At 59.2% G+C, this 56,116-nt stretch carries 56 protein-coding genes and 2 pseudogenes (2 of these 58 only partly in view); 40 read left to right on the top strand and 18 right to left on the bottom strand.

The annotated features are described in order from the left end of the window. From AA74_RS0107280 to AA74_RS0107205, 16 genes are all read left to right on the top strand, one after another. Nucleotides 1-132, top strand: partial view of a threonine/serine exporter gene (locus tag AA74_RS0107280; protein WP_008502089.1) — the end only. 342 nt of this gene lie to the left of the window's left edge; only the last 132 of its 474 coding nucleotides appear in the window; its start codon lies off the left edge, out of view; the stop codon is at nt 130-132. A 67-nt stretch (nt 133-199) separates the two neighbouring features. Next, nucleotides 200-841 carry a TetR family transcriptional regulator gene (locus AA74_RS0107275; RefSeq protein ID WP_025912128.1) on the top strand — a complete coding sequence of 214 codons (642 nt, stop codon included), beginning with the start codon at nt 200-202 and terminating at the stop codon, nt 839-841. Between the two features lie 41 nt (nt 842-882). After that, complete coding sequence (locus AA74_RS0107270; RefSeq protein WP_025912127.1) at nt 883-1,335, top strand: MarR family winged helix-turn-helix transcriptional regulator; 453 nt, start codon at nt 883-885, stop codon at nt 1,333-1,335. An 84-nt stretch (nt 1,336-1,419) separates the two neighbouring features. Continuing rightward, the gene (locus AA74_RS0107265) at nt 1,420-1,848 is read left to right on the top strand and encodes an organic hydroperoxide resistance protein (protein ID WP_025912126.1); all 429 of its coding nucleotides are present in this window, start codon (nt 1,420-1,422) and stop codon (nt 1,846-1,848) included. A gap of 148 nt (nt 1,849-1,996) precedes the next feature. Further along, nucleotides 1,997-2,542: a primosomal protein DnaT gene (gene dnaT / locus AA74_RS0107260; RefSeq protein WP_025912125.1), complete on the top strand. Its 546-nt coding sequence runs from the start codon at nt 1,997-1,999 to the stop codon at nt 2,540-2,542. After that, complete coding sequence (dnaC, locus tag AA74_RS0107255; RefSeq protein ID WP_008502094.1) at nt 2,539-3,276, top strand: DNA replication protein DnaC; 738 nt, start codon at nt 2,539-2,541, stop codon at nt 3,274-3,276. The genes dnaT and dnaC overlap by 4 nt, the downstream gene beginning before the upstream one ends. Before the next feature lie 83 nt (nt 3,277-3,359). Then, nucleotides 3,360-3,842, top strand: coding sequence for a DUF2501 domain-containing protein (locus AA74_RS0107250; RefSeq protein ID WP_021240596.1), 483 nt, complete (start codon nt 3,360-3,362; stop codon nt 3,840-3,842). 270 nt (nt 3,843-4,112) lie between these two features. After that, on the top strand, nt 4,113-6,404 hold the full coding sequence (gene opgB / locus AA74_RS0107245; protein WP_023326656.1) for a phosphatidylglycerol--membrane-oligosaccharide glycerophosphotransferase: 2,292 nt from the start codon (nt 4,113-4,115) through the stop codon (nt 6,402-6,404). A 180-nt stretch (nt 6,405-6,584) separates the two neighbouring features. Further along, nucleotides 6,585-7,223 carry an EAL domain-containing protein gene (locus tag AA74_RS0107240; protein ID WP_021240598.1) on the top strand — a complete coding sequence of 213 codons (639 nt, stop codon included), beginning with the start codon at nt 6,585-6,587 and terminating at the stop codon, nt 7,221-7,223. A 178-nt stretch (nt 7,224-7,401) separates the two neighbouring features. Continuing rightward, nucleotides 7,402-7,896: a spore coat protein U domain-containing protein gene (locus tag AA74_RS0107235; RefSeq protein ID WP_023293340.1), complete on the top strand. Its 495-nt coding sequence runs from the start codon at nt 7,402-7,404 to the stop codon at nt 7,894-7,896. A gap of 2 nt (nt 7,897-7,898) precedes the next feature. Then, a complete protein-coding gene (locus AA74_RS0107230; RefSeq protein ID WP_025912124.1) occupies nt 7,899-8,675 on the top strand; it encodes a molecular chaperone in 777 nt (258 codons plus the stop codon). Beyond that, entirely contained in the window at nt 8,656-10,884 is a 2,229-nt protein-coding gene (locus AA74_RS0107225; protein ID WP_025912123.1) for a fimbria/pilus outer membrane usher protein, read from the top strand. Before AA74_RS0107230 ends, AA74_RS0107225 begins: the two co-directional genes overlap by 20 nt. Next, nucleotides 10,875-11,831 (top strand): spore coat protein U domain-containing protein, encoded by a 957-nt coding sequence (locus AA74_RS0107220; protein ID WP_025912122.1) that lies wholly within the window; start codon nt 10,875-10,877, stop codon nt 11,829-11,831. Before AA74_RS0107225 ends, AA74_RS0107220 begins: the two co-directional genes overlap by 10 nt. Before the next feature lie 126 nt (nt 11,832-11,957). Beyond that, nucleotides 11,958-12,698, top strand: a complete 741-nt coding sequence (locus tag AA74_RS0107215) for a winged helix-turn-helix domain-containing protein (protein WP_025912121.1) — start codon at nt 11,958-11,960, stop codon at nt 12,696-12,698. Nucleotides 12,699-12,700: 2 nt separating this feature from the next. Next, on the top strand, nt 12,701-13,174 hold the full coding sequence (locus tag AA74_RS0107210; protein ID WP_025912120.1) for a hypothetical protein: 474 nt from the start codon (nt 12,701-12,703) through the stop codon (nt 13,172-13,174). 29 nt (nt 13,175-13,203) lie between these two features. Then, complete coding sequence (locus AA74_RS0107205) at nt 13,204-13,710, top strand: GNAT family N-acetyltransferase (RefSeq protein ID WP_025912119.1); 507 nt, start codon at nt 13,204-13,206, stop codon at nt 13,708-13,710. Nucleotides 13,711-13,892: 182 nt separating this feature from the next. Here AA74_RS0107205 and tsr read toward each other — a convergent pair whose 3' ends face one another. Further along, complete coding sequence (tsr, locus tag AA74_RS0107200) at nt 13,893-15,557, bottom strand: methyl-accepting chemotaxis protein (protein ID WP_025912118.1); 1,665 nt, start codon at nt 15,555-15,557, stop codon at nt 13,893-13,895. Between the two features lie 83 nt (nt 15,558-15,640). Beyond that, nucleotides 15,641-16,081, bottom strand: coding sequence for a homoprotocatechuate degradation operon regulator HpaR (gene hpaR / locus AA74_RS0107195; protein ID WP_008502106.1), 441 nt, complete (start codon nt 16,079-16,081; stop codon nt 15,641-15,643). Nucleotides 16,082-16,351: 270 nt separating this feature from the next. On the opposite strand from hpaR, the gene hpaG reads away from it, so the two are divergent. The 14 genes from hpaG (at nt 16,352) to yjiA (ending at nt 31,294) form a co-directional block, all read left to right on the top strand. Further along, entirely contained in the window at nt 16,352-17,629 is a 1,278-nt protein-coding gene (gene hpaG, locus AA74_RS0107190) for a 4-hydroxyphenylacetate degradation bifunctional isomerase/decarboxylase (protein ID WP_025912117.1), read from the top strand. Further along, on the top strand, nt 17,626-19,092 hold the full coding sequence (hpaE, locus tag AA74_RS0107185) for a 5-carboxymethyl-2-hydroxymuconate semialdehyde dehydrogenase (RefSeq protein WP_025912116.1): 1,467 nt from the start codon (nt 17,626-17,628) through the stop codon (nt 19,090-19,092). The genes hpaG and hpaE overlap by 4 nt, the downstream gene beginning before the upstream one ends. A 2-nt stretch (nt 19,093-19,094) precedes the next feature. Then, complete coding sequence (gene hpaD / locus AA74_RS0107180; protein ID WP_014830538.1) at nt 19,095-19,946, top strand: 3,4-dihydroxyphenylacetate 2,3-dioxygenase; 852 nt, start codon at nt 19,095-19,097, stop codon at nt 19,944-19,946. Between the two features lie 9 nt (nt 19,947-19,955). Next, the gene (locus tag AA74_RS0107175; RefSeq protein WP_025912115.1) at nt 19,956-20,336 is read left to right on the top strand and encodes a 5-carboxymethyl-2-hydroxymuconate Delta-isomerase; all 381 of its coding nucleotides are present in this window, start codon (nt 19,956-19,958) and stop codon (nt 20,334-20,336) included. A gap of 106 nt (nt 20,337-20,442) precedes the next feature. Continuing rightward, nucleotides 20,443-21,246 (top strand): 2-oxo-hept-4-ene-1,7-dioate hydratase, encoded by an 804-nt coding sequence (gene hpaH / locus AA74_RS0107170; protein WP_021240607.1) that lies wholly within the window; start codon nt 20,443-20,445, stop codon nt 21,244-21,246. A gap of 9 nt (nt 21,247-21,255) precedes the next feature. Beyond that, the gene (gene hpaI / locus AA74_RS0107165) at nt 21,256-22,053 is read left to right on the top strand and encodes a 4-hydroxy-2-oxoheptanedioate aldolase (protein WP_025912114.1); all 798 of its coding nucleotides are present in this window, start codon (nt 21,256-21,258) and stop codon (nt 22,051-22,053) included. Nucleotides 22,054-22,074: 21 nt separating this feature from the next. After that, nucleotides 22,075-23,439 (top strand): 4-hydroxyphenylacetate permease, encoded by a 1,365-nt coding sequence (gene hpaX / locus AA74_RS0107160; RefSeq protein WP_025912113.1) that lies wholly within the window; start codon nt 22,075-22,077, stop codon nt 23,437-23,439. After that, on the top strand, nt 23,411-24,301 hold the full coding sequence (hpaA, locus tag AA74_RS0107155; protein WP_008501306.1) for a 4-hydroxyphenylacetate catabolism regulatory protein HpaA: 891 nt from the start codon (nt 23,411-23,413) through the stop codon (nt 24,299-24,301). Before hpaX ends, hpaA begins: the two co-directional genes overlap by 29 nt. Nucleotides 24,302-24,497: 196 nt before the next feature. Then, on the top strand, nt 24,498-26,060 hold the full coding sequence (hpaB, locus tag AA74_RS0107150; RefSeq protein ID WP_008501307.1) for a 4-hydroxyphenylacetate 3-monooxygenase, oxygenase component: 1,563 nt from the start codon (nt 24,498-24,500) through the stop codon (nt 26,058-26,060). Between the two features lie 17 nt (nt 26,061-26,077). Then, complete coding sequence (locus AA74_RS0107145) at nt 26,078-26,590, top strand: 4-hydroxyphenylacetate 3-monooxygenase reductase subunit (protein ID WP_008501308.1); 513 nt, start codon at nt 26,078-26,080, stop codon at nt 26,588-26,590. A gap of 177 nt (nt 26,591-26,767) precedes the next feature. Beyond that, nucleotides 26,768-27,685: a YafY family protein gene (locus AA74_RS0107140; RefSeq protein ID WP_008501309.1), complete on the top strand. Its 918-nt coding sequence runs from the start codon at nt 26,768-26,770 to the stop codon at nt 27,683-27,685. A 191-nt stretch (nt 27,686-27,876) separates the two neighbouring features. Next, nucleotides 27,877-30,030 (top strand): carbon starvation CstA family protein, encoded by a 2,154-nt coding sequence (locus AA74_RS0107135; RefSeq protein ID WP_025912112.1) that lies wholly within the window; start codon nt 27,877-27,879, stop codon nt 30,028-30,030. A 96-nt stretch (nt 30,031-30,126) separates the two neighbouring features. Continuing rightward, a complete protein-coding gene (locus tag AA74_RS0107130) occupies nt 30,127-30,330 on the top strand; it encodes a YbdD/YjiX family protein (protein ID WP_003856610.1) in 204 nt (67 codons plus the stop codon). A gap of 10 nt (nt 30,331-30,340) precedes the next feature. Further along, nucleotides 30,341-31,294, top strand: a complete 954-nt coding sequence (yjiA, locus tag AA74_RS0107125) for a GTPase (RefSeq protein WP_025912107.1) — start codon at nt 30,341-30,343, stop codon at nt 31,292-31,294. A 69-nt stretch (nt 31,295-31,363) separates the two neighbouring features. Here the strand turns inward: yjiA and AA74_RS0107120 are convergent, their stop codons facing one another. Then, entirely contained in the window at nt 31,364-32,722 is a 1,359-nt protein-coding gene (locus AA74_RS0107120; RefSeq protein ID WP_025912106.1) for an esterase-like activity of phytase family protein, read from the bottom strand. 411 nt (nt 32,723-33,133) lie between these two features. Here AA74_RS0107120 and AA74_RS0107115 point away from each other — a divergent pair, with 411 nt between their 5' ends. Both AA74_RS0107115 and AA74_RS0107110 read left to right on the top strand, forming a co-directional pair. After that, nucleotides 33,134-33,679, top strand: coding sequence for a YfaZ family outer membrane protein (locus AA74_RS0107115; protein ID WP_008501313.1), 546 nt, complete (start codon nt 33,134-33,136; stop codon nt 33,677-33,679). After that, nucleotides 33,679-33,999, top strand: a complete 321-nt coding sequence (locus tag AA74_RS0107110; RefSeq protein WP_008501314.1) for a hypothetical protein — start codon at nt 33,679-33,681, stop codon at nt 33,997-33,999. The genes AA74_RS0107115 and AA74_RS0107110 overlap by 1 nt, the downstream gene beginning before the upstream one ends. A gap of 45 nt (nt 34,000-34,044) precedes the next feature. Here the strand turns inward: AA74_RS0107110 and AA74_RS0107105 are convergent, their stop codons facing one another. Continuing rightward, nucleotides 34,045-35,415 carry an NAD-dependent succinate-semialdehyde dehydrogenase gene (locus AA74_RS0107105; protein ID WP_025912105.1) on the bottom strand — a complete coding sequence of 457 codons (1,371 nt, stop codon included), beginning with the start codon at nt 35,413-35,415 and terminating at the stop codon, nt 34,045-34,047. 151 nt (nt 35,416-35,566) lie between these two features. Between AA74_RS0107105 and AA74_RS0107100 the strand changes: the two genes are divergently transcribed. Further along, nucleotides 35,567-36,310 carry an AraC family transcriptional regulator gene (locus tag AA74_RS0107100; RefSeq protein WP_025912104.1) on the top strand — a complete coding sequence of 248 codons (744 nt, stop codon included), beginning with the start codon at nt 35,567-35,569 and terminating at the stop codon, nt 36,308-36,310. 47 nt (nt 36,311-36,357) lie between these two features. Further along, complete coding sequence (locus tag AA74_RS0107095) at nt 36,358-36,996, top strand: LysE family translocator (RefSeq protein WP_025912103.1); 639 nt, start codon at nt 36,358-36,360, stop codon at nt 36,994-36,996. Nucleotides 36,997-37,026: 30 nt separating this feature from the next. Here the strand turns inward: AA74_RS0107095 and AA74_RS0107090 are convergent, their stop codons facing one another. Beyond that, nucleotides 37,027-37,329: a BrnA antitoxin family protein gene (locus AA74_RS0107090; RefSeq protein WP_025912101.1), complete on the bottom strand. Its 303-nt coding sequence runs from the start codon at nt 37,327-37,329 to the stop codon at nt 37,027-37,029. After that, nucleotides 37,316-37,603 carry a BrnT family toxin gene (locus AA74_RS0107085; RefSeq protein ID WP_025912099.1) on the bottom strand — a complete coding sequence of 96 codons (288 nt, stop codon included), beginning with the start codon at nt 37,601-37,603 and terminating at the stop codon, nt 37,316-37,318. Before AA74_RS0107085 ends, AA74_RS0107090 begins: the two co-directional genes overlap by 14 nt. 168 nt (nt 37,604-37,771) lie before the next feature. On the opposite strand from AA74_RS0107085, the gene AA74_RS0107080 reads away from it, so the two are divergent. Continuing rightward, nucleotides 37,772-39,043: a DUF445 domain-containing protein gene (locus AA74_RS0107080; RefSeq protein WP_025912097.1), complete on the top strand. Its 1,272-nt coding sequence runs from the start codon at nt 37,772-37,774 to the stop codon at nt 39,041-39,043. Here AA74_RS0107080 and AA74_RS0107075 read toward each other — a convergent pair. The 7 genes and pseudogenes from AA74_RS0107075 to AA74_RS0107040 all read right to left on the bottom strand — a co-directional run bounded on the left by AA74_RS0107075 (nt 39,040) and on the right by AA74_RS0107040 (nt 44,465). Then, a complete protein-coding gene (locus tag AA74_RS0107075) occupies nt 39,040-40,116 on the bottom strand; it encodes a DUF2955 domain-containing protein (protein ID WP_025912096.1) in 1,077 nt (358 codons plus the stop codon). The two genes, AA74_RS0107080 and AA74_RS0107075, sit on opposite strands and share 4 nt — an antisense overlap. After that, nucleotides 40,106-41,173, bottom strand: a complete 1,068-nt coding sequence (locus AA74_RS0107070) for an HlyD family secretion protein (protein ID WP_025912094.1) — start codon at nt 41,171-41,173, stop codon at nt 40,106-40,108. The genes AA74_RS0107075 and AA74_RS0107070 overlap by 11 nt, the downstream gene beginning before the upstream one ends. Then, a complete protein-coding gene (locus AA74_RS0107065; protein ID WP_008501325.1) occupies nt 41,170-41,640 on the bottom strand; it encodes a MarR family winged helix-turn-helix transcriptional regulator in 471 nt (156 codons plus the stop codon). Before AA74_RS0107065 ends, AA74_RS0107070 begins: the two co-directional genes overlap by 4 nt. A 145-nt stretch (nt 41,641-41,785) precedes the next feature. Beyond that, on the bottom strand, nt 41,786-42,481 hold the full coding sequence (locus AA74_RS0107055) for a helix-turn-helix transcriptional regulator (RefSeq protein WP_025912092.1): 696 nt from the start codon (nt 42,479-42,481) through the stop codon (nt 41,786-41,788). Beyond that, nucleotides 42,474-42,590 (bottom strand): annotated as a pseudogene (locus AA74_RS1000000122705) (amino acid-binding protein); the annotation flags it as partial. The pseudogene AA74_RS1000000122705 and the gene AA74_RS0107055, both read right to left, overlap by 8 nt. Further along, on the bottom strand, nt 42,569-42,898 hold the full coding sequence (locus AA74_RS0107045) for an antibiotic biosynthesis monooxygenase (RefSeq protein WP_008501327.1): 330 nt from the start codon (nt 42,896-42,898) through the stop codon (nt 42,569-42,571). The pseudogene AA74_RS1000000122705 and the gene AA74_RS0107045, both read right to left, overlap by 22 nt. 151 nt (nt 42,899-43,049) lie before the next feature. After that, on the bottom strand, nt 43,050-44,465 hold the full coding sequence (locus AA74_RS0107040) for an aldehyde dehydrogenase family protein (protein ID WP_025912089.1): 1,416 nt from the start codon (nt 44,463-44,465) through the stop codon (nt 43,050-43,052). Between the two features lie 100 nt (nt 44,466-44,565). Between AA74_RS0107040 and AA74_RS0107035 the strand changes: the two genes are divergently transcribed. After that, the gene (locus AA74_RS0107035; protein ID WP_025912088.1) at nt 44,566-45,468 is read left to right on the top strand and encodes a LysR family transcriptional regulator; all 903 of its coding nucleotides are present in this window, start codon (nt 44,566-44,568) and stop codon (nt 45,466-45,468) included. Here AA74_RS0107035 and AA74_RS0107030 read toward each other — a convergent pair. Next, nucleotides 45,455-45,934 carry a carboxymuconolactone decarboxylase family protein gene (locus AA74_RS0107030; RefSeq protein ID WP_008501331.1) on the bottom strand — a complete coding sequence of 160 codons (480 nt, stop codon included), beginning with the start codon at nt 45,932-45,934 and terminating at the stop codon, nt 45,455-45,457. The genes AA74_RS0107035 and AA74_RS0107030 overlap by 14 nt on opposite strands. A 101-nt stretch (nt 45,935-46,035) precedes the next feature. Between AA74_RS0107030 and AA74_RS0107025 the strand changes: the two genes are divergently transcribed. Beyond that, a complete protein-coding gene (locus tag AA74_RS0107025) occupies nt 46,036-47,424 on the top strand; it encodes a PLP-dependent aminotransferase family protein (protein WP_025912085.1) in 1,389 nt (462 codons plus the stop codon). Nucleotides 47,425-47,510: 86 nt separating this feature from the next. Here AA74_RS0107025 and AA74_RS01000000122045 read toward each other — a convergent pair whose 3' ends face one another. Next, nucleotides 47,511-47,672, bottom strand: coding sequence for a DUF1127 domain-containing protein (locus AA74_RS01000000122045; protein ID WP_023345371.1), 162 nt, complete (start codon nt 47,670-47,672; stop codon nt 47,511-47,513). Between the two features lie 176 nt (nt 47,673-47,848). Here AA74_RS01000000122045 and AA74_RS0107015 point away from each other — a divergent pair, with 176 nt between their 5' ends. Then, complete coding sequence (locus tag AA74_RS0107015) at nt 47,849-49,264, top strand: PLP-dependent aminotransferase family protein (RefSeq protein WP_023326637.1); 1,416 nt, start codon at nt 47,849-47,851, stop codon at nt 49,262-49,264. A gap of 90 nt (nt 49,265-49,354) precedes the next feature. Here the strand turns inward: AA74_RS0107015 and AA74_RS0107010 are convergent, their stop codons facing one another. Together AA74_RS0107010 and AA74_RS0107005 are read right to left on the bottom strand one after the other, a co-directional pair. Further along, nucleotides 49,355-50,476, bottom strand: a complete 1,122-nt coding sequence (locus AA74_RS0107010) for a cupin domain-containing protein (RefSeq protein WP_008501341.1) — start codon at nt 50,474-50,476, stop codon at nt 49,355-49,357. Between the two features lie 136 nt (nt 50,477-50,612). Beyond that, a pseudogene (locus AA74_RS0107005) lies at nt 50,613-51,221 on the bottom strand (ATP-dependent Clp protease proteolytic subunit); the annotation flags it as partial. Between the two features lie 82 nt (nt 51,222-51,303). Between AA74_RS0107005 and AA74_RS0107000 the strand changes: the two are divergent. Both AA74_RS0107000 and AA74_RS0106995 read left to right on the top strand, forming a co-directional pair. Then, nucleotides 51,304-51,690, top strand: coding sequence for a VOC family protein (locus AA74_RS0107000; RefSeq protein WP_025912074.1), 387 nt, complete (start codon nt 51,304-51,306; stop codon nt 51,688-51,690). A gap of 179 nt (nt 51,691-51,869) precedes the next feature. Beyond that, the gene (locus tag AA74_RS0106995; RefSeq protein ID WP_025912073.1) at nt 51,870-52,487 is read left to right on the top strand and encodes a response regulator transcription factor; all 618 of its coding nucleotides are present in this window, start codon (nt 51,870-51,872) and stop codon (nt 52,485-52,487) included. 3 nt (nt 52,488-52,490) lie between these two features. Here the strand turns inward: AA74_RS0106995 and AA74_RS0106990 are convergent, their stop codons facing one another. Continuing rightward, nucleotides 52,491-56,116: the 3' portion of an ATP-binding sensor histidine kinase gene (locus tag AA74_RS0106990; RefSeq protein WP_025912071.1), read on the bottom strand. The gene runs 1,957 nt beyond the window's last position; the window shows 3,626 of its 5,583 coding nt (coding positions 1,958-5,583); its start codon lies off the right edge, out of view; the stop codon is at nt 52,491-52,493.

Genomic DNA, 56,116 nt, shown 5'->3' with positions numbered 1-56,116 from the left:
TTCGGCTATACCGAGCCTCAGATGATCCTTCTTCTCAGCAACTTTCTTAAGGCGTCATCCATCGTCGGCGCGCTCTCCATCGGGCTGTCGATCCCCGGCCTGTGGCTGTACCGTAAACGCCCACGCGTTTGATATTTGTGTTATTTCGCTGCCGTGGAGATAATCCGTCTGGTCCGTTTGGTGAAAATAAGGAAAGGATGTGGCTAACCCTGGCAGCGAACACCCCGAGAACAGTGAAGAATCCAGCCTGAAAGAGAAAATCTTTCAGAGCGCCATCGCGCTTTTTGCCGAGTATGGATTGAACGGTGCACGGATGGAGCAGATCGCAGAGAAAGCGGGCACCACCAAACGCATGGTGGTTTACCATTTCAAGAATAAAGAGAACCTCTATCTCCTCGTACTTGAACATGTTTACACCCAGATTCGCGCCAGCGAAAAAGCGCTAAGCCTGACGGGAATGCCCCCGGTCGAAGCGCTGGTCAATCTGGTTGAAGCCACCTTTGACTATCATGCCGACCACCCTGACTACATCCGGATTATCTGCATGGAAAACATGCAGCGCGGCCGCTTTATGCAGCAGTCGAGCTATCTCCGCCAGGTCAACCGCAGCGCGCTCGACCTGCTGGAGGAGATCCTGCGCCGGGGGAAAGAAAAACAGCTCTTCAGTGAGACGGTTGACGCCCGCGATCTTCATCGTCTGATAAGCAGCTTCAGCTTTCACTACGTTGCCAACAGCTACACCTTTACGCTGCTGTTTGAAGAAGGCGCAGACGAGCAGGCGCAGCGCCAGCACTACCGTAAAATGGCCGTTCGGGTGGCGCTCCGTTACACCTGCCCATAAAATTGCTTGCAATTAAATCGTACACTATCTATATTCATATCATGAACGCGAAAACGAACGATGCAACCGCTGCGCTCAAGCTGGATAACCAGCTCTGCTTTGCCCTCTATTCGGCAAACCTGGCGCTTAACAAGCTGTACCGGCAGCTGCTGGCACCGCTGAACCTGACCTATCCACAATATCTGGTGATGCTGGTGCTGTGGGAGCAGGATGATATGACGGTGTCGGACATCGGTGAACGGCTGTTCCTTGACTCTGCGACCCTGACGCCGCTGTTGAAACGTCTGGAAAGCGCCGGGCTCATCAACCGCCACCGTTCGCGCAAAGACGAGCGTCAGGTCGCCGTCACCCTGAGTGAAGCGGGACATGAACTCCAGCAGCAGGCATTGGGTATCCCCCATGCGGTGGGTTGCGCAGCGCAGTGTGATACAGACACCTTGCTGGCACTCAAACAGCAGCTCGAACTTTTGCGACAACAGCTACACCGCGCGTAACGCTATACTTTACGCGTCATTATTTACCTATATATATCGCACGCTATTTAATAGCACGCATTAAAACAAAATGAGGAACCTGCCATGTCTTTAGAAAAAGTTGTTTATACCGCCAAAGCAAAAGCCACCGGTGGCCGTGACGGTCGTGCCACCTCCTCCGATGGCGTACTGGACGTCAAACTGGGTGTGCCAAAAGAGATGGGCGGCATGGGGGGATACGTGACCAACCCTGAGCAGCTGTTTGCCGCGGGCTACTCTGCCTGCTTCCTGGGCGCGATGAAATTCGTGGCGGCACGCGACAAATTTACCCTGCCAAAAGATGCCTTTATTGAAGGCGAAGTGGGTATTGGCCCGCTGCCTACCGGTTTTGGTATCGAAGCAAAACTGAACATCCACGTTGAAGGTATGGATCCTGCGGAAGCTAAAAAGCTGGTCGATGCGGCACACATTGTTTGCCCGTACTCTAACGCGACCCGCGGCAACATCGACGTCACGCTGAACATCATTGCGTGATAACTGCCTGATGGCGTTGCGCTTATTCGGCCTACGACTGTAGCCCCGGTAAGCGCAGCGCCACCGGGGAAATCCCCTCCTTTCCTTCCCCCTCTCTGTGCTACCATAAGCCCCTATCACGCCCGTAGTAATCAGTAGAGTAAGCGTTATGTCCTCCAGAATTCTGACCACCAGCATTGCTGGTATTGATGCCTTTATGCGCGACCCACGCGGTGTGTTGACCCACGCCGAAGGCGGCACGGTTGCGGTTTTTGCCGACAACGCGCCAGCGTTTTACGCAATCACACCGGAACGTCTGGCACAGCTTCTGGAGATCGAAGCGCAATTGGCACGCCCGGCAAGCGATGTCACGCTGGATACCCAGTTCTTTGATGAACCGGTTAACGTTCCCGTGACCGTTCCGATGGGTAAATTTGCCCTCTATGCGGGCTGGCAGCCGGATACAGATTTTCAGCGGCAGGCCGCGCTGTGGGGCATTGCGTTAACCCAACCCGCCACAGCGGAAGAGCTTGCCGCGTTTACCGCCTGGTGGCAGGCGGAGGGTAAAGTGTTCACCCATATTCAGTGGCAGCAAAAGCTCGCGCGTCATCTTCAGATTACCCGCGCCGGCAACAACGGCCAGCCAAAACGTGATATCAATGCCTTTTCAGAACCGGATAAACAGATCCCCAGCGGATTCCGAGGTGCGAAATGAAGAACGTCGGCGACCTGATGAAACGTCTGCAAAAAATGATGCCTGCCAACGTGAAGCCTGCATTCACCACTGGTGAAGAGCTGCTGGCGTGGCAAAAAGAGCAAGGCAAGATCCGCGCCGCCGCGCTCGCCCGCGAAAATCGGGCGATGAAAATGCAGCGCACCTTTAACCGTTCCGGTATTCGTCCCCTGCACCAGAACTGCTCGTTCGATAACTATAAAATTGAGACCACCGGGCAGATGAACGCGCTCGCTGCCGCGCGTCAGTACGTGGATGAATTCGACGGCAATATCGCCAGCTTCATCTTTAGCGGCAAGCCGGGCACCGGCAAAAACCACCTTGCTGCCGCCATCTGCAACGAGCTGCTTCTGCGCGGTAAATCGGTCCTCATCATCACCGTGGCCGATATCATGTCCGCGATGAAAGACACCTTCAGCAACCGTGAAACCAGCGAAGAACAGCTGCTTAACGATCTGAGTAACGTCGACCTGCTGGTCATCGATGAGATTGGCGTTCAGACGGAATCCCGCTATGAAAAAGTGATCATCAACCAGATTGTCGATCGCCGCTCCTCGTCCAAACGCCCCACCGGCATGCTGACAAACCACAACATCGACGAGATGACCCGCCTGCTGGGGGAACGCGTCATGGACCGCATGAAGCTGGGTAACAGCCTGTATGTCATCTTCGACTGGGACAGTTACCGCAGCCGCGTTACCGGCAAAGAGTATTAAGACAGTTCCAGGAATCGCCGACAGGTCGCAGGTATATACTGGAACCCCTTCGGCCCAAAACGGACCTTTTTGAGAGAGCCATGATGAAAAAACAGATTCTAATCAGCACCTTTTTAGGCGCGCTGCTGGTAACCGGCGCAGCGCAGGCGGCGTCCTGGCAGGAGTCCCTGTCAAGCGCAGCAAATGAGCTGACCAAAGAGAGCAGCAGCACGCAGGGCGGACTCTCCGCCTCTTCCCTCACCAGCCTGCTGGGCAACAGTTCCCAGAGCCTGAGCGCGGGGACGATGAACAACGCGGCGGGGATTCTGGAATATTGCGCGAAGCAAAAGCTGGCCTCCGTGACCGACGCGCAAAATGTAAAAAACCAGGTGCTGGGTAAACTGGGTCTGGATACTCAGGAGCAAAAAGCGGACACCAACTACATGGACGGCATTCAGGGCCTGCTTAACGCGCAGAACGGTCAGCAGCTTAACCTGAGCACCCTCGGCAACTCTTCTCTGGCCAAACAGGTGAAAACCAAAGCCTGCGATCTGGTGCTGAAACAAGGCGTTAATTTCATCTCCTGATCCACCCCATTTTCTGCCACAACACGCCGCGTTTAGTGCGATAGTCTTGCAGCGCGGCGCTAAATGAGCGTTTTTCCTGCCTGCCACCGTCTCAGCGTCCGTTTGTCAGGATGTGCACATCTTCATAAAAACGATTTTCTAAACCAAATCCTAACAACAGCACACTTTCGTGACACTAAAATTGCAGCTTAACGACATCGCAATTACATTGTATCACCCAAAAAATAAACAGTTAGCCAGCGAAGCACCTGGCGTCATGAGGATATGCTGTTGTCAGAATTCTTGTCTCTTATCCTTTTTCTGGCTTCTGTCGGCGTTTACGCCTGGAAAGCCGGCCGTCACACCTGGTGGTTTATCGCCACGCTGGTGGTGCTCGGCATTTTTATTATTTTAAACATTACCTTATACGCCAGCGATTACTTTACCGGTGACGGTATTAACGATGCGGTGCTCTACACCCTGACGAACAGCCTGACGGGCGCAGGTGTGGGTAAGTACATACTTCCGGGGCTCGGCCTTATCGTCGCGCTGGTGATGATTTTTGGCGCGCTGGCCTGGGTGCTGCGTCGCCGTCGCCATCATCCACACCATCATGGCTACAGCCTGCTGGCGTTATTCCTGGCGCTGGCCTCCGTCGACGCCAGCCCGGCGTTCCATCAGATCACCGAGCTGGTGAAATCCCAGTCGCGCGATGGCGATCCGGATTTCGCGGCTTACTACAAAGAGCCGTCGAAAACGATCGCCAACCCGACGCTCAATCTGGTCTATATCTACGGTGAAAGCCTGGAGCGCACCTACTTTGATAACGATGCCTTCCCGGACCTGACGCCAGATTTGGGCGCGCTGAAAAATGAAGGTCTCGATTTCAGCCACACCATGCAGCTGCCCGGCACGGATTATACGATTGCCGGGATGGTTGCCTCCCAGTGTGGTATCCCGCTGTTCGCGCCTTTTGAAGGTAACGCCTCAGCCTCCATGTCGACCTTCTTCCCGCAGAATATTTGCCTCGGCGATATCCTGAAAAACTCCGGCTACGAAAACTATTTTATGCAGGGAGCAAACCTGCGTTTCGCCGGAAAAGATGTGTTCCTGAAATCCCACGGTTTTGACCACCTGTACGGCTCAGAAGAGTTAAAAACGACGGTTGCCGATCCGAGCTACCGCAATGACTGGGGCTTCTATGACGATACGGTACTCGACGAAACCTGGAAGAAATTCGAGGAGCTGTCCCGCGCGGGCAAGCGTTTCTCTCTCTTTGCGCTGACGGTGGACACTCACCATCCGGACGGGTTTGTCTCGCGCACCTGCAAGCGCAAAAGCTATGAGATTGATGGCAAAAACAACAAATCGTTCAGCGCCGTCACCTGCAGTCAGGAGCACATCGCCGCACTGGTCGAGAAAATCAAAGCCTCGCCCTGGTTTAAAAATACCGTCATCGTCGTCTCGTCTGACCATCTGGCGATGAAAAACAGCGCGTGGGATCAGCTCAACAAGCAGGATCGCAGCAACCTGTTCTTCGTCCTGCGCGGCGACCAGCCGCAGCAGGAGGAGATCGCCACCAAACGCAACTCCATGGATAACGGCGCCACCGTGCTGGACATTCTGGGCGGCGACAACTTTATTGGCCTGGGCCGCAGCACGCTGTCGGGGCAATCCCTGTCGGAAGTGTTCCTCAACATGAAGGAAAAAATTCTCGCCTGGAAGCCAGACATCATCCGCCTGTGGAACTTCCCGAAAGAGATGAAAGACTTCACCGTCGATCGGGATAAAAACACCATTGCCTTCTCGGGCAGCAACTTCCGTCTGCCGCTGCTGCTGCGCGTCTCGGAAGGACGCGTTGAGCCGTTGCCGGAAAGCGAGTATTCCGCGCCGCTGCGCTACCAGCTGGCCGATTTTGCGCCACGCGATAACTTCGTCTGGGTCGACCGGTGCTACAAAATGGGCCAGCTCTGGTCGCAGCCGCTGGCGCTCTCGACCGACTGGTGCGTCTCGCAGGGCCAGCTTGGCGGAGAACAAACCGTTCAGCACGTGGATAAGGCGCAGTGGAAGGGCAAAACCGCCTTTAAAGATACGGTGATAGATACCGCGCGCTATCAGCGTAACGTCGACATGCTGAAAATCGTCGACAACGATATTCGCTACAAAGCGGACAGCTTTATCTTTAACGTGGCCGGCGCGCCGGAGGAAGTGAAACAGTTTAGCGGCATCTCGCGGCCGGAGTCCTGGGGACGCTGGTCCAACGCGCAGCTGGGCAATGAGGTGAAAATTGAGTACACCCATCCCCTGCCGGAACAATTTGATCTGGTGATCACCGCCAGGGCCTATGGGCCTAATGCTAACAAGCCCGTACCCGTGCGCGTGGGCGATCGGGAGCAGACGTTAACGCTTGGAAACGACGTGAGCACACAAACGCTGCATTTTGAGAATCCTTCACGCAGCAATACCCTGGTGATTGTACCGCCGGACCCGCAGTCCACGAATGAGGGAAATATCCTTGGGCATTCGCCGCGCGAGATCGGAATTGGCATGGTCGAAATCAAAATCATCAGCAAAGCGGGTTAATGCGCGTCGCGCCCGGCGTTCTGCCGGGCGCTTATGAAAATAAATAATCCTTTATAAATCTTATAAAATAGATAAAAACACTTTATATAAGCCATTTTTATCTATAAATATCCTGCCAAAAACCAAATACATAAAATGTGCAGCTCCTGAAATCACCACGGAGCGTTACGCACTTTTATCATGCTAACCGGCTATAAGTTCGAATCCATCCGGGCACTGCGCAGTGAAAATGTGATTGCCTGGGAGGTATTGTCCACGGCAAAGCCCCACGTCAATCTTGAAGATTACTTTGGCTCGATGACCGCGACGCAGCGTAAAGCGCACTTCTTTGCGCAGCTTCGTCACGCCATGTTTTGCAAGGATGGCGACAAGTATTACCTCAATGCGACATCGGATTTACTGCTGGACACGGACTTCCTCGACAGGCTCAAAGAAGAAACCCCCTGCCCGGAGAGACTTGCTATCGAGGTCACCGATCTCCATTCGATGGTACAACTCGACGATACGCAAAGCCGGGCGCTGCGGAAATGCATCGCAACGCTCCATCAGTGGGGGATAGAAGTGTGGGCAGACGATGTTTGCGAAGACCTTCTTCCCGAACTTCTGACCAGCCAGATCCGCTTCTGCGGCATCAAAATTGACAAACATACCTTCTGGAACGGACGGACCGAGCAGGCGAAGTTTCTGCATCTCACCCGCCAGTGCAAGCGCGTCGCCAGCAAGGTGCTGATCGAAGGCATTGAAACCGCAGGTGATTTCGCACTGGCCCGCGCCAGCGCGGCCGATTACGGCCAGGGCTATCTGTGGGGCAGAAAATGACCCCTCTCATTCCGAATGCTGGCGATATGGTCATCGTTCTGCGCGGCAATGCCTGTTTATGGCCTTGCCCCACTTGTTGCTGCCACAACCTGGCGGCATTCCATCAAAAACGCTGCCTGCTGGACGCTCAGTCATTCGCTTTGTAATTGCACTGTTACTCACGTCAGGAAATAAGATCATGAAAATTATTCCCACCGTTGTATGTTGTTCCGTTCTCCTGCTTCCTGCTGCTGCGATTGCCGCAGACAGCACCGCAAGCGCGACGATGCACGTATCACTTGAGGTCGTGAAGTCGTGCACCCTCAAAGCCAACGACCTCAACTTCTCGCGTCACGGCTCCGATGAGTCGAGCGAAATCCAGGCCAAAACGCAGGTCGATATCGTCTGTACCAACGGCACGCCGTTCACTCTGACCGCCACCAGCAACGACGGCGAAAATGGAACCTTCTGGCTGAAGCCGGAAAACGGCGACACGGGCGCGCAGAAGATTGCGTGGAAGCTCTTTGCTGACGAAGGCAAACAGACGCAAATCACCGGCACGAATGGGCTGGACGATACCGGCAACGGTGCGGAACAGGAAGAAACGCTGTATGGCGTGATTGACGCCGGGGCGCTGACAACCGCCCAGGCAGGTACCTACAGCGACGATATCACGTTAAAACTGGAGTACTGATCGTGCGTCGCTATCTTTCCTGCTTCATTCTGTGGCTCATGATGCTGGCGCTGCTGTCACGCTACGCGCTGGCCGCCACGCTTCAGGTGGCCCCGGTAACGCTCGATCTGCAGAGCGACCAGCGGGCAGCGGCTATCTATCTCACTAACAGTGGGAAAGCGGCCATCCATGCGCAGATTCGGGTGTACGAATGGACGCAAAAAAACGGTAAAGATGTTCTGGTGGCCACCGGGGAGGTGGTCAGCAGCCCGGCGATGACATCACTGGCGCCGGGCCAGCAGCAGCTGGTGCGTATTATCGTCATGCAGCCCGGCATCCGTGCACAGGAGCAAAGTTACCGGCTGGTTATCGACGAACTGCCGGACGCCACGTCCCGTGCCGCCAATCCCACCGCGGTGCACTTCCTGCTGCGCTACTCGATTCCGGTGTTTATTGCCGGGAACCAGAGCGCGCCCGTCAGCCACGATGCCCTGAGCTGTGAGCAGTCTGAAATACCGGCCACCCTTCGCTGCTTTAATGCCGGAAACCGCCACATCCGTCTCAGCCACCTTGAGGCCCTGACGGCCGATGGGCAGGTTGTAGGGTCGATTAAAGGCCTGGCGGGCTATGTGCTCCCGGGACAAACCGCCCTTTTGCCGCTTAAACACGCTTCACGTCACGCGCTCAGCACGCTGCGCGTCTATCTCAATGATGACCACCATGCCAGCCAGATACCCCTGCGCCCGCTCGCTTCTCGCGCTCCTGTTTTGGCTACCGCTCATGCTGTCAGCCCGGACTGAACCCGCCGACACCGTACAATGGCTGGCCATTACCGTAAACCACACCCCGCGAGGCGAGCTCTGGGCCTGCCGGGTGGTGGATAATGCGTTATGGATAAGCCGCAGCGACATGAAAAAGCTGGGGCTTCACGCCCCGGACGATCGCGCCGAATGGGTTGAGCTGACGTCCCTGCCGGGCCTGAAGGTTAATCTCGACGTGTTGTCCCAGCAGGTGTCGATTACCGCTGAGGCAGAGGCGCTCGAGGGCCAGCAGCATCTCACCGCCTCAAAGCCCGCGCCGATGTATCGCTACCCTGATGCGCAACCCGTCAGCGCCTATACGCTCGGATACGCGCTCTACGCCAGCGATGCGCAGGGGAAGCGCCAGCTCAACGCCCAGACCATGCTGACCGCATCCGGAGGATTACCCGGAACGTTCAGCAGCAGTTTCTCAAGCCATGCCGGGGAGGAAAACAGCGCCGGTCGACCGACCCACACGCGTCTCGAAACCCGCTGGCAGTGGGACAACACCGACTCGCTGACCACGCTGGCGCTGGGCGACAGCATCACCACCGGCGCCCGCTGGAGCCGACAGGTGCGCTTTGGCGGGCTGCACTGGGCACGTAATTTTGAGCTCAATCCGCAACTCAATACTGAACCGCGCAGCCGCTACAGCGACACGGCCGTACTGCCTTCCACGGTCGATTTGTATATCGACGGCCTTAAGCAGAGCAGCCAGCGCGTCACGCCGGGTGACTTTCTGCTGGATACCCTGCCCTCCTTCACCGGAAGCGGGCAGGCGGAGGTGGTCATTACCGATATCAACGGCCAGCGTCGCACCGTACAGCTCGATCTCTACGGCGCGCCGGGCATGCTGGCGGAAGGGCTCAGCAGCGGTTCGCTGGACATCGGCTGGATGCGGGAAAACTACGCCCTGCACTCCGACGACTATGCCGCCTCGCCGCTGCTGGACGCGGGCTGGCGCTATGGAGTGAATAATCACCTGACGCTGGCGCTGCATACGGAACAGCAGCGCAGGCTGCACAACGTGGGCACGGGCGCAGACTGGCTGGTCTCTCCCGCCGTAGGGGTGGTTAGCCAGCACGTTGCCGTGAGCGACAGCCCTTACGGTCAGGGCGTTCAGTGGGGCCTCGGCTGGCAGTGGAACGGCAGAGGAACGGGCATTTCTGCCAGCACCGTCCGCACCGAGGCGGATTTCGCCGACAACGCCCGCATGAGCGGTGCCGCCCCCGTCAGACGCAGCGACAGCGTTTGGGTAAGCCAGTCCGTCCCCCACTTCGGCACCGTGGGCGCGGGCTGGGTACAGCAGAACATTCAGGGCAGCACGCAGCGCTACCTCAATGCCTCCTGGTCGGTGTCGCTGCCGGCACACATCTCCACCACGCTGAGCTATACCCGCTCGTTTACGGATGCGTCGAGTCAGGTTCAGCTACTGCTTTCCGTCCCATTGGGTCGCGAGGACACGCTCTCCGTTCAGGCCAGCCGGGATAAACCACGCATGGATTACCGCCACCAGCCGGACGATGAGGCCGGCGGCTGGTCATGGGAACTGGGCCAGGGCTTTGGCGAACGACGTGAAAGATATGCAGACGCAGGCTATCTGGGCCGCGCGGGCGAATGGCACGTTGGGCTGCAGCAAGGTGCCAGCCAGCGCAACCAGTACGCCTCAGCCGAAGGGAGCCTGACGCTGCTGGACGGCAGCCTGCACGCGCTGCGCTACATCCAGCAGGGCATGGCGCTGGTGTCCACGCACGGTATTGGGCACGTACCGGTGATGCTGGAAAACCGCCCGGCCGGTGAAACGGATGAGAACGGTTATCTCCTGCTGACCGACCTGCCGCGCTACCACAACAGCAAAGTCAGCATTAACCCGCTCGATCTGCCCGCCGATGTGATCGCCCCCGTCACCGACATGCATGCCAGGCCGGGCAACAACAGCGCGGTCAAAGTCGATTTTAACGTCCATCACGCCGTCACGGTTCAGGCCCGGCTGGTCGACAGCCGCCGCAGGCCGCTCCCGCTGGGCAGCGTCGTGTCAACGCCGCAGGGTGCCACCATCGTGGGCCGCGATGGCTTTATCTGGCTTGAAGATCCGCCCCTGCCGGGTGAACTGGTGGTGAAGACCGGTGAGGGAGAGTGCCGGGTCGCGCTTCCGGCGCCCCGTACCGCGTCATCTATACAGAATATGGGAGAACAACTGTGTCATTAAGAGCGCCGTTATTATTGCTGCTCGTCCTGTCCGTAAAGGCGATGGCGGCAGCCTGCTGGATAACCTCCATGCCCGCCATTAACTTTGGCAACGTCGTGGCGGGCAATACCACCTCCGTCAACACCGAGGTCAAGTTTAGCTGCCAGGCCGACAACGAGGGCAGAACGGAATATCTCAACGTCTGTCTGAGCAGCGTAGACGCCCCGCCCTTTGAGATGATCTCGCCGGGGGACCAGGAGGGAAAACAGTACACCCTCCTCTTCCGCCTGCTGAACGGCGCAGCACGCTCTCAGGAGCTGGGGCCTGCCAGCAGCGGGAACCTGATTCAGCAGACTCTGGCCGCGCAAAGCAATGCCAACGTCAGCGGTACCTTTCCGCTTATCGCTACCATTCCGGCAGGGCAAAGCCAGCTTCCGGCCTACCACTATTACAACTACAACATGAATCTGCGCATCGCCTGGCACAGCGCCCTGCGTCAGGATGCCCTGCAAAACTGCTCGGACGGTTCCGCAGAGGGGGAGCAGGTGCAGGGCGGCACCAGCGCGCAGGCCGAAATCAGCCAGGGATGCTACATCGAGCGCGTGACGCCCCTTAACTTCGGCACCCTGACCAGCACCGCGACCCTGCGTCCGACGCGTTCCACCGCCACCCTGACCACGCGCTGCCCGGCCGGAACCGCATTCACCCTTGCCATGGGCAAAGGCAACCATGCCAGCGGTAATCAGCGGCAGCTCTGCAACAACGAGGGCCAGTGCCTGCGCTACGGGCTCTGGCAGGATGAGGCGGCCACGCAACGCTGGGGAGATCAAAGCAGCGGCGATGCGCTGCAGGTCACCAATCCCGCTGGCGGCACCCAGAACTACACCGTTTACGGCGAGGTCCCGGCACAGCCGCTAACCGGTACCGGGGAATTTATTGATGACGTGATTATCACGCTGACTTATTAAACCACCCAAAATCCTGTCTGGATCAATGTTATCGGTAACAGTGGCGTTAAAATAGCCAGCAATGCAGCCCGGAAGGCGTAGACCTTCTCTTTTTATTTTTTATCTCTGCTTTTATTACAACAACTTATGAAATACCTGCTTGCTGACGCCATCGTCTATAACGACGAGGACGGTTCTGTTTCTCTTATCAATGCGCCGGATGAGGATGCGCAGCTCCTCACCTGCACGGCCAATACCATCATGAAGCTGCTGGTACAGCATCATGGGAACGTGGTTGAACGGGAAACCTTTCTCCAGGAAGTCTGGGATCGGCGAGGGCTTCAGGGATCTAACAACTCCTTAAACCAGTACATCAGCATTCTGCGCAAGATGCTGGCGGCCCTGCTTCCCGACGCGCTGCTTATCGTCACCGTACCGAAAACGGGCTTTATGCTCAGCGCGGACGTTACGGTCACTCCGCTGGAGGAGGCCCCGCCGACCGTCGAAACGGCGAAACCTGCATGGCGCGTTCGCCCGGAATGGCTGTTCTGCGGCGCGCTCACGCTGGTCGTCGTTGCGCTATGCCTCTGGATCGCGCTGATCAAGCCAGAAAATTCACAAAGGGAGATCCATCTGCTGACGCATATCGGCACCTGCCCGGTCTACACCTTTACGCCGCTGGCGGACGTATTTCACGGGAAGGCAATAACGCTGGCGCAAACGCTTCAGAAGGACGGCCATCTTCCGTGCCTGAAAAATTCAATTTTCTACATGCACATTCAGAGAACGCTTTTCTACGGCCACGAAGGGCGGCTGGTGCTCTCCCAATGTTCCCTCACGCAGGGTAAAGCCAGCGCCTGTCGTACGCTTTACTATTACGAGTGGTGATGATGAGACACAAAAAAGTTTGGCTAACCCTGATCCTCAACCTGCTGCTGCTGGGCACCGTGCTGGCGTGGTACTTTCACACGCCCCCGCTGTCGGTGGCCTGCGACGGAAACCTGACCTTTTCCGACCGGCGCGACAACCACGATTTCACCTTTGACGGTGAGATCATTATGCGTTTTCATCCCGACAAAACCGGGTACATCACGGTTAACGGCAGCGTGGTGAATGCCCCACGCAGCTGGGAGGTTTCCCGCCAGGAGATGTTTAAATGGCGTCACGTGGAGGGCGAACTGTATGAGATCGCTATTCAAAAAGTGGAGCGTTTTAGCCATGACGCCATGCCGCCCGGGGTCTTTGAAAAATACGTTGCCGGCCTGACGCTGGGCAATAAAAGGCTTCTGACGATCGAGCGCACGCCGGAAGACGCGCTGGTGATCAGCAATTTCTATTCGCCGGTGCTGATCTGCTCGGAATAATGTCGACGGGTCAGGCTATACTTGCCGCCATGACTCTTCGCATTCGCCCCACCACCCGCAACGACATTGCCGCCCTGCCCGCCATTGAACGCGCGGCGGCCGGGCGCTTCCGTGACTTCCCGGCACTCGCCTGGCTTGCCGATGGCGAGGTCATTTCCGCTGAGCAACACCTCGGCTATGTCGAACGCGGGTTAAGCTGGCTGGCGCTGGCAAACGACCAGCCCGTCGGGTTTATCCTTGCCGAAGCCCATCCGTCTTCACTGTTTATTGTCGAACTCTCGGTTGATCTGGACTGGCAGGGAAAAGGGATCGGCAGGCAGCTCATCGCCTGCGTGGCAGACCATGCCCGCAGAAAGGGGCTGACAGCGCTGACGCTGACGACGTTCAGGAACATACCGTGGAATGCGCCGTTCTATGCGCGGCTGGGGTTTGAAAAAATGACGACCCTGACGCCTGAACTGCGTCAGAAAAGAGAAGAAGAGACGGCGCACGGTTTCGCGTATGAAACGCGCTGCGCCATGCGCCTGCCTCTGTAATATCGCCCGGTGGCGCTGCGCTTACCGGGCCTACAAAACCCTGAACAGTAGGCCGGGTAAGGCGTAGCCGCCACCCGGCAAAACCACAAACCCTAGGCCGGGTAAGGCGCAGCCGCCACCCGGCACAACCACGAACCGTAGGCCGGGTAAGGCGCAGCCGCCACCCGGCACAACATACGGCGTTAGAACGTTTCCCAGTTATCACCAGCATCAGCGGTAACCGTTTTACGCGCCATCGCCGGTGCTGCAACGGTTTTCGCAGAAGCGAACTCACGCGCTTTCATCTGCTCCTGCTGAATGCGGAACACCGCCACGGCCTGGGTCAGACGGCTTGCCTGCTCTTCCAGTGCGGCTGCCGCTGCGGCAGACTCTTCCACCAGCGAGGCGTTCTGCTGGGTCACGCGATCCATCTCTGCCACCGCCAGACCGACCTGGTCGATACCGCGGCTCTGCTCGTCAGACGCAGAGGCGATTTCACCCATGATGTCCGTGACGCGGGTAACCGCATTCACGATCTCACCCATGGTTTCACCGGCGCTTTCGACCAGCGTTGAGCCCACTTCCACGCGACCCACGGAGTCTTCGATCAGGCTCTTGATCTCGCGTGCCGCCTGGGCGCTGCGCTGGGCCAGGTTACGCACTTCACCTGCTACCACCGCAAAACCACGGCCCTGCTCGCCCGCACGCGCCGCTTCTACCGCCGCGTTCAGTGCCAGGATGTTGGTCTGGAAAGCAATACCGTCGATCACGCTGATAATGTCGGCAATTTTCTGCGAACTGCCCGCGATATCGCGCATGGTCTGCACCACGTTGTCCACCACTTTGCCGCCTCTCTGCGCGGTTTCAGAGGCGCTCAGCGCAAGATGGCTCGCCTGACGGGCGTTTTCGGCGTTCTGCTTAACGGTCGCCGTCAGCTGCTCCATGCTGGCAGCGGTCTCTTCCAGGGAAGCGGCCTGCTGTTCAGTACGGGAGGAGAGGTCGTTGTTGCCCATCGCGATTTCACTCGCGCCGCTGTAGATCGCATTCGCGCCGTTACGCACGTCGCCAACGGTACGCACCAGCTCGCCCTGCATATGGCGCAGCGAGTCGGCCAGTTCACCCATCTCGTTGGTGCCCTGAACCTCAATGCGCTTCACCAGGTCGCCGCTGGCGATATGGCGAATGTTGTCGATCAGACGATTCAGCGGGGAGATCAGCGTCTGCTTGATGTTGAGCCAGACGGCCACAATCACCACCAGCACGGCAATCAGGACGCCGATCAGCACCCAGATAGCCTGGCTGTAAGAGCTGTTGCTGTCTTCGACCGCCATCTGGTACAGCTTGTCGTTCTGCTGCAGGTAGCTCACGTACTGCTTCTCAAAACCGTCCTGGTAACTCTGGGTTGGCTGGTCGAAGAAGGCGTTGATTTTGCCCGCGCCCAGCAGCTGGATCAGCTCCGCCAGCGCGCCGTGGTAAATATCGTAGTTACGCTTGATCTCCATGGCATCCGCATCGCTTTGACGCGGATCGCGCGGCAGGGCTTCGTAGGCAGCCCAGTTTTTTTCCGCCTGTTTCAGAGACGCAGACGCGATTTGCATCAAATCGTTCACGGTCGCGCCGCTGCCGATATTGCTCTGATCCATCATGTAGCGGATACCCGCACGGTTCAGGGTATTACGGGTTTGCAGCAACGCTACCCAGCTGCCGTTCAGCGTGGACTGTTGCTGGCGAATGGTTTGCAGGACGGTGAAATTCTCTTTGTCATTCTTCAGAGCATTAAAGAAAAGACCACCGGATGTGAGTTGTAAAAGGCCAAATATCGCTAAAACCAGCATTAAGCTGGTGACAATCTTGATACGGTTTAACATGTTTTCTCTTTCCTCAGACAGATACAGAATTTTCGGCCTGGAAAGGGAAAACTTTACGAAATTCATCCTGAAATTTGTGGTTTTTACTCTTCTTCCCGCGCTGCGTTATGTCGGTTTCCGAGTTCAATAAACTCTTCCAGCAGCGCCGTCAGCTGTTTCATCTTCTCCGGCGTATATTCCGCCTCAATCTGCTGATACGCCTCCTCCACCTGCGCCTGGGCGTGCTCATACAGCGCATTGCCCTCTTTGGTCAGCGAGACGTACAGCTTGCGCTGGTCGTTCAGCGGCTTTAAGCGCAGCACCAGACCGTCGCGCTCCATGCGCGTCAGAATGCCGGTGAGGCTCGGGCGCAAAATACAGGTGCGAAACGCCAGATCGTGAAAATCCATCGACGGATGTTCAGCCAGCACGCGCACAATGCGCCACTGCTGCTCGGTCAAGTTATGGCGCTTCACGATCGGTCGGAAGTAGGACATCGCCGCTTCCCGCGCCTGCAGCAGCGCGATGGTTAATGAATCATGCATAGCCTCTCCCCTTCACATCATTAACACGTAAACAATTCATAAAAGATGCTTTTATAAACAACACGTTTTCCGTCAAAAAGTCTAACAGAAACCCATTAAGTTTATTAACACTCTGATTTTAATACCAATAAAAACAAATACGTAAATTTATTGTTATTCGTATCACAAATCTTTCACTTCTGATTGCGAAATAATCAGCAAAAGCATAAAACCAGATCATTAACATATTAATGAAATCCAAACCGGACCTCCGGCCTGAGGAGTATGTGAATGAAAGGTACCGTCTTTGCTGTCGCCCTCAACCATCAGAGTCAGCGCGAAGCCTGGCGAGAGGCGTTTGAAAAAGCCCCCTACAACACGCCGCCGAAAACGGCGGTGTGGTTTATCAAACCGCATAACACCGTGATTCGCGCGGGCGACCCCATTCCGTACCCGCAGGGGGAAACGGTGCTGAGCGGCGCCACGGTAGCGCTGGTGGTCGGTAAAACCGCCAGCAAGGTGCGCGTGGAGGACGCCGCGGCGTACATCGCCGGATATGCGCTGGCCAACGAGGTGAGCCTGCCGGAAGAGAGCTTCTACCGCCCGGCCATCAAGGCCAAATGCCGGGACGGATTCTGCCCGCTCGGCGAACCAGTCGCCGTTGATAACGTGGATAGCCTGACCATCATCACCGAGATCAACGGCCGCGAAGCGGACCACTGGAACACCGCCGATCTGCAGCGTAACGCTGCCGAACTGCTGAGCGCCCTGAGCGAGTTCGCCACCCTTAATCCCGGTGATGCGATCCTGCTCGGTACCCCGCACAGCCGCGTTGAGATCCGCCCGGGCGATCGCGTGCGTATTCTGGCGGAAGGATTTCCACCGCTGGAAAACCCGGTGGTGGACGAGCGCGACGTCACTATTGCGCACAGCACGCCGCCGCACGCCACGCTGTTTGCCCTCGGCCTGAACTATGCCGATCACGCCAGCGAGCTGGACTTCAAGCCGCCCACCGAGCCGCTGGTCTTTATCAAAGCGCCTAACACCTTCAACGGCGACAACCAGACCTCGGTGCGCCCGAACAACGTCGAGTACATGCACTATGAAGCGGAGCTGGTGGTGGTCATCGGCAAAACGGCCCGCAAGGTGAGCGAAGCCGAGGCGATGGACTATGTTGCGGGCTACACGGTCTGCAACGACTACGCCATTCGTGACTATCTCGAAAACTACTACCGCCCGAACCTGCGGGTGAAAAGCCGCGACGGGCTGACCCCCATTTCCCCCAACATCGTGCCAAAAGAGGCCATTCCCGACCCGCGCAACCTCGCCCTGCGCACCTTCGTTAACGGCGAGCTGCGCCAGGAAGGCACCACGGCGGATCTGATCTTCAGCATCCCGTACCTGATCGCCTACCTGAGCGACTTTATGACCCTGCAGCCGGGCGACATGATTGCCACCGGCACGCCGAAGGGGCTGTCCGACGTGGTGCCGGGCGATGAGGTGGTGGTGGAAGTGGAAGGCGTGGGACGCCTGGTGAACCGAATTGTGAGTGAGGAGACGGCAAAATGAAAAAGATAAACCATTGGATCAACGGTAAAAACGTCGCGGGCAGCGACTACTTCCACACCACTAACCCGGCCTCCGGCGAGGTTCTGGCAGAAGTGGCCTCCGGCGGCGAGGCCGAAATCCATCAGGCCGTTGCCGCCGCCAAAGAGGCGTTTCCGAAGTGGGCCAACCTGCCGATGAAGGAGCGCGCGCGCCTGATGCGCCGCCTGGGCGACCTGATCGACCAGAACGTGCCGGAGATCGCCGCCATGGAAACCGCCGACACCGGGCTGCCGATCCACCAGACCAAAAACGTGCTCATTCCGCGCGCCTCGCACAACTTCGAATTCTTCGCCGAGGTGTGCCAGCAGATGAACGGCAAGACCTACCCGGTCGACGACAAGATGCTCAACTACACCCTGGTGCAGCCGGTGGGCGTCTGCGCGCTGGTGTCGCCGTGGAACGTGCCGTTTATGACCGCCACCTGGAAGGTCGCACCCTGTCTGGCCTTAGGCAATACCGCGGTGCTGAAGATGTCCGAGCTCTCCCCGCTGACCGCCGACCGTCTGGGCGAGCTCGCCCTGGAGGCGGGTATTCCGGCGGGCGTGCTGAACGTCGTTCAGGGCTACGGCGCGACGGCAGGCGATGCGCTGGTGCGGCATCACGACGTGCGCGCCGTCTCCTTCACCGGCGGCACCGCTACCGGGCGCAACATCATGAAAAACGCCGGGCTGAAGAAGTACTCCATGGAGCTGGGCGGCAAATCCCCGGTGCTGATATTTGAGGATGCCGACATCGAGCGCGCGCTGGACGCCGCCCTGTTCACCATCTTCTCCATCAACGGCGAGCGCTGCACCGCGGGCTCGCGCATCTTCATCCAGCAGAGCATCTACCCGGAATTCGTGAAGCGCTTTGCCGAGCGCGCCAACCGCCTGCGCGTGGGCGACCCGACCGATCCGAACACCCAGATTGGCGCGCTGATTAGCCAGCAGCACTGGGAAAAGGTCTCCGGCTATATCCGCCTCGGCATTGAGGAAGGCGCAACCCTGCTGGCGGGCGGCCCGGACAAACCGACCGATCTGCCTGCGCACCTGAAGGGCGGCAACTTCCTGCGCCCGACCGTGCTGGCGGATGTTGATAACCGCATGCGCGTGGCGCAGGAGGAGATCTTCGGGCCGGTGGCCTGCCTGCTGCCGTTCAAGGACGAAGCGGAAGGGCTGCGCTTGGCCAACGACGTGGAGTACGGCCTGGCGTCATACATCTGGACCCAGGACGTGAGCAAGGTACTCCGTCTGGCGCGCAATATCGAAGCCGGCATGGTGTTCGTCAACACCCAGAACGTGCGCGACCTGCGCCAGCCGTTTGGCGGCGTGAAGGCCTCCGGCACCGGCCGCGAGGGCGGCGAGTACAGCTTCGAGGTATTCGCGGAGATGAAGAACGTCTGCATCTCCATGGGCGACCATCCGATTCCAAAGTGGGGGATCTGAAAATGGGCAAATTAGCGTTAGCGGCAAAAATCACCCACGTGCCGTCGATGTATCTCTCCGAACTGCCGGGCAAAAACCACGGCTGCCGCCAGGGCGCCATCGACGGACACAAAGAGATCAGCAAGCGCTGCCGGGAGCTGGGCGTCGATACCATTATCGTCTTCGACACCCACTGGCTGGTGAACAGCGCGTACCACATTAACTGTGCGGACCATTTCTCGGGCGTGTACACCAGCAACGAGCTGCCGCACTTTATCCGCGACATGACCTACGACTACGACGGCAACCCGGAACTCGGCCAGCTGATCGCCGACGAAGCGGTGAAGCTTGGTGTGCGCGCCAAAGCGCACAACATTCCAAGCCTGAAGCTAGAGTACGGCACGCTGGTGCCGATGCGCTACATGAACGCGGATAAGCACTTCAAAGTGGTCTCTATTTCGGCGTTCTGCACGGTTCACGACTTCGCCGACAGCCGCAGGCTGGGCGAGGCCATCGTCAGCGCCATTGAAAAATACGACGGCACCGTGGCGGTGCTCGCCAGCGGCTCGCTGTCGCACCGCTTTATCGACGACCAGCGCGCGGAAGAAGGGATGAACAGCTACACCCGCGAGTTCGACCGCCAGATGGACGAGCGCGTGGTGAAGCTGTGGCGAGAGGGTCAGTTCAAAGAATTCTGCAGCATGCTGCCGGAGTACGCCGACTACTGCTACGGCGAAGGCAATATGCACGACACGGTGATGCTGCTGGGGATGCTCGGCTGGGACAAATACGACGGCAAGGTGGAGTTTCTCACCGAGCTGTTCGCCAGCTCCGGCACCGGCCAGGTCAACGCCGTTTTCCCCCTGCCCGCGTAAGGAGCCTCCATGCCGCACTTTATTGCTGAATGTACCGACAACATCCGCGAGCAGGCCGACCTGCCGGGACTGTTCGCCAAAGTGAACGAGGCGCTCGCCGCCACGGGCATCTTCCCTATCGGCGGTATCCGCAGCCGCGCCCACTGGCTGGACACCTGGCAGATGGCCGACGGCAAGCACGATTACGCCTTTGTCCATATGACGCTGAAGATTGGCGCGGGGCGCAGTCTGGAGAGCCGGGAAGAGGTCGGTGAAATGCTGTTTGCGCTGATTAAAACGCACTTCGCGGCGCTGATGGCGGGCCGCTATCTGGCGCTGTCGTTTGAGCTGGACGAGCTGCACCCAACGCTCAATTACAAACAAAACAACGTGCACGCGTTGTTTAAGTAGACATCTTTTCCGCCCGGTCGCGCTTCGCTTACCGGACCTACAACGGCTCGAACGTAGGCCGGGTAAGCGCAGCGCCACCCGGCAACAGCCGCATAAAGGATACGCCATGCTCGATAAACACACCCATACCCTGATCGCCCATCGTCTGCATCAGGCGGAGCAGTCCCGGGAGCAGATCCGCCAGATCTCCCTCGACTACCCGACGATCACTATCGACGACGCCTACGCCGTCCAGCGCGAATGGGTCAGCCTGAAAATTGCCGAAGGCCGCGTGCTGAAGGGCCACAAGATCGGCCTGACGTCCAAAGCGATGCAGGCCAGCTCGCAGATTAGCGAGCCGGACTACGGCGCGCTGCTGGACGACATGTTCTTCCACGACGGCAGCGACATTCCCGTGGATCGCTTTATCGTCCCGCGCATTGAAGTGGAGCTGGCGTTCGTGCTGGCAAAACCGCTGCGCGGCCCGAACTGCACGATCTTCGACGTCTATAACGCCACGGACTACGTGATCCCCGCGCTGGAGCTGATCGACGCCCGCTGCCACAACGTCGACCCGGACACCCAGCGCCCGCGCAAGGTGTTCGACACCATCTCCGATAACGCCGCCAACGCGGGCGTGATCCTCGGCGGCCGTCCGATTAAGCCCGACGAGCTGGACCTGCGCTGGATCTCCGCCCTGCTCTACCGCAACGGCGTGATCGAAGAGACCGGCGTGGCCGCAGGCGTCCTGAACCACCCGGCCAACGGCGTGGCGTGGCTGGCAAACAAGCTCGCCCCGTATGACGTGCAGCTGGAGCCTGGCCAGATCGTTCTCGGCGGCTCGTTTACCCGCCCGGTGCCCGCCAGCAGAGGCGACACCTTCCACGTCGACTACGGCAACATGGGCTCCATCAGCTGCCGCTTTGTTTAGGAGATAACCATGCAAAACGCATTCAAAGCGGCGCTGCAGGCGGGCCGCCCGCAAATTGGCCTATGGCTGGGGCTGACCAGCAGCTACAGCGCGGAGCTGCTGGCCGGAGCAGGCTTCGACTGGCTGCTGATCGACGGCGAGCACGCGCCGAACAGCGTGCAGACCGTCCTGACCCAGCTGCAGGCCATCGCACCTTATCCCAGCCAGCCGGTGGTCCGCCCGTCGTGGAACGACCCGGTGCAGATCAAACAGCTGCTGGACGTGGGTGCGCAAACCCTGCTGGTGCCGATGGTGCAAAACGCCGACGAAGCGCGGCAGGCGGTACGTGCCACCCGCTACCCGCCCGCGGGCATTCGCGGCGTCGGCAGCGCTCTGGCGCGCGCCTCGCGCTGGAACCGCATTCCGGATTACCTGCAGCAGGCCAACGACGCCATGTGCGTGCTGGTGCAGATCGAAACCCGCGAGGCGCTGAAAAACCTGCCGCAGATCCTGGACGTAGAAGGCGTCGACGGCGTGTTTATCGGCCCGGCGGATCTGAGCGCCGACATGGGCTTTGCCGGTAATCCGCAGCACCCGGAGGTGCAGGCCGCCATTGAGCAGGCGATCGCGCAGATACGCGCCGCCGGTAAAGCGCCCGGCATCCTGATGGCGAACGAGCAGCTGGCAAAACGCTACCTTGAACTCGGCGCGCGGTTTGTCGCCGTCGGCGTCGACACCACCCTGCTCGCCCGCGGCGCGGAAGCGCTGGCGGCACGCTTTATCGAACAACCGGTTACGTCAGTTAATAACAATAAATCCGTCTACTAAACGTAAGATCTGGAGCGCACCATGACGACCTCTACCCTGCAAACCCATGATAATAAAGCCGTTGAACACCGCGTCATTCACAAGCTGTTCCGACGCCTGATCGTCTTTCTCTTTATCCTGTTTGTTTTCTCGTTTCTCGATCGCATCAACATCGGCTTCGCCGGGCTGACGATGGGCAAAGATCTGGGCCTCACCTCAACCATGTTTGGCCTGGCCGCGACGCTCTTTTACGTCACCTACGTGCTGTGCGGGATCCCGAGCAACATCATGCTGGCGAAGATCGGCGCGCGCCGCTGGATCGCCGGGATCATGGTAGTGTGGGGTATTGCCTCCACCTGCACCATGTTCGCCACCAGCCCCGAAACCCTCTACGTTCTGCGCATGCTGGTGGGCATTGCCGAAGCCGGCTTCCTGCCGGGGATTCTGGTCTACCTCACCTGGTGGTTCCCGGCCTATCACCGCGCCCGCGCCAACGCGCTGTTTATGATTGCCATGCCGGTCACCATGATGCTCGGCTCAATCCTCTCCGGGTACATTCTGGCGATGGACGGGCTGTGGAACCTCAAGGGCTGGCAGTGGCTGTTCCTGCTGGAGGGTCTGCCGTCGGTGGTGCTCGGCGTGGTGACCTGGTTTTACCTCAACGACACCCCGGATCAGGCCACCTGGCTGGATGAGGACGAAAAGCTGGCGCTCAAAACGATGATCGCCCGCGAGCAGGAGGTTGCCATTGCCCAATCCGTCACGCCGCGCTCGACGCCGCGCTCGACGCTGCGCGAGGTGCTGACCCCGGCGGTGCTGCTCTACACGCTGGCCTACTTCTGCCTGACCAATACGCTGAGCGCGATCAACATCTGGACCCCGCAAATCCTGCAAAGCTTTAACACGGGGAGCAGCAACATCGTCATCGGCCTGCTGGCGGCGATCCCGCAGTTCTGCACCATCCTCGGGATGATCTGGTGGAGCCGCCGTTCCGACAGGCTGAAAGAGCGAAAAAAGCACACCATCCTGCCGTACCTGTTCGCCGCGGCGGGATGGATGCTGGCCTCCGCGACCGATCACAGCCTGATCCAGCTGCTTGGCATCATCATGGCCTCAACCGGATCGTTTACCGCCATGGCGATATTCTGGACCACGCCGGATCGGGTGATTAGCCTGCAGTCCCGCGCGGTGGCGCTGGCGGTGATCAACGCCATCGGCAACGTCGGCTCCGCCGTCAGCCCGCTGCTGATTGGGATCCTGCGCGACGCGACCGGCAGCTTCAGCTCGGGGCTGTGGTTTGTGGCCGGGCTGCTGGTGGTCGGCGCGCTGGTGCTGACGCGTATCCCGATGACGCAGCGGGATCAACAGAGGAACGATCATGTGCCAGAGCCCTATCGCCAACATTGATATCAGCAAGGAGTACGACGAAAGTCTGGGCACCGACGATGTGCACTACCAGTCGTTCGCCCGCATGGCGGCCTTTTTTGGCCGCGACATGCAGGCGCATCGTCACGACCAGTATTTTCAGATGCACTTTCTCGATACCGGGCAGATTGAGCTCCAGCTCGACGATCACCGCTATTCGGTGCAGGCCCCGCTGTTCGTCCTCACCCCGCCGTCGGTGCCGCACGCGTTTATCACCGAATCCGACAGCGACGGACACGTGCTGACGGTGCGCGAGGATCTGATCTGGCCGCTGCTGGAGGTGCTCTACCCCGGCACGCGGGAGGCGTTTGGCCTGCCGGGGATCTGCCTTTCGCTTGCCGACAGGCCGGACGAGCTGGCGGCGCTGAAGCACTACTGGCAGCTGATTGCCCGGGAATCCACGGAGCAGCTGCCCGGGCGCGAGCATACGCTGGTCCTGCTGGCCCAGGCGGTTTTCACCCTGCTGCTGCGCAACGCGAAGCTCGACGACCACGCGTCAGGCGGCATGCGCGGCGAGCTGAAGCTGTTCCAGCGGTTTACCCAGCTGATCGACACCCACTACCACCAGCACTGGACGGTGCCGGAATACGCCAGCGAGCTGCACCTGACCGAATCCCGCCTGACCGATATCTGTCGCCGCTTCGCCAACCGCCCGCCAAAACGGCTGATCTTCGACCGCCAGCTGCGGGAGGCCAGGCGCTTGCTGCTCTTCTCCGACAGCACCGTCAGCGAAATTGCCTGGCAGCTGGGGTTCAAAGATCCGGCCTATTTTGCCCGCTTTTTTAACCGCCTGGTGGGGTGCTCGCCGAGCGCGTATCGGGCGCAGAAAGTACCGGTTTCCTGAACGCATCACGGTTCGTAGGGCGGGTAAGCGCAGCGCCACCCGCCGAAAAGCCGCACAGATCACAAAACCACAACCCACCCGAAAAGTACCCGTCGTTGTCCCAATCGTCCCTTCACGTTACGTCCCTCTCAGGCTTCAATTAAACAACAAAAACAAAACATAAATTTAACAACCCTATTCCGATATGAGGTCCCCTATGAAGCCTGAAGAGTTCCGCGCTGATGCCAAACGTCCGTTAACCGGTGAAGAGTATTTAAAAAGCCTGCAGGACGGACGCGAGATTTATATCTACGGCGAGCGCGTCAAAGACGTCACCACCCATCCGGCATTTCGCAATGCGGCAGCCTCCATCGCGCAGATGTACGACGCGCTGCACAAGCCGGACATGCAGGACACGCTGTGCTGGGGCACCGACACCGGCAGCGGCGGCTATACCCACAAGTTCTTCCGCGTGGCGAAAAGCGCCGACGACCTGCGCCAGCAGCGCGACGCCATCGCCGAGTGGTCGCGCCTGAGCTACGGCTGGATGGGCCGCACGCCGGACTACAAAGCCGCGTTCGGCTGCGCGCTGGGCGCCAACCCGGCCTTCTACGGCCAGTTCGAGCAGAACGCCCGGAACTGGTACACCCGTATTCAGGAAACCGGCCTGTACTTCAACCACGCCATCGTTAACCCGCCGATCGACCGCCACAAGCCGGCGGACGAGGTAAAAGACGTCTACATCAAGCTGGAGAAAGAGACCGACGCCGGGATTATCGTCAGCGGCGCGAAAGTGGTGGCCACCAACTCCGCCCTGACCCACTACAACATGATCGGCTTCGGCTCCGCGCAGGTGATGGGCGAAAACCCGGACTTCGCGCTGATGTTCGTCGCGCCGATGGACGCCGAGGGCGTGAAGCTGATCTCCCGCGCCTCCTACGAGATGGTGGCAGGCGCAACCGGATCCCCGTACGACTACCCGCTCTCCAGCCGCTTTGACGAGAACGACGCCATTCTGGTGATGGATCACGTGCTGATCCCGTGGGAAAACGTGCTGATCTACCGCGATTTCGACCGCTGCCGCCGCTGGACGATGGAAGGCGGCTTTGCGCGAATGTACCCGCTGCAGGCCTGCGTGCGCCTGGCGGTGAAGCTCGACTTCATCACCGCCCTGCTGAAGAAATCCCTGGAGTGTACCGGCACCCTGGAGTTCCGCGGCGTGCAGGCGGATCTCGGCGAAGTGGTGGCGTGGCGCAACATGTTCTGGGCGCTGAGCGACTCCATGTGTTCCGAAGCCACGCCGTGGGTCAACGGTGCGTATCTTCCTGACCACGCGGCGTTGCAGACCTACCGCGTGATGGCCCCGATGGCCTACGCGAAGATCAAGAACATCATCGAGCGTAACGTCACTTCCGGGCTGATCTACCTGCCGTCCAGCGCCCGGGATCTGAACAACCCGCAGATCGACCAGTATCTGGCGAAATACGTGCGCGGCTCCAACGGCATGGATCACGTCGAACGCATCAAGATTTTGAAGCTGATGTGGGACGCCATCGGCAGCGAGTTTGGCGGCCGTCACGAGCTGTATGAGATCAACTACTCCGGCAGCCAGGATGAAATTCGCCTGCAGTGTCTGCGCCAGGCGCAGAGCTCCGGCAATATGGACAAGATGATGGCGATGGTCGACCGCTGTATGTCCGAATACGACCAACACGGCTGGACGGTGCCACACCTGCACAACAACAGCGATATCAACATGCTGGACAAGCTGCTGAAATAGCGCAGCGGGAGGTTGCAATGCATTCAGATGAACAACGCCTGCGTTTTCGCGACGCAATGAGTAGCCTGTCGGCGGCGGTTAACGTGGTCACCACCGAGGGCGAGGCGGGCCGCTGCGGCATCACCGCCACCGCCGTCTGCTCGGTCACGGACACCCCGCCGTCGGTCATGGTGTGCATCAACGCCAACAGCGCCATGAACCCGGTATTCCAGGGCAACGGCAGGCTGTGCGTTAACGTGCTGAACCACGAGCAGGAGATCATGGCGCGCCATTTCGCCGGGATGACCGGTATGGCGATGGAAGAGCGCTTTGCCCTCTCCTGCTGGCAGAAAGGGCCGCTGGCGCAGCCGGTACTCAAGGGCGCGCTGGCCAGCCTTGAAGGCGAAATAAGCCAGGTGCAAACCATCGGCACGCATCTGGTTTATCTGGTTGAAATTAAAAACATCATTCTGAGTGACGCGGGCCACGGCCTGATCTACTTCAGACGCCGCTTCCACCCGGTCATGCTGGAGACGGAAGTCGCCGTGTGACCCGCCTCGCGCTGGCCTTTTTTCCGGCCAGCGCCGCTTTCTGCAAAAACTCCTAAGGTTTCCGCTAAATCACGCCGTTATATACCCATAAGAGAAATTTTCTGTGCCTGAATACTGACGCCGCCTGTCAGTGCACCCGCATCATTCAGCGCATACCTATATATACAGGATGACCTTATGGCTAAAACGACGCGGAGCCGCTCGGCTGAACGTCTGGTCGATATTCTCCTTGAGCTACATTTAAACGGTGTGGTAAACCGCGGTGCGCTAATGGAGAAATTTAAAATTACCGAACGCACCGTCTACCGGGATTTAAATGCCCTCTCGCCCATTGTTGAACATACCGGTAACGGTCTATATCGGCTGATTCATTCCGCACAATCGCCGGGTGGGCAAGGATTACATCACACTTTGGCTAACTTTCTGAATGCCGACAGCTTTTTCCCTGAAAGAAATATGGAATTCTGGCAAAAGCTTGAAACGCGCGTAGACGAAAACCATATTCTTATTCTTGGCAATGAAGCGGAACATACGGTAGAACGCGATATTCGCCGTCATTTAACGAAAATCGAGAAATCGATTAAAAACCATAATGTTTGCCAGATCGTTTATAAGGGTAAAACCCGCCTGATTAATCCCTATAAACTCATTAACAAAAAAAATATATGGTATTTACAAGCCACCGAAAATAGCCGGCTGAAATCCTTCTCATTGAGCCAGATTAGCTGGTTTGATATTCAGAAAACGACCTTCACTCCCGAAGAAAATGTTCTTGAGCTGCTGGAGAAAAGCCTCGATCCCTGGGTGTCCGAAGATACTTTCGCGGTGAAAATATTCATCAAAGATAATATCTCACATTACTTCCTGCGCCGGGATCTTCTGCCGGAACAGGAGCTGCTGGAGGAGCAGCAGGACGGCGTCACGCTGCGCTGCCAGGCGGCCCACGAGAACCAGATCCTGCCGCTGCTGTTCTACTGGCTCCCCCATATTCAGATCCTGGAACCGAGCTGGCTGAAGGAGAAACTCATCAGGACGCTGGAGAGCTATCTGGCCGTGGAGCGCAACCCGAATAATCAAGTGATCTCAATCACATAATTTCGCCCTCTGGCGGCGCACCGAAACCGCTCGTCGCCGCCTTTGACCGCTCACCCGGCACTTTCAACCACTCATTCATTTACCGTCCTTTACGCGCGCGGGGATCTGGCACGATCGCTCCAGCATTAATCAATACCTCCTCACAACGAACCCTGACCCTTTTTTCTTTACATAAAAAACCAGGTCTTACTATGGATACTAAAAAACTACTGAAGCACGTGCCCTGGGCCTTACTCGGGATCCTCGGTGCTTTCTGTCTGGCGGTTGTCGCATTACGCCGGGGCGAACACGTCAGCGCCCTGTGGATCGTGGTCGCGTCGGTTTCCGTCTACCTTGTGGCTTATCGCTACTACAGCTTATACATCGCGCAGAAGGTCATGAAGCTCGACCCGACGCGTGCCACCCCGGCGGTCATTAACAATGACGGCCTGAACTACGTGCCTACCAACCGCTACGTGCTGTTTGGTCACCACTTTGCCGCCATCGCAGGCGCTGGCCCGCTGGTCGGCCCGGTACTGGCCGCGCAGATGGGCTACCTGCCGGGTACGCTCTGGCTGCTGGCGGGCGTGGTGCTGGCGGGTGCGGTGCAGGACTTTATGGTGCTGTTTATCTCCTCGCGCCGTAACGGTTCGTCGCTGGGTGAGATGATCAAAGAAGAGATGGGCCGCGTGCCGGGCACCATCGCCCTCTTTGGCTGCTTCCTGATCATGATCATCATCCTCGCGGTGCTGGCGCTGATCGTGGTGAAAGCGCTGGCCGAAAGTCCGTGGGGCGTCTTCACCGTCTGCTCTACCGTACCGATTGCGCTGTTCATGGGCATCTACATGCGCTTCCTGCGCCCTGGCCGCGTTGGTGAGGTGTCGGTGATCGGTATCGTGCTGCTGGTCGCCTCCATCTACTTCGGCGGCGTGATTGCGCACGACCCGTACTGGGGCCCGGCGCTGACCTTTAAAGACACCACCATCACCTTCGCGCTGATCGGTTACGCATTCGTTTCTGCCCTGCTGCCGGTGTGGCTGATCCTGGCTCCGCGCGACTACCTGGCGACCTTCCTGAAAATCGGCGTGATCGTCGGGCTGGCCATCGGGATTGTGATCATCAACCCTGAGCTGAAAATGCCGGCGGTAACCCAGTACATTGACGGTACCGGTCCGCTGTGGAAAGGCGCCCTGTTCCCGTTCCTGTTTATCACTATCGCCTGCGGTGCCGTGTCTGGCTTCCACGCGCTGATCTCCTCCGGCACCACGCCGAAGCTGATGGCCAATGAAACCGACGCGCGCTTCATCGGTTACGGCGCAATGCTCATGGAGTCCTTCGTGGCGATCATGGCGCTGGTTGCGGCGTCGATTATTGAGCCTGGCCTGTACTTCGCGATGAACACGCCACCAGCGGGTCTGGGCATCACCATGCCTAACCTGCATGAGATGGGCGGCGAAAATACCGCGCTGATCATGGCCCAGCTGAAAGAGGCCAGCGCACACGCGGCGGCGACCGTCAGCTCCTGGGGCTTTGTGATTTCGCCTGAGCAGATCATGCAGACCGCGAAAGACATCGGCGAACCGTCCGTGCTGAACCGCGCAGGTGGTGCACCGACGCTGGCGGTAGGTATCGCACACGTGTTCCACAAAGTGCTGCCGTGGGCGGACATGGGCTTCTGGTACCACTTCGGTATTCTGTTCGAAGCGCTGTTCATCCTCACCGCGCTGGATGCCGGTACCCGTGCGGGCCGCTTCATGCTGCAGGATCTGCTGGGTAACTTCGTGCCGTTCCTGAAGAAAACCGACTCTCTGGTGGCGGGCGTACTCGGGACCGCGGGCTGCGTAGGCCTGTGGGGTTACCTGCTGTATCAGGGCGTGGTTGACCCACTCGGCGGCGTGAAGAGCCTGTGGCCGCTGTTCGGTATCTCTAACCAGATGCTGGCGGCCGTGGCCCTGGTGCTGGGTACCGTGGTCCTCGTGAAGATGAAACGTACCAAATACATCTGGGTCACCGTGGTGCCTGCGCTGTGGCTGCTGCTCTGCACCACCTGGGCGCTGGGTCTGAAGCTGTTCAGCACCAACCCGCAGCTGGAAGGCTTCTTCTTCATGGCTAACCAGTACAAAGAGAAGATTGCTGCAGGCGGCGCGGATTTAACCGCGCAGCAGATTGCCAACATGAACCATATCGTGGTGAACAACTACACCAACGCGGGTCTGAGCATTCTGTTCCTGGTGGTGGTGTACAGCATCATCTTCTACGGCATCAAAACCTGGATGAAAGTGCGCAACATCAATGGCCGCACGGATAAAGAAACCCCGTACGTGCCGGTACCGGAAGGCGGCGTGAAGACCTCTTCACACCACTAAAACAATGGCGGGTGGCGCTGCGCTGACCCGCCCTACAACGGTGCTGTAGGCCCGGATCGCTGCGCGCCACCGGGCTTTTTCTTATCAGGACACGTTATGTTTGGTAACTTAGGCGAAGCAAAAAAATACCTCGGTCAGGCGGCGAAAATGCTGATTGGCATCCCGGACTATGACAACTACGTTGAGCACATGAAGACCAACCATCCGGATAAGCCGTACATGACCTACACCGAATTCTTCCGCGAGCGTCAGGAAGCGCGCTACGGCGGAAGTGGAGAAGGCGGCGTCCGCTGCTGCTAAAGGAGAGACCATGACCCCGATTGCCGTTACCCTGCTGACCGGTTTCCTCGGCGCCGGTAAAACCACCCTGCTGCGCCACATCCTGAACGAGCAGCACGGCTTCAAAATCGCCGTCATCGAAAACGAATTTGGCGAAGTCTCCGTAGACGACCAGCTGATTGGCGATCGCGCCACGCAGATCAAAACCCTGACCAACGGCTGCATCTGCTGCACCCGCTCTAACGAGCTGGAAGACGCCCTGCTGGACCTGCTCGACAGCCGCGATCGCGGTGAAATCGACTTTGACCGTCTGGTGATCGAGTGCACCGGCATGGCCGACCCCGGCCCGATCATTCAGACCTTTTTCTCGCATGATATTCTTTGCCAGCGCTACCTGCTGGACGGCGTCATCGCGCTGGTCGATGCGGTCCACGCCGACGATCAGATGAACCAGTTCACCATCGCCCAGTCTCAGGTGGGCTACGCCGACCGCATCCTGCTGACCAAAACCGACGTGGCGGGTGAAAGCGATAAGCTTCGCGAGCGCCTGACGCGCATCAACTCCCGCGCGCCGATTTACACGGTGACGCACGGCGATATCGACCTGTCTCAGCTGTTCAACACCAGCGGCTTTATGCTGGAAGAGAACGTCACCACAAAACCGCGCTTCCACTTTATGTCCGACAAGCAAAACGACGTGGCGTCGATTGTGGTGGAGCTGGATTATCCGGTGGACATCAGCGAGGTCTCCCGCGTAATGGAGAAGCTGCTGCTGTCGTTTGCCGACAGGCTGCTGCGCTACAAAGGGATGCTGTGGATTGACGGCGAGCCCAACCGTCTGCTGTTCCAGGGCGTGCAGCGCCTGTACAGCGCCGACTGGGACCGACCGTGGGGCGAAGAAGCGCCGCACAGCGTGATGGTGTTTATTGGCATCCAGCTGCCGGAGGAGGAGATTCGGGCGGCGTTTGCGGGGCTGAAGAAATAGCCTCCCCGCTTAACTATGCGCTCCGAACAATCCCCCTCTCCCCTGTGGGGAGAGGGGTGAGCGGTAAACTTATTTCACCGCCTCCGGCAGCGTCACAATCCACAGCTCGCTGTCGGACTCCGGCTTCTTCAGTGGCTTCACGCTGAGCGTGGTTTCCACCGGTTTATCATCCAGCGTCAGCTTGCCTTCCGCGTTCACCCGGTAATCCTTAAGCTTCTTGCCCTCGACCGGGTTTTGCATCGCGACCTTCACGCCAAAATCGTTATCGTTCGCCACCGCAAGCGTTTTGCTGTCGATCAGCGCCAGTCCTTCAGCCTTCTCCTGCTGCCAGCCCAGCGCGCGAAGATCGACCACCTGCGTTTTTGCCGCAAGGGTAATGCCGCGCTGCGCCAGGGTTTTCTCATCATCAAACTCCGGGTACTCGCCCGGCTTGTCGAAGGCGGTCAGGTCACTCGCCTTGCTGAGATCCACCTTGTAAATCAGGTTGCGCATCCCGTCGTTTTTATCGCTTCCCTGCTCAATCAGCAGGATGTGCTGATTATCGAGCGCCACGATGTCGCCGATTTTGGCATCGCTGTTTTTGTCGTAGGCCGCGCTGTCGATAGGGTAACCGTACATCGCGGTTTTGCCGGTCGCCGGGTCGAAGCTCACCAGACGGGTGAACAGCGCCTGCTTTTTGCTCTTCCCGTCGATGTCCAGCGTGCTTTGCACGGCGGCGATAATCCGCCCGTCCGGCATCCGGGTCAGGCCTTCAAAGCCCCGGTTGGGCTGGCGCCATTTGATGATGTTTGGCAGACCGCCCGCGATAGATTTTTCCCCTTCCGCGGCCTGCGGCCCGTGGATCGCGAGGATCTTGCCTTTGCTGTCGACGTTAATCAGGAACGGGCCGTACTCGTCGCACAGCCAGTAGCCGCCTTTGCCGTCAGGCGTGATGCCTTCCGTATCCAGTCCGCGGTTATCACCTTTCAGGACCTTGAGGGTGTCGCTGAACGCCACTTCATTGGTGGAGCCAATCACGCCGCTTTGCAGCGGGAGACCGTTAATCTCGCCTTTATCGTCATGCAGCGGGCGGGCATCAACCGCCTCCGCTTTGCCGTTCTGGACGCGGATGGTCATCAGGAGCGGCGCGAAATCCGGCGTAACAAAGATTTTGGCTTCGTTTTTACCCATTTTTGGCGCATCGGCGTTGGGACCGCGATCGGTCACGGTCGCAAACGTCAGGGCATCGCCCTGCTTGCCCGTAAACAGCAGGCCAGAGCCAATCCCCACCGGGAGCCCGTTCGGGAACGCATCGGCAAACGCGCCGCTGTATTTCACATGGGAGCCGTCAGGGAAGCTGACGATATAGCGCTCAGCGGTAGGCTGCGCAGCCAGGCCAGAGAAAGAGAGCGCACAACCGATAAGCACAGGAATAATTTTTCTTTTCATATTGTTAGTGTCCAGTGAGTGAAGCCAACAACGTAAAGAATAAACGTGTCAGAAAAATGACATAGAAAGGCAACCGGCGTGCGCGGGTGAACGTATATTCATTGCCCTGAAATGTAAGGTTGTGTTGTATTGTGTGACATCTGAAATACTTCTGGAAATTATTAGAAATCCAATTAATTCACCTCTAATCACTATCCCTTCCTCGTTCAGTTTATGTTTAGTCAAAAAATTAAACGGTGCCTAAACGTCCAAACATCACGCGTTGACACCTCGACAATCAAACATCGATGCAACATTTCAAATAAAAAAGTTAACAATATCAGCATAAAACAGCGACCTTCATCACATTTGCAGTCATAAACATCGCTTGTTAAGGTGCCCCCAGATGAATTTAATGACGAGGCATAAAACATGAAAAAACTGAATATCCTTCTTCTTTCTGCTCTGACCGCCCTCTCGGGTTCCGCTCTGGCAATGGGCGGCAGCATTGAGCAGGGTAAAAACTTTACCAACCTCAACCTCGAGATGGGGAAATCCTCATCCGGCCTGTATGCCGAAAGCAACTGGCTTAAAAACACCGATGACGGTACCCAGACCGGCGGCGTGGGCGCAGGCTACAACCTGGAAGTGGGCCCGGTAATGCTGAATGCGGGTGCCAAAGCCATTTACATCGGCCCGAAGAAAGGCGATAACGGCGTGGCGTTCCCGATCGGCGGCGGTGTGAACGTTGCCCTGACCGACAGCATCCACGTGTACGGTGAAGGCTACGTGGCGCCAGAAGGGCTGAACAACAGCGTGAAAAACTACGTGGAAGCCAACGGCGGCGTAAGCTGGACGCCAATTACGCCTGTGACCCTGAAAGTGGGTTACCGCCACGTGAGCGTTGATGGCAAGGACGGCCGCCCTGGCCACACGCTGATTGACGGCGCATATGTAGGCGGTGGAGTCACCTTCTGATGAAACACCGCATGACCGCGCTTTGCGTTCTGAGCCTCACGCTGATGCTCACCGGCTGCGTCCAGTACAAATGGGTGAAACCGGGCGTCAGCGATGCGGAAATGAATAAAAAGCTCACGGAATGCGAAGCGCAGGCACTGATCGATCTTCCCCCGGATAACGTGGTGACCGGTTCGAGCTCGGAAAAAACGGACAAATCGAAAAAGAAAAAGGATATTTCCACGAGCTACACGGTTGAAGACGCGAATGAATATCGCCGGGATACGCTGGTTGACAGCTGCATGTTTAAAAGCGGCTGGGACAAGATCGAAGTGCAATAATCCCCTTAAAAAAACCTGCCGGCTGGCAGGTTTTTTTATGACCTCTTACTGACGCACCACCACCAGCTTCTGGTTCACAAACTCTTTGATCCCCAGATCCGACAGCTCGCGTCCGTAACCGGAGCGCTTCACGCCGCCGAACGGCAGCTCTGGCGCGGTATCGGTGAGCCAGTTGATATACACCATCCCGGTCTCAATCCGCGACGCCATTTTTTTCGCGCGCTCGATATTCTGGCTGAATACCGCCCCACCCAGGCCGTAGTGTGAGTCGTTCGCCAGCGCGACCGCCTCGTCGTCGTTTTTTACTACGTACATCTGCGCCACCGGGCCGAAGAACTCTTCAAAGTACGCCGGGTTGTCGCGCGAGATATTCGTCAGGATCGTCGGTTCGAAGAAGCTCCCCTCACGCTGCACCGGCTTGCCGCCATAGTGCAGCGTCGCGCCGTTTTTCACCGCCTCGTTGACCTGTTTGGTCAGCGTTTCCAGCGCATCTTTCGACGACAGCGGCCCCAGCGTGGTGCTTTCGTCGAGCGGATCGCCAATCTTCACCTGCTTAAATGCCTCGGTGAATTTGCTCAGGAAGGTGTCGGCAATCTTTTCATGCAGGATAAAGCGCTTCGCCGCGGTACAGACCTGCCCGGCGTTGTTGAGCCGCGCATTCACGCCAATCCTGACGGCTTTGTCCAGGTCCGCATCGTCAAGCACCACGAACACGTCGTTACCGCCCAGTTCAAGGGTGGATTTCTTGATGTGCTTCGCCGCCTGCGCGGCCACCACGCTGCCGGCTTTTTCAGAGCCGGTCAGCGCTGCACCCTGCACGCGATCGTCAGCAATGATGTTCGCCACCTGCTCGGACGAAATAAACAGGTTGGTCCACGCCCCTTCCGGCGCCCCCGCCTCACGCACCAGGTGGGCAAAGGTCTCGGCGCAGTGCGGCACGATGCTGGCATGCTTGGCGATAACGGGGTTACCCGCCGCCAGGTTTGGCGCCAGAACGCGCATCAGCTGGTAATACGGGAAGTTCCACGGCTCAACGGCCATCAGCACGCCGATGGGGTGATGTTCCACCCACGCTTTCCCGAGTTCGGATTGATACTTCACCGGGGCCAGGAACTGCTTCGCGTTGTCGGCGTAGTAGCGGGCGATCTGCGCGCACAGCTTCACTTCGCCGCGGCTCTGTTCGATGAGCTTGCCCATCTCCTGACTGGCAATTTTCGCCAGCTCCTCGGTGCGCTCGTCGATCAGATCGGCAAGCTTATGCAGCACCGGCAGGCGCTGATTGATGTCGCCTTTCGCCCAGTCCGAATGGTAAAGCGCATCGGCCGCCTTCAGCGCCGCTTCGATATCCGCGTCGGTATGTGAGGGGTATTCTTTGATGAGCTGGTTAGTGGCAGGATTTACTGTCTGATAAGCCATGTCGAATCTCCTTGTTTTACCGCTTAGGGTATTAAGGGTAGTCAACATGACTGGCTGTGGACGTAAAGTTGGGTATATCCGGAAGGTTCTTAATGAAGCGCTGCAAGACGGTTCGCTGACGTGGTATAAAAAACGTCCAGAAGGAGTTCATATGACCGATACCCGACACATCCGGCAGACTTTTCACCGCGCCTCAGGCCTTGAGCTGCGCAGCACGTGGCAGAGCACGCAGGCGTACAAACGTCACAGTCACCCTCAGCTCTCTATCGGCGCGATTATGGATGGCCAGACCTGCTGCATTTGTCATGACAAAGAATACATCCTTAACCCCGGGGACCTCATTGTGATCCCGGCCTCTGCGCCGCACAGCTGCAATCCCGTCGCCGGGCAACCGCGCAGCTACCATATGCTCTATATCGACACCGATATTCCTCAGGCGTTACAGGTGATTCGCGACCCTGCGCTGTTTAAGCGCTACCTGGATATTGTTGAGGCGATGTCGCCTGTATCCGTGGACACGCTGCTTTCAGCCCTGCCCCGCTGCGTGACAAACGCCGACGCGCTTCGCTCAACCAGCCAGCACGTGCGGCAGGCGTTTCTTGCCGACCTGGCCGCACCGCCTTCGCTTGACGAACTTGCCCAGCGATTCTCGCTGCGCAAGGAGACGCTGATCCGCACCTTCCGGCAGGATACCGGCCTGACGCCGGGCAGCTTCCTCAACATCTCCCGCGTGGAGTTCGCCAAAGCGCGACTGCGTGCCGGGGACGACATCGCCGACGTTGGCTACCAGAGCGGCTTTGCCGACCAGAGCCATTTTCATAAGACCTTCGTCAGCTATACCGCCGCCACGCCGCGCCAGTACGCGACGGGCCGATCAATATCTGACAATAAATAACGTTGGCATCACCGTAGCCTGACCTCAGATTGTTAACCGAGGTTGCTATGGAACTGTTCTTCCCTTCCGCTTTTCTCGCCCTGGCGCTGGCGCATTTTGTCGCCCTGTTAAGCCCGGGGCCGGACTTCTTCCTGCTGGTGGGCTACGCGGCGCGCTACCGACTGCGCGGCAGCGCCGGATTGTGCGTCGGCATCGCTGCGGGTAACGGGCTGTATATCTTACTGGTGATTATCGGCTGGAGCGCGCTGCGACAGTTTGCATGGCTGTTTACGCTGATAGAGCTTTGCGGGGCGCTGTATCTGCTGTGGATCGGCTCGCATCTGGTGCGCAGCCAACCGCAGGCGATGAGGCTGCATGAAACCCATCAGCGCTGCCCCTCGCTGCGCAAGCAGATCCTGCTGGGGCTCGGCTCGGCGCTGCTTAACCCGAAGAATGCGCTGTTTTATCTGGCGCTGATGACGGCGCTACTTGGGCCGGACGTCACGCTGCTTCAGCAGGCAACCTGCGGCGTCTGGATGGTGACGGTGGTGCTGGCGTGGGATCTGGCACTGGTGTCGATGATGGGTTTGCCCGCGGTCCAGCAGAAGCTCAGCCGTGCGCTGTGGCTGATAGAGCGCACGGCGGGGGTGGTGCTGATGGGGTTTGGCGGGTGGGTGATGTGGCGGCTGCTGGAAAATATACGCTGAGATAGCGGGCAGCCAAACGCTGCCCGCTATTTATTTTTTGTTTTGATCGCGCAGCATTGCTTCACGCAAAATGGCATTGAGCCGCGTCTGATAACCTTTCCCAGGCCGTTTAAGCCACTCCATCACATCGGCGTCAATGCGTACAGATGCCTGAGTTTTGAGTGGTCGATAGAACTTCCCTCGCACCGCCCCTGACCACTGTTCATCGTCCGTAGCAGGGATATCGCTGTAATCAATCTCTGCTTCTGGTTTTTCAGCTAATGCTTTGAGCTCAGCCTCACGACGAGCGCTTACCTCAGGCGCACTACCGCGTTTATGTTTAACGATGCTCATAACGGCTCCTCTCTTTGCGGTCCGCCTTTCGTGCGCTAATGATACGGATGATTTCTCCTCCGCTTTCAAAACGTACCGTATGTGCGACCAGAATAACAAGAAGACCTTGCACAAGGCCGATGGTTTGCCAGCGAAATTCCCCGTTTTCATAGCGATCCTGAACAGACAAATGATAAGGATCGTCGAAAACCATAACCGCATCCTCAAAGCGTATGCCATGTTTTTGCAGGTTACTTTTCGCCTTATTGCTATCCCACTCATACTCCGTTGGCATAGTGTACCCTTCCCTGATTGTATATACAAAAAAGCATATACAAATTACGCAAGGATTTAACCAAATATGTAAAAAGGTGTTTAATTCCGGAAGGCAGGTTCCAGAAGCGGGAATGACATAACGCTCCCTGCTTTGCACTTTCCCCCCGCTTCCCTCTATCCTTAACCCATGGAAAAAATAGCTGAACTCAAACGCGCCAAGCTGCTGGCGCTGTCGCTGCTGCTGGTTGCCGCCGCGGCCTTTATCACCACCCTGTTCCTGCCGCAGACCTTCTGGGTGCGCGGCGTCAAGGCCATTGCCGAGGCGGCGATGGTTGGCGCGCTGGCGGACTGGTTTGCGGTGGTCGCGCTTTTCCGCCGGGTGCCCATTCCCTTTATCTCCCGCCATACGGCGATCATCCCGCGCAATAAGGACCGGATCGGCGACAATCTCGGCCAGTTCGTGCAGGAGAAGTTTCTGGATACCCAGTCGCTGGTGGCGTTGATCCGCCGCTATGAGCCCGCACAGATGATTGGCGCCTGGTTCAGCAAGCCCGACAACGCCCAGCGCGTCGGGCTGCATCTGATGCAGGTGATGAGCGGTTTTCTCGAACTCACCGACGACGGGCGCATTCAGCGCCTGCTCAAACGCGCGGTGCATAAGGCCATCGACAAGGTCGACTTCACCGAAACCAGCGCCGTGATGCTGGAGAGCATGACCAAAAACAACCGACACCAGGTGCTGCTGGACGCCATCATCAACCGCCTGATTACCCTGATTCAGCGGGAAAGCACGCGAGAGTTTATCTCTGACCAGATCGTCCACTGGCTTAAGACCGAGCACCCGCGCAAGGCGATGGTGCTGCCCACCGAGTGGCTGGGCGATCAAAGCGCGGAGATGGTATCGAACGCGGTCAACACGCTGCTGGACGATATCAGCCACGACCGCACGCACCAGATCCGCCAGGCGTTTGACCGCGCCACGCTGAAGCTTATCGACAACCTGAAAAACGATCCGGAGATGGCGGCAAAAGCCGACAACATTAAGCACTACCTGAAAAACGACGAGGCGTTTAACCGCTATCTGGGGGAGATGTGGGCCGACCTGCGCCAGTGGCTGAAGGCAGATATGCAGAGTGAGGACTCTCGCGTGAAGCAGCGCATCGCCAACGCCGGGCTGTGGTTTGGCGAAACGCTGACAAACGACGCCAGCCTGCGGGCATCTCTGAACGAGCATCTGGAGCAGGCGGCGCACCGCCTCGCGCCGGATTTTGCCGCGTTCCTGACGCGCCACATCAGCGACACGGTGAAAAGCTGGGACGCTAAAGACATGTCCCGCCAGATTGAACTGAACATTGGCAAGGATCTGCAGTTTATCCGCGTCAACGGTACGCTGGTGGGCGGGACGATTGGCCTGATCCTGTTTTTACTCTCGCAGCTGCCTGCCGTGCTGGGACATTAATCTACTTTGGGCGGCGCGATGACGTAGCGCGTCGCCTCGAAGCGGTTGAGGATCAGGTGCATCAGAAAGACCATCGTCAGCGTCGCCACCAGCGAAAAGGTAACGGAGGTGATGCGGTACAGATCGCTGAACACCAGGTCGGTGTCCGGGTGCATGTTCTGCCCGAACATTATCCCGATGGTGGTGATGCTGGAGAAGCCTACGCCCGCCCCGACCTTCTCCATTACGTGCAGCCGCGCGCCAAACGCCAGCCCAAGGCCGATCAGCGGCATCATCAACAGCATATGGCTGCTGTGATCGTAGAGGAGCAGCTGCACCACCAGAATATAGAGGCAGCCCAGCACCACGCCGACCACGCGCCAGATGGAGCTCATCACCGCGCCGCGATAGTGCATCGGGAACAGGATCAAAATCCCTGCCATCAGCGCCGAAAGCGAATCGCTTAAGTCGCTAACCTGAAACACGACGAATATCAGCGTCGCGACGGTGCCGGAGAGCAGCGACTCGTGGCGCACGCGGGCGTCGTCTTTCTCAATCAGCGGCGGCGGCTTGCGGGGCTCCACGTCCGGCAGGAGGTAGTTCATCAGCGCGCTCAGGCACACCGCCATCACGCTGGCTTCGATGTTCGAGAACAAAAGCGTATGCCAGTTGGTGGTGGGGTAGCTCATAAAGTTGAGCATCACGCTCTGGCACACCACGCCCATGGACCCGAACAAAAACAGCGGCCCTTTACTCATAAAGCGAAAACGCATCACGTAGAGGGCGAAGACCACCAGCGTCATGATCGCCGGCCATTGCGACAGATAGCCGATGATAATCACCATTTCGACGCAGTTCAGCGATGCGCTGAAGATAAACTGCTTCGCCACGTGGCGGTTAAACACCGGGACAAGCGAGAGCAGCATGATCGGATAGACCACGAAAAACACGCCGTAGCGGGTGTTGTAGAAGCTCGAGATGCTCAGCGCAATCATCCCGGCAAAGACGATGCGCAGGGTCTGGCGAAAGTCGTTTGCCGTGTAGACGATGTTGCCGTGCGGGGTAAACACCCGCGCCAGGGTGCTAATAGACATAGTGAAGCAGGCTCACCAGGTGGATCTGCATCCCGGAGAAGAAGCGCGCAAACGGCCCTTCGCTGTTATAGAGCTGCACGGTCGCGCGGGCGCCGGTCGGCAGATGCTTCGGCAGCGGCTCGTCCAGCGAGACGTGAATGCGCATGCGCTGGGCATCGCGCACCCAGCGGTTAGAGGTCTCCGGCTCGGAGAGCTGGCCGTTAACGGCCTCCTGACCTGCCAGGATCCCCGCGTCGCTGCTGGTGACGTGGGCGCGGAAAACGTGTCCCGGGAAGGCGTCAAACACCACGGCCGCATCGGTGCCCTGATGGGTATGGCGCAGGCTCTTCTCACGGAAATCGGCCACGATATCGGTCTGGTTGTTTACCAGCGCCAGCGCGGCGGAACCGGAGGAAGCGTAGAAGCCCGGGCTTAGCTGCAGGTTACTGACCGTGCCGTCCGCCTGGGCGTAGACCTTCGTCCAGCCGAGGTTCAGCTCAGCGTCATCCAGCGCGTTGCGGTATTTTTGCAGCGTCACGTTGCGGTGTTCTTCGCGCTCACCACGCTGGATGCGCAGGTTGCGGATGTTGGCCTGAATCGTGCTGACGGACTGCTCGCTGCTCTGCCAGGTGGTGCGAACCTTATCCAGATCCGCCTGCGAGACGTTCTGAAGGGTGCTCAGCTTCTGGTAGCGATCAAAGGTCACTTTGTCGTTACGCGCGGTCAGCACGGCGGTTTTCAGGCTGGCCTGCGCGGCGGCGATCTGCGCATCCAGCTGTTCGTTGGACAGGCGTGCCTGCTCGAGCGCGATTTGCGCCGCCTCTACTTTATTGCGAAACGGCGTGTCGTCGAGTTCAAACAGCAGATCGCCTTTCTTCACCTGGCTGTTGTTATGGACATGTACCGCCGCCACGTAGCCGGAGACGCGCGGAGACACCGGCGTCACCACGCGCATCACGGTGGAGTCCGGCGTCAGCGGGATCCAGATATCCGCGACGATAAAGTAGACAAACATCAGCAGGAAAGAGGCAATACTCACCCTTACCCAGCGGGCAAACTTTTGTTCAGGGGTCATTATTTTTCGGTCTTGTTATCTTCTTCGCGGATTGTCCGCAAATTGCAGGCGATTTGATTCAACGTGGCGCTGAAAATATCGAGATGTTCCGGCGCGATGTTTTGCGATACGCGCGCCTGATACGTCTCAATCACCTGAGTGAGCCTTTTTAATATGGCTTTTCCCTCAGGCGTCAGCGTCAGAAGCCGGATGCGCTTGTCATAAGGCGATGTGGTGCGCAGCAGGTAACCCTGTTTTTCCAGCTGTGTGAGGGTGCGCATCAGCGGCGGCAGTTCAATGCCCTGCACTTCCGCAAGCTCACTCATTGAGACGTTATCCCCGAGCTGATGCAGCTGCATCATCACCGTCCAGCTCGACTGGGTTAACCCGGTATCGAGAATGGCGTCGTCGATGACGGCACGCCACTGGCGCACGATCATCGCCATCCGCATGCCCATCGGCCTGCGGCAGAACAGTTCTTCTTCACTCATGGGGAACCTCTCGTCACACGCGGTCAAGATAATAGTTATCAGGGTAACTATCAAGAAACGAGAAGTTAAAGCGCAGGAATTGCGAAAGGTGTTACTGGAGGCGATGTACACGTAGGCCCGGTAAGCGCAGCGCCACCGGGGGTTTTTAGCGGCTAAAAAGCCTCTTAACAGCAGCCTTTCCCGACGCCGTCACCACCACCTCCCGATACCCCGCCACCCGCTGGATCCAGCCTTTACTTTCCAGATGGTCGAGCAGCAACGCACCGGATTCTCCGCCCAGGTGAAACCGTCGCTCGCTCCAGTCCAGGCAGGCGCAGCAGGCCTTCCGGCGCGGATGCGCGCTTAACGGAATACCGAGCGCCAGGAACTGCTCCCGGCCATAGAGTGTCATCGCTGAACCGTCAGCCTCCAGCCAGCCTTCCGCCTGCATGAAATCATAGATCTGCACCGCCACGACGCCTGCGAGGTGGTCGTAGCAGGTCCGGGCTTCACGCATGGCTTTCGGCGCGCTGGTTTCCGGCGGGGTAATGCGGCTCCACGAAAGCCCCATCATCTGTTCCACCAGCGCCGCCACGTCGTGCCCGGCAAGACGATAATAACGATGCCGCCCTTGCGACAGGCAGGTAATCAGCTGCCCTTCAACCAGCCGGGCAAGATGCCCGCTGGCGGTCGACGGCGCAACGTCTGCCGCCGCGCTCAGTTCAGTGGCCGTCCACGCACGCCCGTCCATTAGCGCACTGAGCATCTTCACGCGCGACGGATCGGCCATGGCAGCCGCCACCGCGGCAATCGCCTTTTCCAGCATCGCGCTGTTATCGGGGGGTAAACTCGTCTTAAGCATGGGCCGCCCAGGGTTCGGTGATCTCTGCGGCCAGCTTATCATCATCCGTCAGCAGAATAAGGTGATTCGCATGGTCGCTGTACTGTGTCAGGATAGACACGCCGCGTGCCCTCCGGTTTCGGAACTGTATTCCCGCACCAGCTGCGCCACCCGAATACGGTAGAAAGAAAAAATCGACGCCCGCCCTTCGGCCTGCGCCGCCTGATGAAAGACGTTCTGCTTCCAGCGGCGGACGGCCTCTTCATCCCGCCACCAGGAAAGGGACAGGATTTTGCCGTCGGTGGTCAGGCTCTGGAACCGTTCGATATCAATAAAGCCGTCGATGTCCGCCAGCAGCGGCTTAAGCTCTGCGGCAAGCTGAAGATAGCGCGCCTGATGGGCAGGCGCGGCTTTGGCTTCGAAAAGGACTGCGATCATGGTTTTCTCTCCGTTGTGATGTTGGGGAGAGAATGCAGGAGGGAAAAGCACAATGCTTCGGCAAGGAGCGAAGCGTTGTGCCGGATGGCGCTGCGCTTATCCGGCCTACGGCTCATGTAGGCCCGGTAAGCGCAGCGCCACCGGGCGGGTTTTAGCCCACCATCGACCTCGGCTCCATAAACGCCCGAATTCCCCACTCGCCCATCTCGCGCCCCACGCCGGAGTGTTTGAAGCCACCAAATGGCGCTTTCGGTTCATGAGCCAGGGTGTTCACCAGCACGCGACCGGAAACAATCTGCTGTGCCACGCGTCGCGCGCGGTCCACATCGGCGCCCAGCACCATCGCGCTCAGGCCGTACTCGGTATCGTTGGCAATGGCGATCGCCTCCGCCTCGTCCTGATAAGGGACTACGCACAGCACCGGGCCGAAGATCTCGTCGCGGGCAATGGTCATCCGATTGTTCACGTCGGCAAACAGCGTCGGACGCACAAACCAGCCGTCTCGCGTGCCGTCCGGTCGCCCTTCGCCGCCCGCCAGCAGGCGCGCCCCTTCTTCGATTCCTTTGCGGATATAGCCCTGCACCCTCAGCCACTGCTTTTCGCTGACCATCGGGCCGACGTCTGTCGCGCTGCTGCGCGGGTCGCCGGATTTCACCGCCGCCACGGCCTGCGCCAGCGCGGTTTCGATCTCCGCCTTGCGCGAGTAAGGCACCAGAATGCGCGTCCCGGCCACGCACGCCTGTCCGCTGTTCATAAACCCGGCCTGGATCACCAGCGGGATCGCCTGCGCGAGATCCACATCATCCAGCAGGATCGTCGGCGATTTACCGCCCAACTCCAGCGTGACGCGCTTAAAACTCTCTGCCGCGTTGCGCAGGATCGCCTTGCCGGTATTCGTGGAACCGGTGAACGAGATTTTCGCGACGTCCGGATGGCGGCTGAGGGTTTCGCCCACCGTCTCGCCGCGTCCGGTGACGATGTTAAACACGCCCGGCGGCAGCGCGGCGTCGCGCAGCGCTTCGGTGACAATCTGCGTTTGCAGGGCGCTCATTTCGCTCGGCTTGATCACCGCCGTGCAGCCCGCCGCCAGCGCGGCCGCCAGCTTGCCGCAGATAAACCCCGCATCGCTGTTCCACGGCGTAATCAGCCCGGCCACGCCGAGCGGCGTCATCTGCACCGTTGCGGCACCTGCTGGAGTGACAAACTCAAATGCCTCAAGCGCCTCGATGGCCTGAGCAATCACCTCTGCCGGATAGCTTGCCATCCACGCCGAGCGCGAGGCGGGCGCGCCGTACTCCTCAACAATCGCATCCAGCAGCGCATCGTGACGGGCAGCCACGGCGGCGTGCATGCGCTTCAGCGCGGCGATGCGTTCCTGCTTTGTGGTCCGGGACCACGCCGGAAACGCCGCTTTCGCCGCCGCAACGGCGCGCGCTGCGTCAACCTCATCCGCCAGACGAACCTGACCGATGACCTGCGCCGTCGCCGGGTTGTACAAATCAAACCACTCGGCACCGTGCGGGGTAACAAATTCGCCGTTAATAAAGATCTGTTCGATAGTGTGCATATAAACCTCCTCAGGCTGTGTGAGCCCAGTCTGTCACGGCTTCTCCGTTGCGATAATCCACGCTATGCTGCAAGGGTTGTTTCGATTTTCAGGATAATCTATGCATCGTTCAGGTCTGACAGAGCTGGAAGTGGTGATGGCGGTGGTGCGGCGCGGCAGCTTTCGCGGCGCGGCGCAGGAGCTGGGGATGTCCGCCACGGCGGTCAGCAACGCCATCGCCGGGCTGGAGAGCCGCCTTGAGACGCGACTTTTCAACCGCACCACCCGCAGCGTGGCGCTCACCGACGCCGGGCAGCGCTACGTAGCGCGTATCGGCCCCGCCCTGCAGGAGATCCGTCTCGCCGGGGAAGAGATCCACAGCGACACCGGGGAACCCGCCGGCACGCTGCGTCTGAACGTACCGAACCATATCGGCACGCTGTTTCTGGACCAGCTGCTGATCGACTTCATGATCCGCTACCCGAAAATGCGCGTGGAAACGGTGAGCGAAGCGAGGATGATCGACATCGTCGCCGAAGGCTATGACGCGGGGATCCGCCTCGAAGAGTCCGTTCCGCAGGACATGATCGCCGTGCCGCTGACCGGTGAGATCCGCCAGCTCGTCACCGCCACGCCGGACTATTTCGCCCGTCACGGCATACCCGAGACGCCGGACGATCTGCTTTCACATCAGGGGATCGGCATGCGTATGGCCCACGGCGGGATCTACCGCTGGGAGCTGGCCCGTCGGGGTGAAACGTACGCGCTTGCCGTGCCGCCGCGCTTTGCGACGTCCGATCTTTTTGCCTCGATCCGCGCCGTGAAAGCGGGATTAGGGGTGGGATTTTTACCGGAACTCTATATTCGGGACGAGCTGAAAAGCGGGGAGCTGGTGAGCGTCTTAAACGACTGGGCGCAGCCGTTTGCCGGGCTGCGCCTGTACTACCCAGGCCATCGCCACGTCCCGCCGGGATTGCGGGCGCTGGTGGCGATGATCCGCGAGCGCGGGATTATTCCAGGTTAGCCTTATTCAGCCCGTACGCCGCGTCCAGCGAGCCGGGCGCCATGCGGGAGGTGATCCCCAGGCGGTTCCAGGCGTTGATCGCCACGATGGCGAAGTTCAGCTCTGAAATCTCCACGTCCGAGAAGTGCTCCGCCACGCTGCGGTAGAGCGCATCGCTCACGCCGTGAACGCCAATCTGGGTCAGCGCTTCGGTGAAGGCCAGCGCCGCTTTTTCACGGGCGCTAAACAGCGGGGACTCGCGCCAGGCCGCCAGATGGTACAGGCGCAGCTCGCGCTCGCCGGCGATTTTCGCCTCTTTTGAGTGCATATCCAGACAGAACGTACAGCCGTTCAGCTGCGACACGCGAATGTCGATCAGGTGCTTCAGCGCCGGATCGATGGAGGTTTTTGCCACCTCCATGCTCAGGGCAGACAGCGCGTTGGCGAGGGCAGGTGTAGCTTTATGGTGGTTAACGCGAGTGCTCATGGTCTTTCCTCTTTTTGTGCGGCATGTGTCATGCGATGAGGCAAATCTACGCCGTTCATGACATAGTAAAAAGATACAAAAATCGTGAAATTAGGTAGGACATGAAGCCGGGCTATCACGAGATTTATTCCCGCTATCGCGACAACATTATGCGCGGCGTGCTGAAGCCGGGCGACAGGGTACCTGCCATCCGCGTGCTGGCGGAAGAGCTGAAGGTGGCGCGTAAAACCGTCGAAACGGCGTATGCCATTCTGACGGGTGAAGGGTATCTGGTGAGCCAGGGGGCGCGCGGCACGCGGGTTAACCCGGACCTCCTGCTGCCGGACAAGCATGCCCCGGCGGAGCAGCCCACCGGTACGCTTCCGGCCTCGCTCATCAGCCAGCGCGAGCGGGCGGGGTTTCTGCGCCCCGGCATCCCCGCCCTCGACAGCTTCCCGTATAAAAAGTGGCTGCTGCTGGCGGGCCAGGCGACGCGGGCCATGCGTCAGGAGGAGATGCTCAACCCGCCGGTGCTGGGCTGGTATTCGCTGCGCCAGGCCATCGCCAGCTACCTCAACATCTCGCGCGGCTTGTCCTGCACCGCCGAGCAGGTGCTGATCACCAGCGGCTACAGCGGCAGCCTGCGGCTGATCCTCGACACCCTCGCCAGCCGCAGCGACAAGGTGGTGTTTGAAGATCCGGGCTATTTTATGGGCCAGCAGCTGCTGAAGCGGATCGTGCCGCGCCTGCACACGGTGCCGGTCGATCGCTGCGGCATCGACACGGACTACCTGCTCCGCCACCATCGCGACGCCCGTTTTGCCATCGTCACCCCGTCGCACCAGAGTCCACTGGCGGTCACGCTCTCGCTGCCGCGTAAACAGCAGCTGCTCGACTGGGCCAGCCAGAACGAGGCGTGGATTATCGAAGACGATTACGACGGAGAGTTTCACTATACGCGCAAGGTGCTACCGTCGCTGAAAAGCCTCGACCAGCACGACCGGGTGATTTTTATGGGCTCCTTCAGTAAAACCATTATGCCGTCGCTGCGCATGGGCTACGTGGTGATGCCCGCCAGCACCGTCGGGGCCTTTACCGACTGCGCGGACATCACCACCAGCGGCCAGCCGGTGCTGACGCAAAAGATCCTCACCGCGTTTCTCAACGAAGGGCATTTTTTCCGTCACCTGAAAAAGATGCGCGCGCTGTATCAGACCCGCCGCGACTGGATGATTGCCGCCTTGCAGGAGGTATATGGCGATCTGTTTTTCACCGAGCAAAACGACGGCGGGATGCATATCGTGGCGTTCCTGACCAAAGGAAGCCGTGACCGGGAAATCGCGCGCTGCTGGCAGGAACAGCAGCTGCAGGTCAATGCGCTCTCGGAGTGGTATCGCGGGTCAGGCAAACGCTACGGACTGGTGATGGGCTATAACAACGTGCGTTCGTATCAGGAGGCGCTGGATTTACTGGAAAGGCCGAAGCGGCAGACGTTTGCGCTGTTGCGCTAAACATCGCCGGGTGGCGGCTTCGCCTTACCCGGCCTACTCGATCCCGTAGGCCCGGTAAGCGTAGCGCCACCGGGCGATGATAAGGCTCACACATCATATCGCGATAACCCAACGTCCTTGAGCTGCTCGTCGCTCATCTGGCTCAGGATGCGGCGGGTGCGGTTGATGCGATACCAGCTACGCAGCGTTTTTGCGATCCAGACAAACACAACAAACGGACGTTTTGAACGATTCTCGTAGAATTCCATGATGCTCTCCTCACTGTGTCAGTGGGGTTATCATCCCGGAAATCGGCCTGTGCAATACAGATGCAAAAACAACTTTTGTTTAACATACAGATCCGCTAAAACAGTATCTGCATGGCCATTTTCGCAGCAATCTGTACTGGTTTTATAATCTGTATGGTGAAAACAGAGGATACAGCATGACGCGCTATCAACATCTCGCCAACCTTCTGGCAGAACGCATTGAACAAGGGCTGTATCGCAGCGGCGAACGTCTGCCGTCGGTGCGCGCGCTGAGCCAGGAGCACGGCGTGAGCATCAGCACCATACAGCAGGCCTATCAGATCCTCGAGAACCTCCAGCTGATCACGCCTCAGCCGCGCTCCGGCTATTTTGTCTCGCCGCGCAAGGCCCAGCCGCCCGTCCCGGCGATGACGCGCCCGGTGCAGCGCCCGGTGGACGTTACCCAGTGGGATGAGGTGATGATGCTGCTGGACGCCCGCGCCGACAAAGAGATGATCTCCTTTGGCGGCGGTTCGCCGGACATTAACCAGCCGAGCTTGAAGCCCCTGTGGCGCGAGATGAGCCGCATCGCGCAGCATAACCCCGGCGAGATGCTGAGCTATGACGTGCTCGACGGGCGCCTGGAGCTGCGCGAGCAGATCGCCCGTCTGATGCTGGACGGCGGCTCCACCGTCTCGGCAAGCGACATTGTGATCACCAACGGCTGCCACGGCGCGCTGTCGATCGCCCTGCTGTCGGTGTGCAAACCGGGGGATATCGTGGCGGTGGAATCACCGTCGTTTCACGGCACCATGCAGATGCTGCGCGGGTTTGACATCAAGGCGATTGAAATTCCCACCGACTCTGAAACCGGGATCAGCATCGAAGCGCTAGAGCTGGCAATGGAGCAGTGGCCGATCAAGGCGGTGATCCTGGTGCCCAACTGCAATAACCCGCTCGGGTTTATCATGCCGGAGGCGCGGAAAAAGCAGGTGCTGGCCCTCGCCCAGCGGCACGATATCGTGATTGTCGAGGATGATATTTACGGCGAGCTGGCGGCGGAGTACCCGCGCCCGCGCACCATTCATTCCATGGATATCGACGGCCGCGTGATCCTCTGCAGCTCGTTTACCAAAACCGTGGCGCCGGGCCTGCGCGTCGGCTGGATTGTGCCGGGACGCTACTACGACCGGGTGATGCACATGAAATACGCCGCGGGCGGGTTTAACGTGCCGGGCACGCAGATGGCGGTGGCGGCGTTTATCCGCGACGGCCATTACCATCGCCACGTGCGCCGCATGCGCCAGATTTATCAGCAGAATATGGAAACCTACACCTGCTGGGTGCGGCAGTATTTTCCGGCAGAGATTTGCGTCACGCGCCCGCAGGGCAGCTTCCTGCTGTGGGTGGAGCTGCCGGAAAATGTGGATATGGTGTGCGTCAGCAAGCAGCTGTGCCGGCTGAAGATCCAGGCCGCGGCCGGGTCGCTGTTTTCCGCCTCCGGGAAGTACCGCAACTGCCTGCGGATCAACGTGGCGCTGCCGCCAACGGAGAAACATCGCGAGGCGTTGAAGAAGATGGGTGAAGCGATTGTGATTGCGATGGAGGAGTAGTTTTTGCCGGGTGGCGGCTTCGCCTTACCCGGCCTACGTTCTCGCCGTTGTAGACCCGGTAAGCGCAGCGCCACCGGGCAACAGGCCGCACTACTCGTCGAAGTACCAGTACCCCTGATTAATCAGCCCGGTGAGCTCCTCAACAAACGCCGGGTTTTTCAGCGCATCGCCCAGCTCGGCCTGGCCGAGTTCGGTGTAGCGGCACAGCGCATCCGCCGCCTTCGCGTCTACCGTCTCCAGCTGTTCGCTGTTGATGAAGAAGCTGCCGTTAACGTTCAGCACGCGCAGCCCGCTCAGGCGAGACAGCGTTTCGCCGCCCTGCAGCGCATCCAGCACCTCTTCCGGCGCGTACGGCGGCTCGGCGGCGGCGATATCCAGCTCGTGGCGCGGCGTGGAGACAAAGCTGCCGAACCATTTTGTGAAATCATCCGGCTTGCCGATCATGTCGATCATCATCTGACGAATGCGATCGAGCTCGTACTGCTCCACGCGGCCCGGGTGTTCGCGGCAGGTCAGATCCGGATCACTGTAGTGCTCGCCGCCCAGATCGTTTTCCAGCGCATAATCGGCGAAGCTGCTGATCAGATCGCGGCCGTTCGGCCCGCGGAAGCCGACGGAGTAGTTGAGCGCCGTTTCATGGGTAAATCCGTCGTGCGGGAATCCTGGCGGGATGTAGAGGATATCGCCCGGAGCCAGATCTTCGTCAATAATCGGCTCGAACGGATCCACATGCAGCAGCGCCGGATGCGGGCAGAACTGACGCATCGGCAGCTTGTCGCCCACGCGCCAGCGGCGGCTGCCCATCCCCTGAATGATAAACACGTCGTACTGATCGATATGCGGACCCACGCCGCCGCCCGGCACGGAGAAGGAGATCATCAGATCGTCCAGACGCCAGTCCGGCAGAACGCGGAACGGACGCACCAGCTCCGCGGCGGGCATATGCCAGTGGTTCACCGCCTGCGCCAGCAGCGACCAGCCGGTTTCGCCCAGATCGTCGAAGTGCTCAAACGGGCCATTGCTGGCCTGCCATTTACCGTTGAAATGGCTCACCAGACGGCTATCGACCTCCGGCTCCATCGCCAGCCCTGCCAGCTCGTCCGGGGTAATCGGATCGACAAAATTCGGGAAGGCATTTTTCAGCACAACGGGTTGTTTTTGCCAGTATTTCTCAAGAAATTCCGGCCAGTTCAGGTTCAGTTGATACGCCATGGGTAGCACCAGTGAGAGGGGAAACAGGCGCGATTATAGGTAAGAAAGCAGAGGGGGAACTTGTCATGGGTCAAACCCGCACGCGTAGGTCGGGTAAGGCGTAGCCGCCACCCGACACGTACACGGCGGTAAAAACTTAGTCCAGCTTCAGCTCGTCATAATGGGTGATCAGCTTGCCCACGATGCCGTAGTCCAGCGCTTCCGCCGGGGACATCCAGAAGTTGCGGTCGGTGTCTTTTTTCACTTTTTCCAGCGGCTGGCCGGTGGCGTCAGCGATCAGCTTGTTCACGCGATCCAGCATGCGGATGATCTCGCGCGCTTCGATCTCAATATCCGTCGCCTGGCCGCGCACGCCGCCCAGCGGCTGGTGGATCATAAAGCGGGTATTTGGCAGCGAGTAGCGGTGCTCTTTTTTCGCGGCCAGGAAGATGGTGATCCCGGCGCTCGCCACCCAGCCGGTGCCGATCACGTGCACTTCCGGGCGAATGAATTTGATGAAGTCGTGGATGGTGTCGCCCGCTTCCACATGGCCGCCCTGGCTGTTGATGTACAGCTTGATCGGATCGTTGCTGACGCTTTGCAGCAGGATCATCTGGGTGATCACTTTCTGCGCCAGCTCCTGGTTGATCTCACCGGAGATCACAATCGAACGGGACTCCAGCAGTTTTTGCTGCAGAGCGCCCGCGCCGTTTGACCCTTCCGCTTTATCCTTGTCGCTTTCTTTCAGTGTGTAGTGCATTGTCTTTTCCTCAGCTTGTCGCGCTCAAAACCAGAGTGTAGCCTGTTTTACCGGTGAAAGTCCTCACCGACACATTACGAGGGAACTTATGCATATTGCCCATGTTGCACTCTGGACCCGCAGCCTGAACGCCCAGGTTCAGTTCTGGGAAACGGTTTTTAATGGCCGCAGTAACGAACGCTACGTCAGTAAAAATCGTCCGGGGTTTGAATCACACTTTATTACGCTGGATGACGGTCCGACCATCGAGCTCATGACGCTGCCGGAGCTGCCCGACGCCCCGCCGCACCCGGAGTTTATCGGCTGGGCGCATATCGCCATCAACGTCGGCAGCAAGGCAAAAGTGGACAGCATGGCCGAGCGAGCCCAGGCCAACGGCACGCTGCTCAGCGCTCCGCGCCTGACCGGAGACGGCTTTTATGAGGCGGTGATCGCGGACCCGGACGGCAACCGCATTGAGCTTGTCGGTGCATAAAAACAGCGTTTCGTTCCTTCACCGCCCCCGCCCCGGCTCGCTATACTTCATACGGTTATCATATTGTTAAATGATAATGATAGTTAATGTGTTAAGATGAAAGGCAGCATAAACAGTCTCTTACGTCGCCGTAGTGACTGTTTGCATCCTCGACATGTCAATCAGCACCGGGGCGGTGAATGGAACACATTGTGTATGTGGTAGATGACGATGACGCCGTCAGGCAGTCCGTGATCGGGCTGCTGGACTCGGCAGGCCTGAACGCCATCGGCTTTTCATCGGCAGAAGCGTTTCTGCAATACCGCTTTGAGGATCTGCCGTCGTGCGTGATCCTCGATATGCAAATGCCCGCCATTTCGGGTTTTGAGGTAGCAGACGCCCTCAAGGAAAGCGGGCGCGAAATCCCGATTATTTTCCTCACCGGCCACGGCACCATCCCGATGTCGGTGCGCGCCATCAAAGGCGGCGCGTACGAATTCCTCACCAAGCCCGTCGAATCTAACGCGCTGATCGACGCCATCGAATCCGCACTGCAGCTGGCGGAAAACAACGCCGAGCGCAATAAAGAGCACTACGCCCTGAAGCAGCGCCACATGTCCCTTACGCCGCGCGAGCACGAGGTGCTGACGCTGGCGATAAGCGGCATGCTGAACAAGCAAATTGCCGCCGAGCTGGGCGTCAGCGAGATCACGGTGAAGGTGCACCGCCGCCGCGTGATGGAGAAAATGCAGGTGCGCTCCGTGGCCGAGCTGGTCAGGGCCGTTGAGCGCCTGACCAATAGCCAGCCTGCGGAGTAACCTTTACCCTTCCTGCGCCGCCAGCGGCAGCGCAAACGCAAACACCGTGCCGTACGGCTCCCGGCGGCGCGCGCTTAGCTTCCCGCAGTGGCGCTCGATAATGCTGGCGCTGATGGTCAGCCCCATCCCCATTCCCTGCGGCTTGGTGGAATAGAACGAGTCAAAAATCTGCTCCAGCCGCTCGGGCTCAATGCCGCTGCCGGTGTCGGCGATCTCGACGATCACTTTCCCGTCCGCGTTGGCGGTGCCGAGGGTGATGGTGCTGGCACGCTCCTTCACCTCGGCCATCGCCTCAACCGCGTTCATCACCAGATTCAACAGCACCTGCTGGATCTGCACGCTATCGCCGGTGATAAAGCTGTCGCTGGCGTTCAACAGATAATCAACGCTTATGTGTCGCTGCTCCAGCTCGCTGCGCGAAAGCGTGATGATATGGTGGATCAGGGAGTGCATGTCGATGCGCGAGAAGGTGGGATCCTGCTTGCGCGTCAGGGACTGAATGCTGCGAATGATCTCCCCCGCCCGCGCGCCTTCCGCGGCGATCTCCTCCAGCCCTTCCCGCACTTTATCCAGCCGGGCGGGCTCGCGGCTGAGCCAGCGCAGGCTCGCTCCGGCGTTCGAGACGATCGACATCAGCGGCTGGTTGATCTCATGGGCGATGGAGGAGGTCAGCTGTCCGACGGTGGTGGCCCGGGACACCCGCGCCAGATCCGCCTGCGCCACCCGCATGGCATCCTCCGCGGCGCGCTGGCTGGTGATATCGGTGATGATACCGTAATACTCGTTCACCTCGCTGCCCACGCCCACCGGATCGCCAATGCCGAGGATGTAGCGCGTTGAGCCGTCGGGACGCTTAACGCGAAACTCCGCGCGCATCGAGAGCCCGTCGCGCACGCTCTGCGTGACGATGGCGCTGATGCGGGCGTAATCGTCCTCATGGACGAAGGTCAAAAACTCCGCCATGGAGATCGTCTTTTGCTGCTCGGGCAGGCCGAGAATGCGGGCGTACTCGTCCGAGACAAACATCAGATCCTGCTCCAGCTCCCAGCGCCAGCTGCCGGTGTGGCTGATCTGCTCGCCCAGCATTAGCGAGGTCTGGCTGGCGCGCAGCTCTTTCTCCACCCGGCGGCGCTGGATGTTCTCCGCCAGCAGCTCGGCGTACAGCCGCGCCGTCTCCAGGGAGACCGCCGCCTGCGCGCCCAGCAGGCTGACCACGCGCGAGTGCTCGGCGGTAAACACTTCCGGCATCAGGCGGTTTTCCAGGTACAGCACGCCCACCAGCCGCGCCTGTTTGAACATCGGGACGCACATCACCGCCGCTCCCGAGGTCACCAGATAGGGGTCCTGACTGAAGGGGTGAAACTCCTCCGGCCTGCCGGTGCGGATCTCCTGCCCGGTGCGGATCACCGCCGCGAGCACCGACAGCGGCAGGTCGGTCGCCGTCGGCACGTCTTTCAGGATCCGCACCCGCACGCCGTCGGTGCTGGTCCAGGCGCTGGCCTCGATCTCCGGAATCAGGCTCTCGCTCACGCGAAGCAGCAGGCCGCGCTGCGCCCCGGCGCGTTCGAGGAGGATCGTCATCAGGTTTTCGATTAAGCGCTCAAGGTTGATCTCTTCCGACAGCGCGCGGGAGGCTTTGATCACGCTCTGCAGATCGCGGATGGTCTCGTTCTGGGCGAACGCTACCGTGTCATAGGCGCTCGCCTGCCCGGAGGCCAGCAGGTGCGGGAAATCCTGCTCCAGCTGGCGCACCTTGGCCTGCGCGCCCGCCCGGCCCCAGGCGGCAATGGCGCCGCGGAAGTGTGCGTCCGAGGCGGTTGGATAGCCGCAGGCGAGCGCAAAGCGCCCTGCCAGCTCGTGGGCCAGGGCGTTAATCGGATTAAATCCGCCCTCGCGGGAGAGCCGGACCGCCTTCTCGTACTGCTCAAGCGCGATGCTGTTCATCCCGTCCAGACGCACGATTTCGGCGTAGATCAGCGCCTCTTTATCCGCGAACGTGCCGGGATTAATGCGCGCCCAGAGGGCGATTTTGTCGTAGTGGGCGTGAATGCTGCGGCGGTGGTTCGCCGAGAAGGTCTCCGGCGTCAGCTGACGCGAAAGCGCCAGCGCGCTGTAGAGATGGTAATCCAGCAGATGGATGTGCCCCGGCGCGGACCACGCGTACCACCCCGCCATCTCCAGATCCGCCTGCGCGTCGGCGTACTCGCCGCAGGTAAAGTGCGCCATGCCGCGATAGAGCCAGTACCAGAACAGCATGGTGGAGGTCTGCTCCGGGGCCTGCTCCGGCGACGCGGGAAGCAGCGCCTCGGGCAAGACCTGCGACGCGGTCCAGGTGCCGATGACCGGCGTGCGCAGGAACTCAACGTAGCCGCGCTGCACCATCAAAATGGTCTCCACGTCCTGGAAGTGGGTTTTACGCACGAACGCCAGGCCGCGATCGATGCTGGTCAGCACCCCGTCCAGGTGATCGCCCCGCGAGAGGAAGTTGATCACCTGGTGGCAGGCCGCAAAGCAGGCCATCGTCATATCCCCGTGGGTGACCGCCGCGCTGAAGCAGGCTTTCGCGCACTCGATGGTGAACGACAAAGGCTGGGTCCAGACGCTGAGCTGGTCGAGCGGCAGCAGGGTCTTGGCTTCAAAGGCATCGTAGCCGTGGCGGGTCACCAGCTCGCGGGCCAGCGTGCCGTACTGAAACCCGAGGCGGTACTCGGCGTAGCGGTGGCCCATCAGCACGCCGAACCAGGCCATCGCCGTGGTGGAGGCGCCGGTGATGCCGTGGTCGAGGGTCAGGTGCATCATGCGGCAGAGCAGTAAGAAATGCAGGCGCGGGCAGATGAAGCTGGCGCAAATGCTGGCGCTGTAGAGCAGGTTCATCACCGCTTCCGTTTCCGGGTTCTCCATCCGCGAGAGCGGGGCAAAGAGATGTTGCGGCGCGTCATTTGCGCGGTTGCAAAAGCGTTCCCAGGCCTCGTCGCAGTCGGCATCTTCCGGATAGCGGCCAATCTGGATGCCAAACACCCCCAGCCAGCAGAGCGCCGCCTCCAGCGCCAGACGGCTGTCCGACTGGCGAATGTACACTTCCACCAGCAGGTTGGCCGCCAGCGCCTTTTCGGTCAGCCCGCCGGGGCAGCCGAGGATGGCGTCACACAGCTCGCGGGTCCGCTCCAGGTGCCCCAGCGCAAACTCGCAGCCCGCCTCTTCGATATCGAGCATAAAGTCCGACACCGTCCCGGCGTTGCCCAGCGCTCTGGCGGTCTGGATATAGCTCAGCGCCGAAAGATAATCTCCCGAACGCTTCGCGCGTCGCGCGGCCAGCAGGCTCAGCTCGCGGAACCGCTGGCGCTGCGGAGCGGGCTGGATGCTGTCCAGTGCGGCCGTGACGTGATGTACAGCGCGGAACAGCAGCTCATTCCCCGCCGCCTGGCGCGCGGCGTCGGCCAGCAGGCTGGCGGTGGTCAGGTGAAGATGGCTTTTCTCATGCCGATCCAGCAGCGCAAAGGCGGCCTCCTGCACCCGGTCGTGGGTGAAGGAGTACGCTTTCTCCGTCAGCACGATAAGCTGCGCCATCACCGCCGGGTGCAGCGCATAGCGCATTTCCGCCATCGACATGCCGACCACGCGGCACATCA

Source organism: Enterobacter sp. 5-4, from assembly GCF_000612205.1.
Classification (GTDB): Bacteria; Pseudomonadota; Gammaproteobacteria; order Enterobacterales; family Enterobacteriaceae; genus Enterobacter; species Enterobacter roggenkampii.
Note: the sequence above shows the minus strand (reverse complement) of the source record. Positions and strands in the feature narration are given on the sequence as shown.

Bases quoted from the DNA above. Each gene is read 5' to 3' on its own strand.
- AA74_RS0107270 (WP_025912127.1), top strand. From the start codon at position 883: ATGAACGCGAAAACGAACGATGCAACCGCTGCGCTCAAGCTGGATAAC.
- AA74_RS0107265 (WP_025912126.1), top strand. From the start codon at position 1,420: ATGTCTTTAGAAAAAGTTGTTTATACCGCCAAAGCAAAAGCCACCGGT.
- dnaT (WP_025912125.1), top strand. From the start codon at position 1,997: ATGTCCTCCAGAATTCTGACCACCAGCATTGCTGGTATTGATGCCTTT.
- dnaC (WP_008502094.1), top strand. From the start codon at position 2,539: ATGAAGAACGTCGGCGACCTGATGAAACGTCTGCAAAAAATGATGCCT.
- AA74_RS0107250 (WP_021240596.1), top strand. From the start codon at position 3,360: ATGAAAAAACAGATTCTAATCAGCACCTTTTTAGGCGCGCTGCTGGTA.
- AA74_RS0107240 (WP_021240598.1), top strand. From the start codon at position 6,585: ATGCTAACCGGCTATAAGTTCGAATCCATCCGGGCACTGCGCAGTGAA.
- AA74_RS0107235 (WP_023293340.1), top strand. From the start codon at position 7,402: ATGAAAATTATTCCCACCGTTGTATGTTGTTCCGTTCTCCTGCTTCCT.
- AA74_RS0107225 (WP_025912123.1), top strand. From the start codon at position 8,656: ATGCTGTCAGCCCGGACTGAACCCGCCGACACCGTACAATGGCTGGCC.
- AA74_RS0107215 (WP_025912121.1), top strand. From the start codon at position 11,958: ATGAAATACCTGCTTGCTGACGCCATCGTCTATAACGACGAGGACGGT.
- AA74_RS0107210 (WP_025912120.1), top strand. From the start codon at position 12,701: ATGAGACACAAAAAAGTTTGGCTAACCCTGATCCTCAACCTGCTGCTG.
- AA74_RS0107205 (WP_025912119.1), top strand. From the start codon at position 13,204: ATGACTCTTCGCATTCGCCCCACCACCCGCAACGACATTGCCGCCCTG.
- tsr (WP_025912118.1), bottom strand. From the start codon at position 15,557: ATGTTAAACCGTATCAAGATTGTCACCAGCTTAATGCTGGTTTTAGCG.
- hpaR (WP_008502106.1), bottom strand. From the start codon at position 16,081: ATGCATGATTCATTAACCATCGCGCTGCTGCAGGCGCGGGAAGCGGCG.
- hpaG (WP_025912117.1), top strand. From the start codon at position 16,352: ATGAAAGGTACCGTCTTTGCTGTCGCCCTCAACCATCAGAGTCAGCGC.
- hpaE (WP_025912116.1), top strand. From the start codon at position 17,626: ATGAAAAAGATAAACCATTGGATCAACGGTAAAAACGTCGCGGGCAGC.
- hpaD (WP_014830538.1), top strand. From the start codon at position 19,095: ATGGGCAAATTAGCGTTAGCGGCAAAAATCACCCACGTGCCGTCGATG.
- AA74_RS0107175 (WP_025912115.1), top strand. From the start codon at position 19,956: ATGCCGCACTTTATTGCTGAATGTACCGACAACATCCGCGAGCAGGCC.
- hpaH (WP_021240607.1), top strand. From the start codon at position 20,443: ATGCTCGATAAACACACCCATACCCTGATCGCCCATCGTCTGCATCAG.
- hpaI (WP_025912114.1), top strand. From the start codon at position 21,256: ATGCAAAACGCATTCAAAGCGGCGCTGCAGGCGGGCCGCCCGCAAATT.
- hpaX (WP_025912113.1), top strand. From the start codon at position 22,075: ATGACGACCTCTACCCTGCAAACCCATGATAATAAAGCCGTTGAACAC.
- hpaA (WP_008501306.1), top strand. From the start codon at position 23,411: ATGTGCCAGAGCCCTATCGCCAACATTGATATCAGCAAGGAGTACGAC.
- hpaB (WP_008501307.1), top strand. From the start codon at position 24,498: ATGAAGCCTGAAGAGTTCCGCGCTGATGCCAAACGTCCGTTAACCGGT.
- AA74_RS0107145 (WP_008501308.1), top strand. From the start codon at position 26,078: ATGCATTCAGATGAACAACGCCTGCGTTTTCGCGACGCAATGAGTAGC.
- AA74_RS0107140 (WP_008501309.1), top strand. From the start codon at position 26,768: ATGGCTAAAACGACGCGGAGCCGCTCGGCTGAACGTCTGGTCGATATT.
- AA74_RS0107135 (WP_025912112.1), top strand. From the start codon at position 27,877: ATGGATACTAAAAAACTACTGAAGCACGTGCCCTGGGCCTTACTCGGG.
- AA74_RS0107130 (WP_003856610.1), top strand. From the start codon at position 30,127: ATGTTTGGTAACTTAGGCGAAGCAAAAAAATACCTCGGTCAGGCGGCG.
- yjiA (WP_025912107.1), top strand. From the start codon at position 30,341: ATGACCCCGATTGCCGTTACCCTGCTGACCGGTTTCCTCGGCGCCGGT.
- AA74_RS0107120 (WP_025912106.1), bottom strand. From the start codon at position 32,722: ATGAAAAGAAAAATTATTCCTGTGCTTATCGGTTGTGCGCTCTCTTTC.
- AA74_RS0107115 (WP_008501313.1), top strand. From the start codon at position 33,134: ATGAAAAAACTGAATATCCTTCTTCTTTCTGCTCTGACCGCCCTCTCG.
- AA74_RS0107110 (WP_008501314.1), top strand. From the start codon at position 33,679: ATGAAACACCGCATGACCGCGCTTTGCGTTCTGAGCCTCACGCTGATG.
- AA74_RS0107105 (WP_025912105.1), bottom strand. From the start codon at position 35,415: ATGGCTTATCAGACAGTAAATCCTGCCACTAACCAGCTCATCAAAGAA.
- AA74_RS0107100 (WP_025912104.1), top strand. From the start codon at position 35,567: ATGACCGATACCCGACACATCCGGCAGACTTTTCACCGCGCCTCAGGC.
- AA74_RS0107095 (WP_025912103.1), top strand. From the start codon at position 36,358: ATGGAACTGTTCTTCCCTTCCGCTTTTCTCGCCCTGGCGCTGGCGCAT.
- AA74_RS0107090 (WP_025912101.1), bottom strand. From the start codon at position 37,329: ATGAGCATCGTTAAACATAAACGCGGTAGTGCGCCTGAGGTAAGCGCT.
- AA74_RS0107085 (WP_025912099.1), bottom strand. From the start codon at position 37,603: ATGCCAACGGAGTATGAGTGGGATAGCAATAAGGCGAAAAGTAACCTG.
- AA74_RS0107080 (WP_025912097.1), top strand. From the start codon at position 37,772: ATGGAAAAAATAGCTGAACTCAAACGCGCCAAGCTGCTGGCGCTGTCG.
- AA74_RS0107075 (WP_025912096.1), bottom strand. From the start codon at position 40,116: ATGTCTATTAGCACCCTGGCGCGGGTGTTTACCCCGCACGGCAACATC.
- AA74_RS0107065 (WP_008501325.1), bottom strand. From the start codon at position 41,640: ATGAGTGAAGAAGAACTGTTCTGCCGCAGGCCGATGGGCATGCGGATG.
- AA74_RS0107055 (WP_025912092.1), bottom strand. From the start codon at position 42,481: ATGCTTAAGACGAGTTTACCCCCCGATAACAGCGCGATGCTGGAAAAG.
- AA74_RS0107045 (WP_008501327.1), bottom strand. From the start codon at position 42,898: ATGATCGCAGTCCTTTTCGAAGCCAAAGCCGCGCCTGCCCATCAGGCG.
- AA74_RS0107040 (WP_025912089.1), bottom strand. From the start codon at position 44,465: ATGCACACTATCGAACAGATCTTTATTAACGGCGAATTTGTTACCCCG.
- AA74_RS0107035 (WP_025912088.1), top strand. From the start codon at position 44,566: ATGCATCGTTCAGGTCTGACAGAGCTGGAAGTGGTGATGGCGGTGGTG.
- AA74_RS0107030 (WP_008501331.1), bottom strand. From the start codon at position 45,934: ATGAGCACTCGCGTTAACCACCATAAAGCTACACCTGCCCTCGCCAAC.
- AA74_RS0107025 (WP_025912085.1), top strand. From the start codon at position 46,036: ATGAAGCCGGGCTATCACGAGATTTATTCCCGCTATCGCGACAACATT.
- AA74_RS01000000122045 (WP_023345371.1), bottom strand. From the start codon at position 47,672: ATGGAATTCTACGAGAATCGTTCAAAACGTCCGTTTGTTGTGTTTGTC.
- AA74_RS0107015 (WP_023326637.1), top strand. From the start codon at position 47,849: ATGACGCGCTATCAACATCTCGCCAACCTTCTGGCAGAACGCATTGAA.
- AA74_RS0107010 (WP_008501341.1), bottom strand. From the start codon at position 50,476: ATGGCGTATCAACTGAACCTGAACTGGCCGGAATTTCTTGAGAAATAC.
- AA74_RS0107000 (WP_025912074.1), top strand. From the start codon at position 51,304: ATGCATATTGCCCATGTTGCACTCTGGACCCGCAGCCTGAACGCCCAG.
- AA74_RS0106995 (WP_025912073.1), top strand. From the start codon at position 51,870: ATGGAACACATTGTGTATGTGGTAGATGACGATGACGCCGTCAGGCAG.